The following is a 43685-nucleotide window of genomic DNA, read 5'->3' as shown; positions in this document are numbered from 1 at the left end:
GCAGACGCGACAGCGCCAAGGGGCCGCGATAGACCCGGCCCAGGTCGAGCAGCTCGCCGCCCGGCGCCTGACGCCAGAGCGTCTCGTGCGCACTAGCGGTTTGGGCATTGGCCATTGACTGATTCCATCTGTGAAAGGGGTTGCGGCATGAGAGCAATTAGCGTGCCGGCCCTTTCATCACTCCCTGCCGACCGATGATGAGGAGCTCAGTCCGGATTATCTCTGCTGCATTCTGCGGTCGGCATTGATGATTAACGCGTATCCACACGTCGGTATCACTGTTTGCTGAAGTCGACCTGTAGTCCGACGCCGGTTCATTCAGAGTTAAGGTGCCAGTCAAGCAGCAGTGCTGCTGCCGGGGTGCTGCTAGAGCAGCATAGGCATTCGTTGTTCATGAATGAACTGACGACCGTACCCGGTTTATGGTTAGCGTGGCGAGCGCGAAGGAAAGCGAGACGCAGCGGAAAAACCGACTGCGTCTTGGATAATGCCAGGAGCGCATGTCGGGCTGATCAGCCGCGATTTTGTCGTACAAAGCCTGGAAGTACAGCCATCCGGTAAATGGGCTACCTATGTTATTCGGCTGTAGCGAGCGCGTTCAGGGCGGACCCGTTCGATTCCAGACCTGCCGCTTCGATCGGCAGCTGTTGCTGGCAGCAGCGCTAATGCTATATCGGCTGGCAGTCAGAAGGCCGTGATTCTGGTGAGTCGCTGCCCGCATGTTCATGAATGTCCCACACGCCGAATTCCCGACCTTCGTCTCAACTGCCACCGCATCAGCCTCGGCGGTGGTGACGACGTGATCCTCTGGAACACTGCGGCGTCCTGACTGATAGGCAACAGCCGGCGGCCCGTCGCTGCCCAAGCACCGCCATAGATGGTAGGGGCATGGCCATTGTGACGAAGCCCGGTTTTGGGCTTGGGTGCAAATTTGGGCTGCCTAAACTTCTTGAGTGGCCCGCGAGTCGGCGTGAATGCGCCAAGTGTTTTCGACTTTCCGTTTCAATTCTTCCAGCGATCCATCGTTCACCAACAAGTAATCGCCCGGTGCTTGTTTGATTCCAAACTCTGATGAGTGAGCTTTAACCTTCTCTAAATCCGGGCGCAGGATGTGCCAGATCTTTCCGTGGTGCGCGCGCAGGAACGCAGCCTCGTTCTCGAAGCGGATATCTTTGATGACAATGGTGTGCGCGTTGTCCTTAAGTTGCGTATTGGCTCTCAGGGGACGGGTAGGGCGAGTAGCGCGTTTGGCGTGATAGTCCTGGTGCGCGATGGTGCTTGGGTTATAGGGGTCGGTGTTGTTGGTGTCTTGAGGCGCGCCGGGGAACATCGAGAGCGCGTGGCGCTTGAGGAGCTCCATAGCGTCTTTCGGCGTGATGTCCCAATACTCATCCTTGATATTCGCACTGGCAGGATTCCACACCTGGTCGTCGGTCAGGTCGAAGAACGCTTGGGCGGCCAGGGCGAACGGAGCGCTCGGGGATGCCAGGTTCGCCGGGAAAGGATTGTTTTGTGCGCTGGGCGGCGGATTGATCTCCCGGTCGGCTCTCATCAACCAATGGTCTGGGTTATGATGCCGCATCCATTCAGTACCAACCGTTTGAAAAAATTCTCTTGGCGAATGGCCCCACAGCTCGATTGTCTTTTCCTTCCGATCGTCATGCCAAGTCTCTTCGTCAGTCAGGCCAAAGAGCGCTTGGCAGCCGAGCTTGAGGGGATCAGCAAGAGCAAAGGCCGACACCCCTGGGTATGTCAGAAGCATCGACGCTACGGTGTCTTTTCCTGATCTGGCCAAGGCTGCCAGGCCAATGATCGTTCTCACGGTGAACTCCTGTTTGATGGCGCAACCCATTATAAAATGGGGCTTTCAGGCCACGTTTACGTTTTGCAGCAAGGATTATAACCTTTGATGTTTACATTAATGGAAGACCGAAAACAGGTTGCAACGTACCCATACCAAGGGCGCGGCCGGGGCCTGTCGGTTGAACGCATCGCGGCTCTGGAAGACTTCGTCCAGGGCGATCTGCGCCCGGATCCGACGCTGGTGTTCGATCTGTCCATGGAGACCGGTCTGGGCTGTGCAACGGCTCGTGGTGCTTTGAATCGTTTAGAACAGGGAGGCAACAGAGCCGCCGCAGCGCCCTGGCGTTATCGTCTGGTAGAAGCTGCCTTGCCTCTGGATCAGGTGCAGGCATCCCTCGACACCTTGCAGCCAGACCTGCTGAAACTGCTGGCGGATCGTCACCATGGCTGAGGCTTATCCCTGGCAGGCAAGTCTTTGGCAGCAACTCGCTGGCCGCACCCAGCATGCCCACGCGTATCTGCTGCACGGGCCGGCGGGCATCGGCAAGCGGGCACTGGCCGAGCGCCTGATGCATCTGCTGCTGTGCCAGCAACCGCAAGGGCTTGAAGCGTGCGGGCAGTGCAAGTCATGCTCGCTGTTGACTGCGGGCAGTCACCCCGACAACTACATTCTCGAGCCAGAAGAGGCGGACAAGGCGATCAAGGTCGATCAGGTTCGCGATCTGGTCAGTTTCGTGGTCCAGACCTCGCAGATGGGCGGGCGCAAGGTGGTGTTGATCGAGCCTGTGGAGTCAATGAACATCAACGCCGCCAACGCCTTGCTGAAAAGCCTCGAAGAACCGTCCGGCGATACTGTTCTGTTGTTGGTCAGTCATCAGCCGAGCCGATTGCTGCCCACCATCAAGAGCCGTTGCGTACAGCAGGCGTGCCCATTGCCTGGCGAGGCGGTGAGTATCGCTTGGCTCGCCAAGGCGCTGCCCGAACGCAACGATGATGAACGCCTTGAACTGTTGACCCTGGCCGCAGGCTCGCCCCTGGCAGCGGTCAACCTTCAGGCGCAAGGCGTGCGTGAGCAACGCGCGTTGGTGGTCGACGGCGTCAAGAAGCTGCTCAAGGGCCAGCAATCGCCGACCCAACTGGCCGAGGGCTGGAAAGATATTTCACTGCTGCTGCTTTTCGACTGGTTCTGTGACTGGTCGAACCTGATCCTGCGCTATCAGCTCACCGACGACGAAAACGGGCTGGGATTGGCCGACATGCGCAAGGTGTTGCAGTATCTGGCGCAAAAATCACCCCAAGGCAAAGTACTGGCGATGCAGGACTGGGTGCTGCTGCAACGTCAGAAAGTCTTGTCCAAAGCGAACCTCAATCGCGTTTTGTTGCTCGAAGCGTTATTGGTGCAGTGGGCATCTCTGACCGGACAGGGGTAGACTGGCCATCTGCATGACATCAGTATCCATGAGGAAGTTGAGATGAGCGTCCCCCTCAGCCCGGGTCCACGTAACGGCATCCTGTCCCTGACCATCAAGGACAAGTCTGTCCTGTACGCCGCCTACATGCCGTTCATCAAAAATGGCGGACTGTTCATCCCCACCAGCAAAAGCTACAAACTGGGGGATGAAGTGTTCATGCTGCTCAACCTTATGGATGAGCCGGAGAAAATCCCGGTCGCGGGCAAGGTCACCTGGATTACCCCCAAAGGTGCTCAGGGCAACCGTGCGGCGGGCGTCGGCGTGCAGTTCAACGACGGCGACAATACTGCCCGCAACATGATCGAAAACTACCTGGCCGGTGCTCTGAAGTCCGACCGTCCTACCCACACGATGTAGATTGCTCCGGTTCCCATGCTCGTAGATTCCCATTGCCACCTCGATCGTCTCGACCTCACTCAACACGCAGACTCCCTGGACAACGCTCTGGATGCGGCGCGCGGAAGGGGTGTGGGTCATTTTCTATGCATAGGCGTCAGCGCCGACAACGCGGCCGAGGTCAAGGCCCTGGCCGATCGCTATGAAGACGTGGACTGCTCGGTCGGCATTCACCCACTGGACCTCAAGCCCGGCGAAGCGCCTGCGCTGGAGTGGCTGCTGGGCGAGTTGAATCACCCGCGCGTGGTTGCGATCGGTGAGACGGGCCTGGACTACCACTACGAGCCGGAAGCGGCCGAGCTGCAGCAGGCCTCGTTTCGTCTGCATCTGCAGGCGGCCAGCCGCACCTGCAAACCGGTGATCGTCCACACCCGTGGCGCGCGAGCCGACACGCTCGAGTTGCTGCGGGAAGCGGCGTTGCCCCAAGCGGGTGTGCTGCACTGTTTCACCGAAGACTGGGACATGGCCAAGGCCGCGTTGGACCTGGGTTTCTATATCTCGCTGTCCGGCATCGTGACCTTCCGCAACGCCGATGCGCTGCGCGATGTGGCGAGCAAAGTGCCAGCGGATCGCCTGTTGGTTGAGACCGACTCGCCATATCTGGCGCCGATTCCCTACCGGGGTAAGCCCAACCTGCCGCAATACGTACGCGAAGTGGCGGAGTTTCTGGCGATGTTGCGCGGTGAGAGCTTCGAGCGCTTCTCCGAGCAGACCACCGAGAACTTCAAGCGTCTGTTCCCTCTGGCGCGGGTCAGGGCCACCTGACGTGGAGTACTTTGCAGTCGAGCAAATCGAAGGCAAAAAAAACCCGGGTTCTGGGGGGGTGAATCCGGGTTAAGACCATTAGGAGTAAAACAAAGACACGCTATCCGTTGGTGTCTTTACCAATGCCGGCACTTGGGGGAGATGCCGCATCGGCGAATTTAAGTATTGGTCATATTCCACAGGCGTCCAGCTGTCAGCTGTACATTTTTTAAACAGTTTTGGAATACCCAATCCTGTCTTGATACCTCAAAGCATGGCCATGTTCGTCTACAACCTGGACTGAGATCGGGCTATGGGTCAAAAACGTGGCTAACGGGGTTGATTCGGTCTTGCGCGTGAACATTGTCGGATGATCCGTGCAATTTCCGGCAAGTTAGGCATAATGTGCGACTTCGATTTTGAACCCACAGCCTCTTTCTATGCACAAAGAACCTCGTAAGGTCCGTGAGTTTCGGCGCCGTGAGCAAGAAATTCTCGATACCGCGTTAAAGCTGTTTCTCGAACAGGGTGAAGACAGTGTCACCGTCGAGATGATTGCTGATGCCGTGGGTATTGGCAAAGGCACTATCTATAAGCATTTCAAATCCAAGGCGGAGATCTATCTGCGTCTGATGCTCGACTACGAGCGTGATTTGAACGAGTTGCTGCACTCGGCCGATGTCGACAAGGACAAGGAAGCGCTCTCCCGCGCCTATTTCGAATTCCGTATGCGCGACCCGCAGCGGTATCGCCTGTTTGATCGGCTGGAAGAGAAAGTGGTCAAGGGCAATCAGGTGCCCGAGATGGTCGAGCAGTTGCACAAGATCCGCGCCTCGAATTTCGAACACCTGACTCTGCTGATCAAGGGCCGGATTTCCGAAGGCAAGCTTGAAGATGTGCCGCCGTACTTCCATTACTGCGCTGCCTGGGCGCTGGTGCACGGCGCGGTGGCGTTGTATCACTCACCGTTCTGGAGCAACGTGCTGGAAGATCAGGAAGGTTTCTTCCAGTTCCTGATGGACATCGGCGTGCGCATGGGCAACAAGCGCAAGCGCGATCCTGAAGCCGGACACGACCTCAAGCCGGAAATCACCGGGACTTGAACCGGCTTTGCCAATCATCCACTCCGGCAGGCACCGCTCTGGTGTCTGCCAGCTCCGTTACAACCTTTGCCCGGAATGACGCTTGCTAAAAGCTGATTTATGAGTCAGGTTTTGCGCGCTGTATTTCTTTCCGGAGCTGTCCATGATCGTAGATCGCCAAGGCCGACGTTTCCGCAACCTGCGGATCAGTCTGACCTCTGCGTGCAACTATGCCTGTACCTACTGCGTTCCCGACGGCAAGCGGCTGGTCGCGGCGCAGAACGAGTTGTCCGCCGATGCCATGGCCCGTGGTGTGGAATACCTCATAGAAGCGGCAGGCATCGAACGCTTGCGCATCACCGGGGGCGAGCCGTTGGTCAGTCCGCGGCTTGAGCGTTTCATGGAGCAGGTGGGAAGAATGGGGCTCAGCGACATCAGCCTGACCACCAATGCCCAGTTGCTCGCGCGCAAACTGCCGATTCTGCTGGATGCAGGGATCGGTCGGATCAACGTTTCGCTGGATACCCTCGATCCGTCGGCATTTCGCAGCATTGCCCGAGGCGGCGACTTGGCCACCGTGCTCGATGGCATGGAACAAGCGAGGGCGTCGGGGATGCGGATCAAGGTCAATATGGTGCCATTGCGCGGCAGTAACCTCGATCAGGTCATGCCGCTGCTGGATTACTGTCTGGAGCGCGGTTATGAGTTGCGCTTCATCGAGCTGATGCGCATGGGCTACCTGGCCACTGACCATCATGGCTTTCTCCAGCAATTCGTGAGTTTGGATCAATTGCTGGCGTTGATCGGCGAGCATTACGGATATCAGCAGGCCGATGCTCCGGTGGATGCCACCGCGGTGCGCTACCGGATTCCCGGCAAAGGGCATTTCGGCGTGATCGCCAATGAGAGCGTGCCGTTTTGCCGCACTTGCTCACGGTTGCGCCTGTCTTCGAGCGGTTGGCTGCATGGCTGTCTGTCTTCGAGCAACCGCCATTACGTCGGCGACCTGCTCGACAAGCCCCGTCATCAGGCCTTGCCCGCGTTGCAGCGTCTGTTGATCAAGGCGCTGGATGACAAGCAGGCGGTGGCGTTCTCCGGCGGGGCGACGGTGATGAAGATCATCGGCGGTTGAGTGTTCGATCTCATTTCTCGCTGAAACATATCAGTCCACCGATGATCCTGGAGCACGGCTTGCGCCGGTCGCGATCTCAGGCATCTCACCGCCGGCAAGCCGGACTGCTACGACGTTAGAATCGATGCTCGGTAAGCCTCGAACGCGTCCGTCCGTCTCTTCTCCTGACATGGCGCAAAAGCTGCATTACACGGCCATTCGCCGGTTTTCCGTCGCCGGACTTTGGAGGAAATAATGCGTAGCCTGGTTTTACTGCTGGCGTTCTTGGCATTGAGTGGCTGCATGCACGTCAGCGATCTGGCACAGGGCGCGCATGACGAGCTCAGTGATGCGGGTCTGCTGGACCATAGCTCGACGCGGCGGATCAACAATTTCCGACTGCAGCCGGACTCCTTCATCTATATCGCTCAGGGCGCGTTCGCTCCGCCGGGTGGCGCTTATCCACGTCCCAACGTGGTCGCCGAAGAGGCCTTCAACGGTTTCATCGAATATTTCCCCATGGTCCGCCGCGCCCGTGCGCCGGAAGGCCTGGACGAGGCCATGAGCGAAGCCCGCGCCGCCGGCGCGCATTATCTGCTGTACACACGCTTCGCCAAGGCGGATGACCGCATCGGCAATTTTGACGAGTGGTCCGATCAGGAAGCCGTCGACCGTCTTGGCATCGACAGTGGTGTCGTTCAGTTGATGCTGATTGAAACCAACACTCGTTATTTGATCGATACCGCGCGCATTCACAGTCGCGGCGGCTTGCTGACTCTGCACGATACCAAGCCCGAAGATTTGCTAGGTCCGCCAATGGAGGATTACGCTCGTAGTCTGTTGGGCGTCTCAGCCCGCTGAGGAGTAGCGTATGAGTGGTCCGGGAAAAGCCGGCGACCTGTTGGCGCAGTTACCCAAGACCGGCAAGGGTTTGCCACCTGTGCATCTGTGGAACCCTGATTTTTGCGGCGATATCGACATGCGTATCGCCCGTGACGGTACCTGGTTCTACCTGGGCACACCCATCGGTCGCAAACCGATGGTGCGCCTGTTCTCCACCATCATTCGTCGGGACGGTGATGATTACTTTCTGATCACCCCGGTGGAAAAAGTCGGCATCACAGTCGATGACGCGCCCTTCGTGGCGGTGCTGCTGGAGGTTGAAGGGGAGGGCGAGTGCCAGGTGCTTCGCTTCACGACCAATGTTGAGGATGTGGTCGAAGCCAGCGCGGAGCATCCTTTGCGCATCAGCATCGACCCCGCCACCGACGAACCTGCGCCTTACGTTCATGTGCGCAGCAATCTGGAGGCGCTGATTCATCGCAATGTCTTCTATCAACTGGTCGATCTGGCGGTTCCGCGCGAGATTGATGGCCAGCGCTGGCTGGGTGTCTGGAGCCACGGTGAATTCTTTCCCGTAGGGCTTGAGCCCTGACCCGGTTCGCAACCGCGCGTACCTGTTTTTGCCAGGTCAATTGCCTGGCTTTCTTCTCGCGGTTAAAGTGCCGCCCCCCGATTTTTCTGAGGTTTTTGCATGAGCCAGTCCTTTGATATCGCCGTGATCGGCGCCACCGGTACTGTCGGCGAAACCATCGTCCAGATTCTTGAAGAGCGCGATTTCCCGGTTGGCGAGTTGCACCTGCTCGCCAGCGCGGAATCCGCTGGCAATTCGGTAGCTTATCGCGGCAAAAACGTGCGCGTGCGTGAGGTCGACGCGTTCGATTTCGGCAAGGTGCAGATCGCTTTCTTCGCAGCCGGTCCCGCCGTCACGCGCAGTTATGCCGTGCGTGCGACAGCGGCGGGCTGCGCAGTGATCGATCTGTCCGGCGGGCTGCCCGTCGAACAGGCGCCCAACCTCATTCCCGAGGTCAACGGCGCCCTCTTGAACAGCCTTGCCAAACCCTGGCAAGTGGCCTGCCCAAGCCCGGCTGCAACCGCGCTGGCCATGGTCATCGGCCCCCTGCGCGGGCTGCTGGACGTGCAGCGTGTCAGCGTTACCGCGTGCATGGCGGTTTCGAGCGTTGGCCGCGAGGGTGTGACCGAGCTGGCGCGGCAGACTGCCGAACTGCTCAACGTGCGCCCTCTGGAACCGCGCGTCTTCGACCGGCAGATGGCATTCAATGTGCTCGCCCAAGTGGGCACGCCTGATGCGCAGGGGCATGTGCCGCTGGAAAAACGTATGGTCAGCGAGTTGCGCGAGTTGCTGTCGCTGCCTTTAATCAAGGTCGGCGTGAGCTGCATCCAGGTGCCGGTGTTCTTCGGCGACAGCTTGAGCGTATCGGTGCAGACGGCGGCCCCGGTGGACCTTGCCGCTGTGGCTAAAGCGTTGGATGCGGCGGAGGGAATCGATCTGGTGGACGCCGGGGATTACCCAACACCGGTGGGCGATGCAGTAGGACAGGACGCTATCTATGTAGGACGTTTGCGCAGCGGTATCGACGACGCCTGCGAGCTGAACTTCTGGGTGACGTTGGACAATGTGCGCAAGGGCGCGGCGTTGAACGCTGTGCAGGTGGCTGAATTGTTGATAAAAGATGTTGCGTAAAAGATACTTGCCAACAATTCAAAGAATCATTCTAGCTGCGGCGTGTCGAAACGCCCTACGCCCTAGCAGGCTTTATCTTCTCGGTCGCCGGGGAAATTTTAAACAAGGGATGGGCTATGGTTCAGGTTCGTAAACTGGTTTTAGCAATCGCTGCAGCTTCGGCGCTGTCATCGGGGATGGCACAGGCGCTTGGCCTCGGTGGTTTGACCGTCAAGTCTAGCCTGAACCAGCCGCTGCTCGCCGAGATCGAACTCACGCAGGTGCAGGACCTCAATTCCGCGCAGGTCGTGCCCAGTCTGGCCAGCTCTGCCGAGTTCGCCCAGGCAGGCGTTGGGCGCACCGCCGTCCTCGACGACTTGACGTTCACCCCGGTGGTCAATCCCGGCGGCAAAAGCGTTCTACGCATTACCTCCAGCAAACCGGTCCGCGATCCCTATGTGAAATTCCTCGTGCAGGTGCTCTGGCCCAACGGTCGAGTGCTGCGCGAATACAGCCTGTTGCTCGATCCGCCCAAGGTCTCGCCGCAGGCCGCCGCTGCCGCCACCGCGCAGTTGCCGTCGATCGCGCCGGCCGCCGCACCAGCCCAGACACCCGCTGCCGAAGCGCCCGCCGCCCCGGCCCCGGCTGCTGCGCCGCCTGAACCCAAGTTCACTCAATACACCACCGCCAACAACGACACGCTGTGGGAGATCGCCGAGCGTGCGCGCAACGGCGGTACGATTCAGCAGACGATGCTGGCGATCCAGGCCCTCAACCCGGATGCGTTCATCGGTGGCAACATCAACCGTCTGAAGAAGGGGCAGGTGTTGCGTCTGCCGTCGCCGCAAGAAGTCAGCGCCACGCCGCAGCCTCGCGCAGTGGCCGAGGTGGCCGAGCAGAATCGCGCCTGGCGTGAAGGTCGTCGCCTGCCGAGCGGCGCTCGTCAGGTCGATGCCACCCGTCGCGATCGCGTTGGCGCCGCCCCTGCGCAAATCGACGCCAAGGACAACCTGAGTCTGGTGTCGGCCAATAAGCCGGGCGCCAAAGGTGCCGCAGGTGACGCCGAACTCAGCAACAGGCTGGCGGTGGCCCAAGAGAATCTGGACAGTACCCGGCGCGATAACGCCGAGCTGAAAAGCCGCATGGGCGATCTGCAAAGTCAGCTGGATAAACTGCAGCGTCTGATCGAGCTGAAGAACAATCAGTTGGCCAAGATGCAGGCCGCGGGCGCCGCGGTTCCGCCGCCGGTCGATGATGCGAACAGCACCGTCAGCCCGAACAGCGTGACCAACCCGAACAACGCCGCGAACCCGGCGATGCCTGCGCAGATCGTGCCGCCGTCGGCTGCACCGGATGCCGCCGGCAAGCCGCCGAATGAAATCGCTCCCGAGGATGCGCTGCCGGTCGATGGCGCCAAGGTCACCGGGGCGACTCCTGATCAGCCGCTGGCCGTGCAGCCCGATGCTGCCGCCGGCCCGGACAATCGGAGCACGCTGGACAAGATCCTCGCCAGTCCCACCCTCCTGGGGTTGATCGGTGGGGGCGCGCTGCTGGTTCTGTTGTTGCTGGTGCTGCTATTGGTGCGTCGTCGCAACGCGATCCTCGAGGCTGAACGGCATCGGCAAATGGCTCGAGCGCTGTCGGAAGAATCCGACTTCGCCTCTGACATGGATCTTCCCGCAAGCAGTTTCGAGGGGCTGGAGGTTCCTCCGCCGACGGTAAAGCCGGCACCTCTGTCGGCCGTAATCATCGAGCCGACCCGCGAACGCCCGGCTGACGTGCTGGTACAGGCTGAAATCCACATTGCCTATGGCCGCATCAACCAGGCCGTGGCGTTGCTGGAAGAAGCCATCAAGGAAGAGCCTCAGCGTAGTGATCTGCGCCTCAAGCTCATGGATATCTACGCCCAGCAAGGCAACCAGGAGGCTTTCGTCGCTCAGGAGCGGCAACTGGTGGCCACGGGAAAGAACCACGCTGAAGTCGAGCAGCTCAAAACCCGTTATCCGGCCATGGCAGCTGCTGCTGCGGCGGCAGCGGGTGTCGCGGCGGCGACGGCTTTGGCAACGCAAATGGATGCGAAGTACGTTGACGACCTGCTGACCGACAAGTCCGAGGCTGAGCCGGTTGCCACGCCTGAGCCTGCTGCTGAACCTGTTGCCGAGGAATCGGATGACTTCGACACCGCTTTCGATCTGAGTCTTGATGATCTGGAAGCTGCATCGCCAGCGGACGTGAAGGATCACAGCGCATCACAGACCGACGGCGGATTTGACGATCTGGATTTGGATGCGCCATTCAGTGGCGCGACTGCCGATGATCTGGATTTCGACGCCGTCCTGCGCGAGCAGACCGAGGCCAAGGCCGCTCAACCGGAGGATCTGGCGGATTTCGACCTGGATCTGTCCGAAGATCAACCAGCGCTCAAAGCTGAAGACGATTATCTGTTGGGGCTGGAGGACGATCTGAGTGATCTGCCACCTTCCGAACAGACTGCGGACTTGGGTTCCGGCAAGCCTGTTCATGAGGATGAGCTGGAGCTGCCCGCCGATTTCGACCTGTCCCTGGCCGATGAGATCGAAACCGATCAGGCCTCCGACGCCTTTGCATCCGAAATCGACGATGTGAATGCTGAGCTGGAACGTCTGTCGCAAAGCCTGGAGCAGCCGCCGATCGCCAAGCCCTTCGACGACGGGCCGACTTTCACTGAAGACGACGCCTTGTTGGCGGACGATGAGCCGGAGTTCGACTTCCTGTCGGGTACCGACGAAGCGGCCACCAAGCTGGACCTGGCTCGCGCCTACATCGAAATGGGCGACGCCGATGGCGCCCGCGACATTCTCGACGAGGTTGTGGCAGAAGGTGACGACGGGCAGAAGACCGAAGCGCGCGAGATGCTCTCGCGACTGGCTTGAACCGGGCTTAATGCTGCGTCGACAACGACCGCTTCGACGGTCGTTTTTGTTTGCGTCAGTAACTCGCTCGATTCTGTGGGAGTGAGCTTGCTCACGAAGGCTGACGTTCAGACGCTATATCTGAGATGAATGTACTGCCCTCTTCGTGAGCAAGCTCACTCCCACAGTCATGATACGCAGCCGATTATCCCGGCTTGCTCAAAGTCGCTGTCAATGGCGTCTTTTTGCGTCATCCGTATAATGGCCGCCCTTGCGCACATCGACAGGCTTTAAGCACTTGGCAATCACAGACACCGAGGCAGAGACAGCGGCAGCCGAAATGGCCGCCGAAGGTTTTTCCAGGATCGCACTGGGCGTGGAATATAAAGGTTCGCGCTACAGCGGCTGGCAGCGCCAGTCCACCGGGGTGCTGACGGTTCAGGAAACCCTGGAGAATGCCCTGTCCAAAGTCGCCGACTCGCCGGTTTCGCTGATGTGCGCCGGACGCACCGACGCGGGCGTGCATGCCTGCGGCCAAGTGGTGCATTTCGACACCCAGGCTGTTCGCACCATGAAAGCCTGGACCATGGGTGCCAATATCAATCTGCCTCATGACGTCAGTGTGACCTGGGCAAAGGTCATGCCCGCGCATTTCCATGCGCGCTTCAAAGCCATAGCCCGGCGCTACCGCTACGTGATCTACAACGACCAGATTCGTCCCGCGCATCTGGCCCAGGAAATCACCTGGAATCACCGTCCACTTGATGTCGAGCGCATGGCCCTGGCGGCGGAGTATCTGGTCGGAACCCACGACTTCAGCGCATTTCGTGCCGGGCAGTGCCAAGCCAAATCGCCGATCAAACAGCTCCACCACCTGCGCGTCACCCGCCACGGCAAGATGATCGTCATCGACATTCGCGCCAACGCTTTCCTGCACCACATGGTGCGCAACATTGCCGGTGTGTTGATGACCATCGGGGCAGGGGAGCGGCCTGTGGAATGGGCCAGCGAAGTGCTGCAAAGTCGGGTTCGCCGCACCGGTGGGGTGACTGCGCACCCGTTTGGCCTGTACCTGGTGCAGGTCGAATACCGCGATGAATTTCCGTTGCCGGAGCGTTACATCGGGCCGCATTTTCTTACGGGCTTCACGGAACTTGGCGGCTGACGCCCGGAGCAGCATTTGCTACCATCTGTGACTTTCGCCAGGCTTGAGGTATTCACTACATGTCAGCCGTTCGCAGCAAGATCTGCGGGATTACCCGCATAGAGGACGCGCTGGCCGCTGTCGATGCGGGAGCCGACGCCATCGGTTTCGTGTTCTACCCCAAGAGTCCACGCGCGGTCACCATCGAACAGGCCCAGGCGATCATTGCTCAGTTGCCACCTTTCGTGAGCACTGTCGGGCTGTTCGTCAACGCCGAGCGGGAAGCGCTCAAGGCACTGCTCGGTGTCGTGCCGCTGGACCTGATCCAGTTCCATGGCGACGAAACCCCGGAACTGTGCGAGGGCTATCAGCGCCCATGGATCAAGGCACTGCGCGTACAGGCCGGTGACGACATCGCCGCCAGTTGCGCCTTGTACGACAGAGCCTGCGGCATCCTGCTCGATACCTACGTAGCGGGTATACCGGGCGGTACGGGTGAAACTTTCGATTGGGCCCTGATTCCAAAACAGCTGAGCAAGCCGATCATTCTGGCTGGCGGCCTCACGTCGGCTAACGTGTCCCAGGCCATCGCACAGGTTCGCCCCTATGCAGTGGATGTCAGCGGCGGAGTGGAGAAGTCGAAAGGGCTCAAGGATCACGACAAGATCCGTGCGTTCATGAGTGCGGTGCACGGGGTCTGAGGGTATTTTTCCGGCTGCATCGGTCTTCGATGTGACGGCAGACAGGCGGTCGCCGTCCACTAGCCTGCGACTGCGTTTTGCAGGTTTGTGAATCGCCAAAATTGAACAGGCGAAGACGCAGGTGCGTCTCGCGGCAAAGAAGTTGAGGGCAGTGTCGAAATTGCCAGGACAGCAGGTCAGGCGTTGGCGCCGATCGTTGCAGGCAGCTTGCGATATTGCACATGAATTTAGTTTAAGGGCATGCGCGTGGCATCGATTGCCGCGCGTGGTGGCCACCGGTACTGGAGAAAGAAAGCATGAGCAACTGGTTGGTAGACAAACTGATCCCTTCGATCATGCGTTCCGAGGTCAAGAAAAGCTCGGTACCTGAAGGCCTCTGGCACAAGTGCCCTTCCTGCGAGGCAGTCCTTTATCGTCCAGAGCTGGAAAAGACCCTGGACGTCTGTCCCAAGTGCAACCACCACATGCGTATCGACGCCCGCGCGCGTCTAAACATCTTCCTCGATCCTGAAGGTCGTCAGGAAATCGGGGCCGACCTGGAGCCGGTCGACCGCCTGAAATTCCGCGACAGCAAGAAGTACAAGGATCGCCTGACCGCTGCCCAGAAGCAGACCGGCGAGAAAGACGCCTTGATCTCCATGAGTGGCACGCTGCTGGGCATGCCGGTGGTATGCAGCGCGTTCGAATTCTCGTTCATGGGGGGGTCCATGGGCGCCATCGTTGGCGAGCGGTTCGTGCAGGCGGCCAACTACGCGCTGGAAAAACGCTGCCCGATGATCTGCTTCGCAGCTTCCGGCGGTGCGCGCATGCAGGAAGCGCTGATCTCGCTGATGCAGATGGCCAAGACTTCGGCCGTGCTGGCGCGCCTGCGTGAAGAAGGTCTGCCGTTCATTTCCGTATTGACCGACCCGGTCTACGGCGGCGTTTCGGCGAGTCTGGCGATGCTGGGCGATGTGATCGTTGCCGAGCCAAAGGCCCTGATCGGCTTCGCCGGACCGCGGGTGATCGAGCAGACCGTGCGTGAAAAACTGCCGGAAGGCTTCCAGCGCAGCGAGTTCCTGCTGGATCACGGCGCGATCGACATGATCATCCATCGTCAGCAACTGCGTCAGCGCCTGGGTAACATGCTGGCACAGATGATGGCCCTGCCAACCCCTAAATTCGTCGCGCCGAAAATCGAGCCGATCGTGGTTCCTCCCGCTCCGGCCAACATATGACCGCACGCTCTCTGAGCGACTGGCTCAGCTATCTGGAGCAACTGCATCCTTCGGCCATCGACATGGGGCTGGATCGGTCGCGACAGGTGGCGCTGCAGATTGGTCTGAGCCGCCCTGCGCCGCGCGTGATTACGGTCACCGGCACCAACGGCAAGGGCTCTACCTGCGCCTTTGTGGCTACATTGCTGCAGGCCCAGGGCCTCAAGGTCGGCGTCTACAGTTCGCCGCATCTGATCCGTTACAACGAGCGGGTGCAGGTGCAAGGCGTCGAAGCCACCGATGAGCAGCTGTGCGAGGCTTTCGAGGTCATCGAGAAAGCCCGTGGCGGCATTTCCCTGACTTACTTCGAAATGGGCACGCTGGCGGCGTTCTGGCTGTTCGAGCAGGCTGAGCTGGACGCGGTGGTGCTGGAAGTCGGCCTCGGCGGACGTCTGGATGCGGTAAACCTGATCGATGCCGACATGGCGCTGGTCACCAACATTGGTGTCGATCACGCCGAATGGCTCGGCAACACTCGTGGATCGGTCGCGTTCGAAAAGGCCGGGATTTTCCGCGAGGGGCGTCCGGCGCTGTGTGGCGATGTCGATCCGCCGCGACCTCTACTGGATCAGGCTCACGCGTTGCATTGCCCGCTGTCGTTGCGCGGTTCCGATTTCGATCTGAGCGTGGGGGCGACGAGCTGGAACTGGTTCGGCACTGATACCAGCGGCCACCGTATCGAATTGCATGATCTGCCGTTGCTGGATCTGCCAATGCAGAACGCGGCACTGGCTCTTCAAGCCTACCTTCTGCTCGATCTGCCCTGGCAGCAAGCATCGCTGCGCCAGGCCTTGCTGGGTACGCGAGTGACCGGGCGCCTGGATCGCCGATCCTTCCAATGGCAGGGCAAGCAACTGCGCATCCTGCTGGATGTGGGGCATAACCCCCACGCGGCGGTGTTCCTGGCCCAGCGCCTGAAGCAGCGCCCGGTCAGCGGACGACGGCTGGCGGTGTTCGGTTTACTCAATGACAAGGATCTGGAAGGGGTGCTGGGCGAGCTGCAAGGCTGTTTCGGCAGCTGGGCGGTTGCGCCGTTGCCGACCCCGCGCAGTCGTTCCGGGGAGCAGATTGCCCTGGCCTTGCAGAACCTTGGCGCCGTCGTGACGTCCTACCCCAGTGTCGCGCTGGCGCTCGAAGCTCAATGCGCCCAGGCGACAGCCGACGACGAAATCGTCCTGTTCGGGTCTTTTTATTGCGTAGCCGAGGCCCTGGAATGGCTTGCTGGCGCGTCACGGAGGAAGTGACACATGGCTTTGCTGGATAAGGCGTACAAGCAGCGGATGGTCGGTGCCCTGGTACTGATCGCCATTGCGGTGATCTTCCTGCCGATGCTGTTCTCGCGTCAGGACGAAGCACGCCATGTACAGGTGGATGCGCCTGCCGCGCCCCAGGCGCCCGCCGTTTCACAGATCAAGGTCGACCCGGTGGCGGTTCCCGAGCAGCAACCGCTGCCGCAGGAGCCGATCCCCACCGACGAAGAACTGGCGCAGCCGGCTCAACCGATCAATCAGCCATCGCCTTCGATGCCGATAGCGCCTGCTCCAGGCAAACCCGCAGCTTCCACGCCACAGGCCAAGGCAGCACCGGCTCCAGCTAAACCTGCGGCTGCTGCGCCTACGCAAGCTCCAGCAAAACCGGCAAGCGCTCCGGCATCCGCCGCGCCGCCGGCACTGGCCCCTGACACCAACCGGGTCGACGCCAATGGCCTGTCGATCACCTGGGCCGTGCAAGTGGCCAGTCTGTCGAACCGTGCCAATGCGGACGGTCTGCAGAAAACCCTGCGTACCCAGGGTTACAACGCCTATATCCGAACTTCGGATGGCGTGAACCGGATATTCGTCGGCCCGTTGATCGAGCGTGCCGAAGCCGACCGTCTGCGCGATCAGCTCGACAAGCAACAGAAGCTCAAGGGCATCGTCGTGCGCTTCGTGCCTGAGCACAGGTAAAGGCAGGTAATTCCCTCCTGCAGGAGCTGGCTGCTGGCGGACGCATTCGCCAGCAAGCCGACGCCTACAGGCCCACCTTAAAGGCGACTGCTGGTGCCGAAGTCCAATCGTTCGCCTTAATTACCCCCCACGTACAATCCCTGCTTACCGCCGGGCGAGCGCTCTGCTAAAATGCGCCGCCTTATCAGTCTGTAGGCTGCAACGTGTCATTTACTCCGGTTGACTGGGCGATCATTGCGATTGTCGCCATCTCCGCTTTGATCAGTCTCAAGCGCGGCTTCGTCAAGGAGGCGCTGTCCTTGCTGACCTGGATCATCGCAGGTGCCGTCGCCTGGATGTTTGGCGGTTCGCTGGCCCAGTATCTGGTCAACTACATCGAAACACCTTCGGCGCGCGTGATTGCGGGCTGCACCATTCTTTTCGTCGCAACGCTTTTGGTCGGCGCCATGGTCAACTTTCTTATCGGAGAACTGATTCGCGTCACCGGACTGTCCGGGACCGATCGTTTTCTGGGTATGGTCTTCGGCGCTGCGCGCGGAGGCCTGTTGGTTGTGGTGGCGGTAGGGCTGTTGAGTCTGGGCCCGGTACAACAGGATCAATGGTGGCAGGAGTCCAGATTGCTGCCGCAGTTCGTAATGGTCGCTGACTGGTCGAAAAACCTGATTCTCGGGATGTCCAGCAAGTGGCTAGCCAGCGGGATCAGCGTACCTGTTGATATCCCGTTCAAGGATCATCTCCTGCCGTCTGTGACGCCGCAGGATGTGATCGGTAAATCCAGTTCCACTAAGTAGGGGTTGTGTCGCATGTGTGGCATCGTCGGTATCGTCGGCAAGTCGAACGTCAATCAGGCGCTGTATGACGCGCTCACCGTCCTCCAGCACCGCGGCCAGGACGCTGCCGGTATCGTGACCAGCCATGACGGCCGGTTGTTCCTGCGCAAGGACAACGGTCTGGTTCGTGATGTGTTCCATCAACGCCATATGCAGCGTCTGGTCGGCCACATGGGCATTGGTCACGTGCGTTATCCAACCGCGGGCAGCTCGACTTCGGCCGAAGCCCAGCCGTTCTACGTGAACTCGCCTTACGGCATCACCCTGGCCCACAACGGCAACCTGACCAACGTCGAGCAACTGGCCAAGGAGATCTACGAATCTGACCTGCGCCACGTCAACACCAATTCCGACTCGGAAGTGTTGCTCAACGTCTTCGCCCACGAGCTTGCGGTGCGCGGCAAGCTGCAGCCGACCGAAGAAGACATTTTCGCGGCCGTCACCGACGTGCATAACCGTTGCCGTGGTGGTTACGCGGTGGTGGCGATGATCACCGGTTACGGCATCGTCGGTTTCCGCGACCCGGATGCCATCCGTCCGATCGTTTTCGGCCAACGTCATACCGACGAAGGCGTCGAGTACATGATTGCCTCCGAGAGCGTTTCCCTGGACGTGCTGGGGTTTACCCTGATCCGCGACCTCGCGCCGGGTGAAGCGGTGTACATCACCGAAGACGGCAAGCTGCACACCCGTCAGTGCGCCGCGAACCCGAAATACGCTCCGTGCATCTTCGAACACGTCTACCTGGCGCGTCCGGACTCGATCATCGACGGCATCTCGGTGTACAAGGCGCGTCTGCGCATGGGCGAGAAGCTGGCCGACAAGATCCTGCGCGAGCGTCCGGATCACGACATCGACGTGGTCATCCCGATCCCCGACACCAGCCGCACCGCCGCACTCGAGCTGGCGAACCACCTGGGCGTCAAGTTCCGCGAAGGTTTCGTCAAGAACCGCTACATCGGCCGCACCTTCATCATGCCGGGGCAGGCTGCGCGGAAAAAATCCGTGCGCCAGAAGCTCAACGCCATCGAGCTCGAGTTCCGTGGCAAGAACGTGATGCTGGTCGACGACTCCATCGTGCGCGGCACCACCTGCAAGCAGATCATCCAGATGGCCCGCGAAGCCGGCGCCAAGAACGTGTATTTCTGTTCCGCGGCCCCGGCCGTACGCTTCCCCAACGTCTACGGCATCGACATGCCGAGTGCCCACGAGCTGATCGCTCACAACCGTTCCACCCAGGACGTGGCCGACCTCATCGGTGCCGACTGGCTGGTCTATCAGGATCTCAACGACCTGATCGAAGCGGTCAGTGGCAGCAAAAAGATCAAGATCGACAACTTCGATTGCTCGGTCTTCGACGGCAAGTACGTGACCGGTGACATCGACGAGCACTACCTGAACAAGATCGAGCAGGCGCGTAACGACGCCTCCAAGGTCAAAACTCAGGCAGTCAGTGCGATCATCGATCTGTACAACAACTAATTCAGACAAGGAGTAGGCGGCATGACTCAGCAATGGGATGCCGGTCGACTGGACAGCGATCTTGAAGGCGTGGGTTTCGACACCCTTGCCGTGCGCGCCGGTCAGCACCGTACGCCGGAGAGCGAACACAGCGATCCACTGTTTTTCACCTCCAGCTATGTGTTCCGCACGGCTGCGGATGCGGCCGCGACGTTCGCCGGCGAGCAGCCGGGTAACGTCTATTCGCGCTACACCAACCCGACGGTGCACTCGTTCGAAGAGCGCATCGCGGCGCTGGAAGGCGGCGAGCAGGCCGTGGCGACCTCCACCGGCATGTCGGCGATCCTGGCGACCGTGATGAGCCTGTGCAGTGCCGGCGATCACGTGCTGGTGTCCAAAAGCGTGTTCGGCTCGACCATCAGCCTGTTCGAGAAGTACTTCAAGCGTTTTGGCGTGCAGGTCGACTACGTTCCCTTAGCGGAATTGTCCGGCTGGGACGCGGCGATCAAACCCAATACCAAATTGCTGTTCGTCGAGTCGCCCTCCAATCCGCTGGCCGAGCTGGTGGACATCGCCGCCCTGGCCGAAATCGCTCACGCCAAGGGCGCGATGCTGGTCGTCGATAACTGCTTCTGCACCCCGGCGCTGCAACAGCCGCTGCGCATGGGGGCGGACGTGGTCGTGCATTCGGCGACCAAGTTCATCGATGGCCAGGGCCGCGCCATGGGTGGCGTGGTGGTCGGCCGTAGCGAGCAGATGAAGGAAGTCGTCGGCTTCCTGCGCACCGCGGGCCCCAGCCTCAGTCCGTTCAACGCCTGGCTGTTCCTCAAGGGCCTCGAGACCCTGAACATCCGCATGCGCGCCCATTGTCAGAGCGCACTTGAACTGGCCCAGTGGCTGGAGCAGCAGGACGGGATCGAGAAAGTGCATTACGCCGGCCTCGAAAGCCATCCGCAGCACGATCTGGCCAAGCGGCAGCAAAAGGCCTTCGGTGCGGTGGTCAGCTTCGAGGTCAAGGGCGGCAAGGATGGCGCATGGCGCTTCATCGACGCCACTCGACTGATCTCGATTACTGCCAACCTGGGCGACACCAAGACCACCATCACGCATCCGAGCACGACGTCCCATGGGCGTCTGTCGCCGCAGGAGCGTGAAGCAGCGGGCATTCGCGACAGTCTGATCCGGGTTGCCGTGGGGCTGGAAGACGTCGCGGATCTCAAGGCCGATCTGGCTCGTGGCCTGGCGGCGCTGTGAGGGCTGTCTGTGGTTGAGTTAGTGATGGAAGCCGCCGGCGTGCACAACGGCCGCGTGGCGCTGGTGACCGGCGCTGCCCGGGGTATCGGATTGGGCATCGCCGCCTGGCTGATCACCGAAGGCTGGCAAGTCGTGCTGACTGATGTCGATCGGCAGCGCGGCGAGGCGGTGGCCGACGTGTTGGGCGAAAACGCCTCGTTCATCGCCATGGACGTGTCCAGTGAACAGCAGGTCGCCAGTGGCGTTGCCGAAATACTCGGCATATTCGGTCGCCTGGACGCGCTGGTCTGCAACGCCGCTGTGGCCGATCCTCGTAATACGGTGCTCGAGAGCCTCGATCTGGCGCACTGGAACCGGGTGTTGGCGGTCAATCTCACCGGGCCCATGCTGCTGGCCAAACACTGCGCGCCGTATCTGCGTGCTCACGGTGGCAGCATCGTCAACCTGAGTTCGACCCGGGCGCGGCAGTCCGAGCCTGATACCGAGGCCTACGCAGCGAGCAAAGGCGGGATTCTGGCGTTGACCCATGCGCTGGCGATGAGCCTGGGGCCGCAAGTGCGGGTCAATGCCGTGAGCCCAGGCTGGATCGACGCGCGAGACCCTTCCCTGCGTCGTGCCGAACCGCTGTCCGATGCAGATCACGCGCAGCATCCAGCGGGCAGGGTGGGCACGGTGGAAGACATCGCTGCGACCGTGGCGTGGCTGCTTTCGAAGAACGCCGGGTTCGTCACCGGGCAGGAGTTCGTGGTCGACGGCGGCATGAGCAAGAAGATGATTTACGTCGAGTGAGAGCGGCTGCGAGCTTCGAGCGGCAAGCCGTAAGTGAAAAGCGAGAGCGAGCCTGATGGTTCGCTTTTTTGCTTCTGGCTTGCAGCCTGGAGCTTGCTGCCCGAAACTGCTTTTTTAGAAAAAAATTCAAGCAGGCTATTGACTTAGGTTCGGCACCTGCGTAAATTTCGCGGCCTCAGCGAAGCAAAGGGTGATTAGCTCAGCCGGGAGAGCATCTGCCTTACAAGCAGAGGGTCGGCGGTTCGATCCCGTCATCACCCACCATCGTTGAGAGACTCAAAGTTGTAACGCACGCTGAAGGCTACTGAGATTCAGCAGGACGAAAGTCCACCACTGCGCAGCGGTAGTTCAGTCGGTTAGAATACCGGCCTGTCACGCCGGGGGTCGCGGGTTCGAGTCCCGTCCGCTGCGCCATATTTTACAGATCAGGCTTTATAGGCTTGGTTTGAGATTGAAAGCCTCGAGCGATCAATTAGCGTTTTACGAAGCAGGCACTCGAAGCTTGTTTCAATAGAGTTAAACAGATGAAAGTCTGTGCGACACGCAGCGGTAGTTCAGTCGGTTAGAATACCGGCCTGTCACGCCGGGGGTCGCGGGTTCGAGTCCCGTCCGCTGCGCCATATTTGCTTCCATCAAGGCCCACTGAACGCCTGGAAGCCACGCAATAAGCGGCCTTTGGCCGCTTTTTTCGTTTCTGAACTCCGCTGAAATTCATTTCCTCCAATATCTCGCAACCTTCGATTTCGGTAGCGATAAAAGATCTTGAAACCAACTTCGGCATGAAGCTGTTTCTGCGCCATCGCTCTTCTGGCATGTCGCCCACGGCGGTCGGACGCCGGTTTTATGTGCATGCCGCCAATCTGTTGCGGCATTCGCGTGAGTTCGAGCAAAAGGCGTTCGGTGAGACCAGCCTGATCGCCGGAGAGATTTCGCTGGCGTGCTTCGAAGCCCTGGCCCCGTCGTATGCCCCGCACCTGATCACCTCGGTCCAGCAACGTTTTCCCAACGTTTCCATTCGTCTGCACGTTGGCTCGCAGGGGCGGATCATCGAAGGGCTGCGTTCGGGCATTTATGACATCGCGATCTGCTACGTCCAGGGCTTACCCAGCATTATCGAGCATGTGGCGCTACTGCCCGACCTGTTCGCCCATGCCGTATTGCCTCTGGGGCACCGTCTGGCAAGGCGCCGTCGCTGGACATGGTGCGAGGGCTGGTAGGGCATGGCCTGGGGATTTCTGTATTGGTCACCGAACCCGTCAACTCCCAGACATTCGACGGCAAAGAAGTGGTGACGGTACCCCTGACCGACCGCATGACGCCGTCACGCACCGTGATGGCCTGGCATGGTGCCACCGAATTGACCGGGCCGACCCGGGAGGTCCTGCACCACTGTCAGCAAAACATCCGCACCCCGAAGCAGATAACCGAGCGCATGCACGTCAACGGGGTTCACGACAAGTACGACATTCAAGATCCGCACGTCAGCCACGACACCCTCATCGACGTCAAGGCAGTGTTCCATGACTGCGACGCAACATGACCCTATGAATGGCAGTTACTGATGCCGCCCGGCAGCGCGCACGTGCGCCGCTTTGCTACGTTGCCCAAGGGTTCCGGCGGACTGAGTGGTTTGGTGCTGGACCGAGAGGGCGGGGTCTGGACGACGCGACATGATGTGGCCATGGACACGCTAGCCAATGCCCCGGCGTCAGGTCACCTGTTTCATATCCGGTTACAGCTTAAGGGGCTAGCAGCTCATAGCACGTTGTGGGGCATCACGTCCTGACCAATGCGGTCTGGCAAGACATGCCCTGAGCCAGCAACTCAGGGGGTGTTCTACCGTGAACCTGAAGGTACACGGGCCTCGATCCGCAGGAAGTGAGGAATCTGGTCGACGCTCACGTCATCTTCCCAGCGGGCCTCAAGCCAAAGTGCCCCGGCTGTGCAGGGGCGGGGAAGACATGATGCCCGAACCCGGCGCTGCCCACGCCTTACGCGCTCAGTCACTGCGATGATCCTCTGCCAGTTGCGCCTGCAACTCGGGCCGGCATTCCGGGTGGACGATATCAAGCATCCTGAGCACCCGTTGCTTCAAGGTCAGGCCGCGCAGATCGGCCACGCCGAACTCGGTCACGATGATCCCAGCGTCGCTGCGGGGGATGGTCACCGGCCCATTCAGCCTGGCGACAATCCTGCTGTGGCTGCCAGCGGTTGAAGGCAGCGCGATGATGGGCAAGCCACCCCTTGAGCGCTGCGCTCCACGAATGAAGTCCAGCGCGCCACCCACGGCGCCGATATAGCTGCCAGCGGCCACCTCCGAGTTGATCTGCCCGGTAAGGTCCACCTCGACCGCCGAGTTGATCGCCACCAGCCGATTGATGCCGCTCAACACCTGGGCGTCGTGGGTATAACGGGTTGAGCGCAACTGGATGGCAGGGTTATGGGCGGCGAAGTCATGCAGCCGCCGACTGCCCATCAGAATGCCGCCAATGCTGATGCCCCGATCCGTTGTCTTGCGACAATTGTTGATAACGCCGTTTTGCATCAGGCTCACGACACCGTCGCCCAGACTCCCGGAGTGCACCCCCAAATCGCGGTGCTCGCCCAAGGCATGCAAAACCGCGTCGGGAATCGCGCCGATGCCCATCTGCAGCGTCGAGCCATCTTCGATGAGGTTGGCGATGTGCCCGGCAATCAGTTGGTCGCTTTGGCGAACCCGACTGGCCGGGTTTTCCATCGGCGCACGATCGGTATACACGATGGCGTGCAGGTCCTCTGCGCGCAGGCTGCGCTCTGTGTAGGTCCACGGGGCCTGCTGGTTGACCTCGGCAATGATGACGCGTGCATGTTCCAGCGCAGGGAGCAGGTATTCACAGGCGATGCTCAGGCTGTAACGGCCCTCGGCATCGGCGGGCGCCACCTGCACCATTACCACATCGATACGCATTGCGCCGCTGGTAATCAGTGCTGGCAAGTCGGAATAGTGACTCGGCAGAATTTCCAGCACACCGGCGTTGGCCAGCTCGCGGTTGCTGCCAGCGCCGCAGTAGGACATGAACTCGACACAGTCGCTGTGTTCTGGCCGACAGGTATGGCTGTTGCTGATGCCGAGCATTACCCTGAATCGGCCGATATTTTCACGTTGGGCCATCAACGCTTGAGTCAGCGGCAATGGCTCGGCGTTGGCCTGCCCCCACATCACGGTATCGCCGGGACGGATCAGGGCGGCCAGATTCAACGATTCGGCATGCAAGAGCTGGGGCATGAGAAATTCTCGACGACAGTGCCCGTCGGCCCAGGTTGGCTGGCCGAGGGTAGAGCAGGGCAGGGGAGCGGCGGCGGTGAGCCGCCGCGATCTTCAGACGATCGAAGAAGGATGCTTGGCCAACGGTGTGACCTGGATCGTCATGAACGGGAACAGCGGCAGGCTCGACAACAGATCGTGGAGCTCGTCGTTACTTTCCACATCGAGAATGCTGATGTTCGAGTACTGTCCGACGATGCGCCACAAATGGGGCCATTTCCCCGCTTGCTGCAACTCGATTGCGCGTTTTTTCTCTGCAGCCTTGATCGCCTCAACTTTGTCCGCGGGGATATCGCGGGGGATGTTGACGTCCATTTTTACGTGATAAAGCATCAGTTCTACTCCAGGCGTTTACTGAGTGATTCCTCAGTGGGTGACGGAAACTCGCACGGCATCATTTTCCGGCTCAGTCCCTAATCTTGCGTCTACCTCTTCCAACCGCACGCCTCGGGTTTCGGGCAGCAACCAGACAGCGATAATCGACAGGGCGTAGGCAACCAGGCAAAAACCGCCAATAGCCTGCGCCAGGCCGAAACGCTCTGATAGCACGCCGACGCCGGCGATGGACAATGCGCCCAGGGATTTACCCAGGTTGTAGGAGAAACCCATGCAGGTGGTGCGAATATGGGTCGGGAACAGCTCACTGAGAAACGGACCCAGGACCGCGAAGATGCCGGTGGCGAAGGCGCCGACCGGGAAGCTCATCAGCATCAGCAGGGTCGGGCTCATCGGCACCAGCATGTAGGCGACGGTGAAGATCCACGCGCCAACGCAGAACACCAACAGCGCCGGACGACGACCGTAACGGTCAGCCAAATAGGACGTGAGCACGAAGCCTGCGAAGGCACCTGCGCACATGATCAGCATGGTCACGACCACCGGTCCCGGCTTGAGTCCGCGTACCTGGACCATCAAGGTGGGTAGCCAGGCCATGATGGTGTAGGCCGCGGCCTGTAGGCCGGTCACCAACATGGCCCCCAGTAGCGTGAGGCGAATGACTGAAGGGCGGAAGGCCGACAGCAATGAGGCTTTCTCTTCCGTTTTCGCGCGGGCTTCCTTGAATATCTGAGCGTCCTTGACGTTGCGGCGGATGAACAGCACGAACGACGCCGGAATGATCCCGACCCAGAATGCGACACGCCATGCGGTTTCGGCCGGCAGGTAGGCGAGCAGAGCCGTCATGACCACGGCGGACAGGGCCCATCCAATGGAAAAGCCGCTTTGCACGAAGCCCATTGCCTTGCCCCGGTGCTCGGGGCGAATGATCTCAGCCATCAGCGCCGCGCCGACCGCCCACTCGCCACCAAAACCAAGGCCCTGCAGGGTACGCACCACCAGCATTTGTTCGAAGCTCTGGGTGAAGCCGGCCAGCGCGCCGAACAGGGTGAACCAGCAAATAGTGAAAATCAGGATCCGCACGCGGCCGTAGCGGTCGCTGAGAATACCGGCGATCCAGCCACCCAGCGAAGCCGAGAGCAGGGCTACAGTGCCAAGAATGCCGGCTTCGCCCTTTGATATCTGCCAGATAGCCATCAACGTGGGCAACAGAAAGCTGAACATTTGCGCGTCGTAAGTATCCAGCGCCCATCCGGAAAAGCAGGCCCAGAAAGTCTTGCGCTCTTGAGGGGAGCCGGTTTTATACCACTCGAACATGTCTCTGCCCTTCTGTGTTGATTATTGTTATTGGAGTGACCCTGATGCCGGTCTGGTCTGGACCTTTGCGCCGCCGGGCAGCGCAAGCGGTTTTCACGACCGGCAATGTGCAAGGCCATGATCCAGAGCATGCGGCACTTTGTTCCTGGCGCCCATTTGCCATTGCAAAAGGCGGCCTTCCAGCCTGACTAAAGCCCGGAGGTGCGCGGTGTAATGAGTAGATCCTGAGCCATGCTGGCGACCAGTCGGCCATCGCGCTGGTAGATTTTGGTGGTCGCCAGGCCACGTCCCGAGAGGCCGCGAACCGCTTCGTTGACGAACAGCAGCCATTCGTTGACGTTGATGACCGGGCGGTGGAACCACAACGTGTGGTTAAGATTGCTGACGTAGTAGTTCTGCCACAGCTCCAGCATGCCTTGGCGTGGCGCCAGACTCGCATTCAGCCAACTGTCGGAAAGATAGGCCAGGGCCGCGTAATGCAGGAAACCCTCGGTCGGCAACGCCTGATTCAAACGCACCCAGTAACAGACCTCTCGCTGCTGTGCCGGATGTTCGAAATAGCCTTCGGGATGGACCGGCCGAATATCCAGCACGGGCCTGGCGCTGAAACGCAATTGCACCGCTTCACTGTCGTACCGATAGCGCTGGGACAGCTCGGCCAGGGTCGGCAGGTTTTCCGGCGCGGGAACCTCATGCTGCAAGCGATGCGGATCTTCCGCATCGGCCTGCGCCACCTGAAAGCTGGCATTGGCGCTGAAGACCAATCCTGTGCCCTGCACGCCATAGACGTGACGAGTGGAAAAGCGGCGGCCGTCCTGCAGGGGTTCGACGCTGTACTCAATGGCCTCCTGCGGGCGGGCGCCATGCAAGAAGGTCATCTGCAACATGCCGGGCGTACGTCCTTGAGCCGTTTGCCCTGCCGCCCACAGCGCCTGGCCGAGCAATTGACCGCCATACACCCTGCCATTGGCGTTGGTATCGCAGACGCAACTGCGCCACCCATGCTGTCCACGAGGCTCCAGCGTAAGGAGCTCGGTCAGGTCCCGCTGGTCCCAGCTCCAGTCGCTGTTCATCGGTCCACGGCCGCCAGCGTATCGGTTTCTGCGGACTTTCCGCTGCGTGGTACAGGCGCAGAGACCAGCGCGGAAAAATCCAGTGGCACGCTGGTTATTTCCTGCAAATGTTCGGCGGTTACGTCGCCGATCAGCTCGATGACTTTCACCCCATTGGGCGTGATGTCCATCGTTGCAAGCTCGGTGTAGACACGGCTGACACAGGACAGTCCAGTCACTGGGTAGGTGCAGGCCGGCAATAATTTGCTGCGCCCATCCTTGCCCAGATGCTCCATCAAGACGAAGACCCGCTTGGCACCGATGGCCAGGTCCATCGCGCCTCCGACCGCAGGAATGGCGTCGGGTGCCCCGGTGTGCCAGTTGGCTAGATCGCCGGTGGCCGATACCTGAAAAGCGCCCAGCACGCAGATGTCCAGGTGACCGCCGCGCATGATGCCGAACGAATCGGCGTGATGAAAAAAAGCCGCGCCGGGGGCGAGTTCGATGGGCTCCTTGCCGGCATTGATCATGTCCCAGTCTTCCTCACCGGCAGCGGCTGCCTGCCAGCGTCCCAGCACCCCGTTTTCGCTGTGCAGAAAATAATCCTTGTCCCGTGGCAGGTGATTGGCGACCAGCGTCGGCACACCGATGCCGAGATTGACATAGGAACCTTCCGGGATATCACGCGCGACCCGCTGGGCCATGGCAATGCGTACGTTGTTATCCATAAACCTAGACCGCCTGTTTCAGAGAGGCTGCTGCATTGGCTGGCTTGTCACGCAGGACCAGATGCTTGACGAAAATGCCTGGCGTCACAACGGATTCAGGGTCCAGGTCGCCCAGCTCGCAGAGGGTTTCGATGGAAGCGATGGTGTTTTTTGCGGCCATCGCCATGACCGGACCAAAATTGCGTGCGGTCTTGCGAAATGTCAGGTTGCCCCAGCGATCACCGGCCTGGGCCTTGATCAACGCGTAGTCCACCGAAATCGGGTATTCCAATACGTAGTTGCGGCCATTGATGCTGCGGGTTTCCTTGCCTTCGGCCAGCAACGTTCCGAAAGCCGTGGGGGTGTAGAACGCGCCGATACCACAGCCTGCAGCGCGCAGGCGTTCGGCGAGGTTGCCCTGGGGTACGATCTCCAGTTCGATCTGGCCGGCGCGATATAGCGTCTCAAAGACGTGGGAGCCCGTCATGCGTGGATACGAACAGAGGATGCGGCGCACGCGACCCGCCTTGAGCAGCGCCGCCAGGCCAGTCTCGCCCTGACCCGCATTGTTGCTGACCAGTGTCAGGTTACGTGCGCCCTGATCGATCAACGCATTGATCAGATCGTCAGGCATGCCAGCGCCGCCGAAGCCGCCGACGGCAATCGTCGCGCCATCGGGAATATCGGCCAGCGCCGATTGTGCACTGGGGGAGAGCTTGTCAATCATGGCTTTTGTCCTTGTTATGAAAACATCCACCCGATCCTCATTCTGCTGCAGCGAGAGGGGTGGCAAACCAGCCAGGACAATGCATCGGGTGCGTGGCCTCGATGTATCGCCCTGTCTGGTTGGATCAGCTTGCCCAACAGCGGTCGGTGTCACAATTTCGGTCTTCGGAAGACCCGATTAACCCGTGATTAACGGCTGTACTGCCGGGTCTCAAACCCCCGCCACGCCAACCGTCATGCCACCGCAGACGTACAGCACCTGGCCCGTGACAAAGCCGCTGCGAGCGTCCAGAAAAAACGACGAGGCCTGGGCGATATCCTCAGGCACGCCAAGGCGCTTGACCGGAACCGAGTCAATGATTGCCTGGGTTTTCGGGCTATCCGGCGGATTGGCCTTTTCGAACAGTTCGGTACGAATCGGCCCGGGTCCGATAGCGTTGGCGGTGATGCCGAAACGCCCCAGCTCCAGCGACCAGACGCGAGTCATGCCGAGCAGGCCTGCCTTGGTCGCTGCATAAGCGCTACGCAGTTCCTTGCCGAGCGAGGCGCGGGACGACATGTTGAGAATGCGACCGAAGCCGGCCTCTTTCATCCCCGGCAGCAGCGCCTGCATGCATTGCAGCGAACAACGTACGTTGAGTGCCCAGACCCGCTCCAGTTCTTCGAATGTCTGCTCCTCGGCACTGTTGGGACAGACCATGCCAACGTTATTGACCAGCCGGGTGATCGGTCCCTTGCTCAAGGCCTGCTGCAGTGCCTGGGCAGTGGCTTGCAGATCGCTGAGGTCGGCGATCAACCCCTTGCCGATCCTGTCGATGACGACGGGCTCGTAACCATCTTCAATGCAACGCTGGGCAATAGCGGCGCCAATACCGGAGGCGCCTCCGGTAACCAATACACGTTCTCTGGACACGGGCGTGTCTCCTTGGATGCTTCTTGTTAGAGAGGATCTAGACGGTAGCGACAGGGTTGAGCGGCGCGCCGACTGCGCCCGGCAGCCGTAAAGGCGGGGCCGTCAGCAGGAATCGATTGCGACCGTTGGCGCGCAGCCACCGGGCGAGTGGCGTGAGGTGCCACAGCTCGCCCAGGTGCACGCCCAGTTTGAACAGACAATGGTGGTGCAACGGCATGACCGAGCAGCACTCGCCGCCATGGCCATTGGGAAAGATTTCGACCGAGTAATTGTCGGCGGCGATCGCCACCAGACCGCTGTCGGTGATCCACTGCAGCAAGCGCTGGTCGTTGCCGTCGAGCACCGCGCCGAGGCTTTCCAGCGCCTTGGCATCGGGTTGTCTGTTCATGCCGAGCAGCGCTTCGGCGTAACCGGTGTGCAGGCAGACGATATCGCCAGTTTCGACCTGGACATTGTCGGCATCCAGCACACGCATCAGATCGTCATAGCCGATATGCGTGCGCGCATCGCCATAGTGGTGATGCAGATCGATCATCACGCCACGGCCCTGCACACAGGTCTCGGCCATACGTTCGATCCCCAGCGCATGAGCACAAGATGTACTGTGCGCAGCGATCTCGCCCTGCAACCCGCAATCGGCGATATCGTCCGGACCGGTGACATCGGTATTGGCTGCGAAGCCGTTGTAGTAAAGCGGCTCGGCCACGCCATCGCCGTCGGCGTCGAACAGCGCACCGACGTGGGACAGTGCATCCCATTGGGTTGAGTACTGCAAATGCAGGATCGCCAGGTCATCACTGAGCACATCTGGCCGACCTGCTTCGATACGGTCGTACCGGTAATTCATGTTGACCCCGCCCTTGCGCAGCAAGGGGCGCAGGATCGGGGGCAGGCGGTTGACGTTCATCGCGTTGCCCCCTGGGTAGTCCAGCGGCAGGCTCAGGCAGAAAGCCAGGCCTTCGCGGACTTCGGCGATGCCTTGCAGCACTTTTTCCGGGGTTAATAAGTTGAGTCGGCCTTTCTGATCATCGGTACCGAAATCGCCCCAGTTGGAGCCTTCGGGGCGATGTTTCCAACGCTGTTGAGTCATGAGCCCTTCCTGTTCTTATAAGTAGCGCGTTCGCATGAGCGCTTGAGCCTTGTGAATCAGGCTCGCAGACGAGCGGAGCAGGGACAATTTTGCATTTCAAAACGCCGCGTTAGGCAATGCTTAAAGGGGTTGGCTGGTCTGGGCAGAGGTGCGGCACCAATCGATCAGGCTGTTGGCAAAATCGCGGGCAAACGATGAGAGACCGTCGAAGTCCTGGGCACACAACTGGAAAGTCCGCACCGCCCAAGGATCGAGCAGCGTGCATGAGCCAATCTTCTGCTGACCCTTGAGCCTGGAAAACCCCGCTTGCGGCACGATGGCAATCCCGGCACCGGCCGCCACCATCCGTAAAATCGCATCGGTGCTCGCAACCTGAACCCGGATCGTCAGCGGCGTGTGAAGTGCGGCGGCTGCACGACTGAGGAATACATGAATCGCGCTGCCCTCAAGCAACGATACGAACGCGTATTGCAACGCCTCCTTGAAGAACACCCCACCGTTGGCCAGCACCGGGTGGCCAAGGGGGGCGATCAGCAGCAGTCGACTGGACACCAGCGGTACGCTTTGCAAACCGTCAGTCATCACGGTGCCTGAGACGATACCAAGATCAGCACCGCCATCGCGGATACTGCGCACGATGTCATCGCTCAGGCGCTCGCGCATGTCGATGTGCACGTCCGGGTGGGTCGTGAGGTATTCCCCGACCACCGAAGGCAAATACTCGGTAATGGCGGTGGTGTTCGCCAGCAGACGTAGCCGCCCTTTGAGACCTATTGCGTATTCCTGCAAGTCGCCGGTAAGCAGCTCCAGTTGCGCCAGCACCGAGCGGGCATGTTGCAGATAGGTCCGCCCGGCATTGGTCAGGGTCACCCCTTGGGGTGAACGTTCCAGCAGGCGCATGCCCAGGTTGTCTTCAAGGTTTTTGATGCGGTTGCTGGTCGCCGGCACCGAGAGAAACGAACGCTCGGCGCCACGTGTGAGGCTGCTGGTTTCCGCAATGTTGATAAACAGGCGGAAATCAGTGATGTCGAAATGCATCGCCATGATTATTGACTTCTTTTGCAGGGATGACCGGCCAAGTTAATGGCCGCTGCCAGCCCTGTCCATCCAGACGACAGGATTCGGACACCGACCGTGTAAAAACGACTGCGCTCGGCAATACTGCGTTGAAAAGGGGCGAAAAATGCTCATTCAGCAGACCCGGAGTCAGATGCGACCCCGCCCGTTTTTGCCGTGTCTTGCCTTTGCTCGTGACGTTTTTACACAGCCTGGAACGCAGGTTTACCACTGCGCTGGTTCGAAGTAGAAGCCTGCGCCATTGCGACGGATATAACCGCAATGTGGTTCGCCAAAATGCACCGGCATGAGCAGCGCCTCGCGATCTGCCGCGCGGTTGAGGAAATCCAGGCGCGTCTTGCGGGCTGTGTCGGCCCAGATGCAATAACCGGAGTTGACGTCCGGGCGCACGATCTGCAACGGGCTGTGAAAGATATCGCCGCAGAACAGGCCTTCTTCGCCCCGCGAGCGGATGCGGAACGCAACTTGTCCAGGGCTGTGTCCAGGAGCAGGCTCGACCACCAGACAGTCGGCAATCTCCTGAGGCGGTTCGATCATCACGCCCAGGCCCTCATCGATGATCGGCATAACGCTGTCGAAGAACGAGTCGCCAAACACATCGATGACCCCAGGTTCCTTGTTTTTACCTTCCTTGCAGAAAACGAAGTCTTCCTTGGGAATGTAATAACGCGCGTTGGGAAAGGTCGGTACCCAGCGGTTGTCTTGCCAGGTGGTATTCCAGCCGACATGGTCGGCGTGCAGGTGAGTGAGTACGACATGGGTGACTTTTTCCGGCGGCGCTCCGGCGGCAATCATCCACTCGCGCACCAGCGTGTTGAGCATATTCATGCGCGGGATACCGGCACGGGGCTTGAAGTTGCCGACTCCGGTATCTACCACGATGATGTTGCTGCCTGCATGCACGATCCAGAACTGAATGGTCACGATCAGCTTGTTCATGTGGGGCACCCAGTGATTCGGTGCCATCAGTTGCTGGTGTTCGTCCAGTACGCTGCGATCGATGTCAGGGAACAGGAACGCCGGATCATGAGTAGGGCCTGCATATTCCAGAATTCGGGTGACTTTGACATCGCCGATCATGCGCGATTGCATCATGGTGGATTTCCTCTTTTCTTATAGTCAGGCAGCGTGGCCGCTCGGTGATACACGGTGTTGTGGCTGGCTGATGAACTCGTCGTAGATGTCGCAGCCTGAGCGGTTGTCGAGAATGGTTTGTTCGAGCAGGGTCATGACCCACAGTGGACTCTGCACCGGCATGAAGTGCCCTGAGGCGACATGCACCGCTTCGACATGGCTGGCCAGCGCCGCCAGCCTGGCGATCTCCGATGGCGGACGCAGGCCGTCGTACTCACCTGCGATCAATACCGTACGCGATGGTAAACGGGGTATATCGTCATCGAGCTCCATGCGCGCCAGCATCGAAAAAATCGCGGCGAAGCTTTGCGGGTCGGCGCTCAGCCAGCGGTTGCTGAAGCTTTCGAAAGCCTGCGCATTGCTGCGCAAAGGCGCTGGCCAGGTCTTGTCGAGTAGCTGCGGGATGAGGCCGCGCAAACCTTCATACCGAAGCGCCGTGGCTCGCGCCAGCGTTGCCTCCCTTGCTGAAGGTGCAACGCCGCACGCGGGTGAAAAACCAATCAGATGGCTGACCAGCAGTGGATAGCGGGCTGCGAAGCGAATGGCGATCGCAGCGCCAACGGCCACACCCGCCAACGCAATCGGCGCCTCGATGTGCAGCGACGTCAGTAACCCATGAAGATCGTCGACCTGCTCGTCGATGGTGGTTTCGCCCACGATTTTTTCGGAAAGTCCTGAACCACGCACGTCGTAACGCAGTATCCGGAACCGGTCACCGAGACCGCTGCAGATGGCGTCCCAGCTCTCCAGCGTACCGCCCATTTCGTGAATCAAGACCAGGGTGGGGCCGTTATCGGAGCTCAAGTCGTAGCGCAGGACATTACCGTTGACCTTGATCCATTGCATGGAAATGCCTCCCTCACACGCGCTCGAAAAGCGCGGCCATACCTTGGCCGCCGCCAATGCACATGGTTTCCAGGCCATAGCGCACGTCCCGTCGGCGCATTTCATGCAGCAGTGTGGTCATGATGCGCACGCCGGTGGCGCCGATCGGATGGCCGAGCGAGATGCCGGAGCCATTGACGTTGACCCGATCAATATCTTGCATGTCCCAGGCGCGCAGCACGGCAAGTGCCTGGGCGGCAAATGCTTCATTGACCTCGATCAGATCCATGTCGGCCAGACCCAGGCCGGTACGTTCCAACAGCTTGGCGACTGCGGGGACGGGACCGATGCCCATGCGCGCCGGATCGCAACCTGCGGCAGCCCAGTCAACCAGACGCGCAATGGGCTGCAACCCATAGCGTGCGGCGTATTCGCGCGAGACCACCAGACAGCCGGCGGCGGCGTCATTTTGCTGGCTGGAATTACCCGCCGTGCAGACGCCTTCAGGCAGCAGTGTGCGCAAGCCCTTCATGCTGTCCACGTTGGCGTCGGCGCGGATGCCCTCATCCATCCGCACCCATTCGCTGGCACCGCGTTTGCGTGGCACTTCCAGAGCGATGACCTCGTCGGCAAAGCGTCCTTCTTGCCACGCTCGAGCGGCGTTCAGATGGCTGCGCACGGCGAACTGGTCGGCGTCCTCGCGACTGATGCCATAGTCACGCGCAAGATTCTCGGCCGTCTCCGGCATTCCCGAGATGCGCCCGAATCGAGATTCAGGTTGGGAGCGCTCGCGACCGCGTTCCAGTCGGTCGTGCATCTTCACGCTGCCAGCGCGAGCCCCCCAGCGCATATCGTTGGTGTAGTACTCGATGTTGCTCATGCTCTCCACGCCGACCACCATCACCGCTTCGGCGTGTCCGGTCTGGATATGCATCGCTGCGTCAGCAATGGCCTGCAAGCCCGAACCGCATCGGCGGTCCAGCGTGTAGCCTGGCACTGAAAGGGGCAAGTCGCCGAGCAGGGCGGCGTAGCGACCCATGCAAGGGGCTTCGCTATTGGAGTAGGACTGGGAAACGATGACTTCGTCCAGCGAGTCCGCCGGTACGTCCAGGCGGCTCATCAGGCTGCGAATCATGGTGGCCGCCAGATGATCGGCGCTGAGTGATGCAAGGGCGCCACCGAATTTGCCGATAGGTGATCTCAGGGGCGAGACGATCAAGGCGTCTTTCATAACGCTGATACCTTTTATTGTTGGCAGGTGCATATTGTTGGCAAGTGCATAGCGATTGACCCAGCATGGCGTCGCCTGACGCGCCCGACAATTTCGTTTAGCGAAAGGCTGCCTTCCGTACTGCTTAACCATGGCAGCTCAGCGTCCATGTTTTCCTGCGTGCAAGCGCCGCTTAACCAAATCCAAATACCCAACATCCCTCGCGCTGCCCATGCTGGCGCAGCTCAAGGCGTTTTCGCGCCCGAAGTCCTAATAAAAACAATTATCGGGAATCTCCACATGCAAAAGCTCCCCCTGGCGCGGGTCTGCGCGCTTTCGTGTCTTGCTCCCATCGTGACGCTTCCGTACACCGTCAAAGCGGATTTCATTGGCGACAGTAGCGTCAGGCTCGACATGCGCAACTTCTACTTCAATCGTGATTTTCGCCAGGATGCTGCGGTCCAATCCAAGCGAGCGGAATGGGCGCAGGGCTTCATGTTCAACGCCACGTCCGGATACACCGAGGGCCCGATAGGGTTTGGCGCGGATCTGTATGCCGCCCTTGGGGTGAAGCTCGATTCCTCGGACGCCCGCGCGGGGACCGGCCTGCTGCCCAATGCGTTCGGCGACGCCGGACCTGGCGAATACAGCGACCTGTCCGGCGTATTCAAGGCTAAAGTGGCGAAAACCGAGCTGAAGGTCGGTGGCTTCATGCCCAAGTCACCGGTGCTGCTGTCCAGCGATGCGCGGCTCCTGCCGCCTATCTACAACGGCGCGACTGTCGTTTCCAGGGACATAGACAACGTACTGATCGATGCCGGACAGTTCCGCAGCGTCAACTATCGAAACGCCAGCAGCAACCACGATGATTTCCTGACCGGCAACTATTCGGCCAGCAGCGATCGCTTCAACTACGCCAGTGCGGCCTACATCTTCAGTCCTCAACTGACCGCGTCGTTCTGGAGGGCCGAACTCGAAGACGTTTATCAACAGAACTACTACGGCCTGCTGGCAACCCAGACCCTGGGAAGCTGGAATCTGGGTGGCAACCTTGGCTATTTCGATTCGTCGCAAGCCGGGGCGCAGCGCGCAGGCAAGATCGATAACGGCCTGACGTCGATCCTGCTGTCGGCAAACCTGGGCTCGCATACCTGGCGGCTCGGCTATCAGGACAACCGCGGCGATTCGCCATTTCCCTATCTCGCCGATGCCGATCCCAACGTTGCCAACGTGGTGCAGATCCTCGACTTCACCCGTACGCAAGAGCGCTCCTGGCAGGCACGCTACGACATCAACATGGCGGGCTATGGCGTACCTGGCCTGACCTTTCTGGCACGGTATCTGCGCGGTGACGGTTTCGACGTGGCAGGCAGCGACGCCAAGGAATGGGAGCGTGATCTGGATGTGAGCTACGTTATCCAGAGTGGTCCGCTGAAGAATTTCGGCCTGCGCTGGCGCAACGCGATGGTCCGTTCCGACGCGGCGGGTCAACTGGACGAAAATCGGTTAATCCTTTCGTACACAGTTGTTTTCAAATGACCGTGAACCTCGGCGCCTGACGAACGGCGAGGCGCTGCAAAGCAAGCGACCTGCGGGTCGCTTTTTTTATACGTGCGAAAAACTCCCGTCCAGCCACGGATTCTGCGTTTATCATTCGGCCAATTCATGGAGAGCGAGTCGCAAGTCATGCGGATTCTTGTCACAGGAGCCACCGGCTTCATCGGCTCACGGTTGTGCGAGCTGCTGGTCAGCGAAGGCCATGATGTTCATGGCGTCTCCAGAAGCGGGGGCGGGTCGGTTGCCGGTGTTGATTATCAGGCGAAGGACTTCACTGATGCCCAGTCCATCAGCGAAAGCCTGCATGGAATCGATTGCGTCGTGCATCTGGCAGGCCGCGCTCACGTCCTGAACAAGCAGGGCGATGCGCCGGAGCTGTATCGAGCCATAAATCGTGATGCGACGTTGCAGCTGGCGCGTCTGGCAGTGGAGGCGGGCGTCAAGCGTCTGGTGTTCGTCAGTTCCATCGGAGTGAACGGCAATCAGTCTGCACAGCAGCGCTTCACCGAGGACTCTGAGCCTGCTCCAGCGGCCGACTATGCGCGTTCGAAACTGCAAGCGGAGGAGGGCCTTAAAGCGCTGTTGCAGGCTTCAGACATGCAACTGGTGATCATCCGCCCGCCGTTGGTGTACGGGGCCGACGCCCCGGGGAACTTCAACACCCTGCTCAAAGTGGTCGACAAAGGCATTCCGAGCCCCTTCGGCCTGGTGCGCAACGCCCGCAGTATTATCTCGGTGGATAACCTGGCGCTGCTGATTTCATTGGCGGCACGCCATCCCCAAGCTGGCGGCGAGCTGTTTCTGGCCAGCGACGGTTCGGACGTTTCCACTGACCAAATGCTCGAAGCGCTGGCGCATGGGATGCAGAGGCGACGCTGGTCGATTCCCGTGCCGCAATTTGTGTTGGCAGCATTGCTCAAGCTGGCTGGCAAAGGGGACCTCTATACACAGTTGTGCGGTTCGTTAACGGTTGACTCTGGCAAGGCGCGTCGAGTGCTGGGTTATCGACCGGACACCGATACGCTGCAGTCCCTGGTGCGGGTTGGCCGACAATACCGCCTGAGTCGACAAACCCCGCGATAGCTTCCGACTTTTCCTTCGGCGCAAATAGCAATGCGCTGCTGCAGATCGTGACGATAAATGCCATGATTGGCGGCTTGTCGAAGCGGCGCTGATTTCGAATTTGGAGAGCTGGACCATGGGCATGAACCAAACCATCACTGTGATCCCACCGGGTGTACCGTTGACGGGGCATGTCGCGCCACCTGGCTCCAAGTCGATCACCAACCGCGCATTGCTGCTGGCGGCGCTGGCCAAGGGCACCAGCCATCTGCGAGGCGCCCTGAAAAGCGATGACACCCGGCATATGTCCAACGCCCTGCGGCAGATGGGCGTGACCATCGACGAGCCGGACGACACCAGTTTCGTGGTCACCAGCAGCGGCAGCCTGCAAATTCCCGATGCCCCGCTGTTTCTGGGCAACGCTGGAACCGCCGTGCGCTTCCTGACGGCGGCGGTTGCCACGGTAGACGGCACTGTCACCCTGGACGGCGATCACTACATGCAGAAGCGGCCGATTGGGCCTCTGCTGGAAGCCCTGCGCAAGGGCGGCCTGAGCGCCGAGAGCGCCACTGGATGCCCGCCGGTGACCATCCACGGCGACGGTTCGATCAAGGCGACACGCTTCGAAATCGACGGCGGCATGTCTAGCCAGTATGTCTCGGCACTGTTGATGGTTGCCGCCTGTGGCGATGCGCCCATTGAAGTCGCGCTCACGGGCAAGGAAATCGGGGCTCGCGGCTACATAGATCTGACCATCGCCTGCATGCGCGCCTTTGGTGCCGAAGTGGAAGTCGTCGACGAGGCGTTGTGGCGCGTGGCGCCGACCGGATACGCCGCTTGCGATTACCAGATCGAGCCCGATGCCTCCGCTGCCACTTATCTATGGGCTGCCGAGGCGCTTACCGCTGGCAAAATCGATCTGGGTGTCGCGGCTGAAGCCTTCACCCAGCCTGACGCCAAGGCGATGGAGATGATCGCGCAGTTTCCGAAGATGCCTGCGGTGATCAACGGCTCGCAAATGCAGGACGCGATCCCTACGCTGGCGGTGCTGGCTGCCTTCAACGAAACGCCGGTGCGCTTCGTCGATCTGGCCAACCTGCGGGTGAAGGAGTGTGACCGGGTCCAGGCCCTCCATGACGGTCTGAACCAGGTGCGTCCCGGGCTGGCGACGGTAGAAGGCGATGACCTGCTGGTGGCGTCCGATCCTGGTCTTGCCGGCACCAACAGCCATGCGCTGATCAACACCCACTCCGACCACCGGATCGCGATGTGCTTTGCCTTGGCTGGCCTGAAAGTATCTGGGGTGCGCATTCAGGATCCGGATTGCGTCGGCAAGACCTATCCGGGCTACTGGCGTGCGCTGGAGTTCCTGGGCGTGCGCCTGGAGCACGGTGAGGTCTGATGCCCTTGTGGCGCAGGCGAGAGTGACGACCGTCAGTCGATTCTTGCCTCCGGTCGGCTATTCTTCGGTGTCGTCCTCCGCCGACGCCGAAAGCCTGAAACCACCTGCCGTCGTGCTGTACGCTCGGGCGAGTGACCATGAAATCCCTGATGTATCCATGTGGTTGCAAACTCTGCGTTGATCCAATTTAAGGCTTGTTGCAGACTTACCTGCGTTTTCTCCGGTCCACTGTTCTGTCGACCTTTTTCCCCGGGATGTTTGATGTCTAAATTACTGAGCTTTCGTATCGCATGCTGGGCGCTTGTCCTGCTGGCCGCCGCGGGCTGCTCGTCCAAGAAACAGGCTGTCTACGAGCACGAAAACTTTGACGACGCTGGGACGTTCTCCCGCAACTATCCCGTTTCCGACGCCGCTACCTGCGAAGCGGGTCGCCGGGCGCTGTTGAGTCAGGGATACATCATTACCAGCAGCGATCCGAAGTCGATCGCCGGTCACAAGAGTTTCCAGCAGACTGGCGAAACTCACATGGAGATCAGCTTCAATGTGGTGTGTGCCGCTGATGGCAGCGCCAACGGCAAAACCACCATGTTCGCCAACGCTCTGCAAGATCGCTATGCGCTGAAGAAGGTCAATAACTCGGCCAGTCTGGGTGTCGGCGTGTTGGGTTCGGTGTCGATGCCGATCGGCTCGACGGATGACTCGATGGTCAAGGTGGCCAGTGAAACGGTGGCGTCTTCCAAGTTTTACGACCGTTTCTTCGCGCTGGTGGAGAACTTCCTGCCGCCTGAAGTGAAGAAAGCTGCGCACATCAAAGAAAAACCGAAGACCGATCTGGGCATGCCGGAGCCTGCCGCTGCCAAGGCCGCCGCATTGACCGAGCAGAAACCGGCTGAGGCGCCACCGGCCGCCGCACCCGCGCCAGTAGCAACGCCGACTACGCCACCTGCCACTACCACCGAGCAGAGCAGCGAACCGATGCCAGCCCCTGCCGAACCTGAGCCGGTAAAGACGGAGCCGGCGGCGCCAGCACAGCCTGCACCGGAACCGTCAGCAATCCCTGCGCCGGAGACGACTCCGACACCTGAACCGGTACCTGAGGCGACGCCAGCGCAATAGATTATGGCGACCCGCTTCCGTCTGGAGGCTAGCGTGCTTGCCAGCGACCTGATTCTGCCGAAAGGCGTAGAAGTGCGCTTGCCCGCGAACTGGCGCGCAGCGGCAGCGAAACCTCAGAATACGGTCTAACTGCCACACCGCGTCTGCCGATTTTGCTGCCGCTTCGCGCCAGTTCGCGGGCAAGCACGTTCCTGCGGCCAGAATCAAAAGCCATGAGTTTTGCGCGATCTCCGGCCAGAATCACAAGCGTGGATCGTGCAACGACGGGCAATACCAAGACTCGCCGAGTCAGCCCAGGAAGAGCCTGTACGCCGGGTTATTCGTCTCATCCCAATAGGGGTACCCAATCTCCGCCAGCGCCTGCGACACCAGATGCCGCTCATCCTCCGGCACCACCAACCCTGCCACAACCCGCCCATCCGCTGCGCCATGATTACGGTAATGAAACATCGAAATATTCCACTTGCCGCCCAGCTTATTCAGAAAGTTGAACAGCGCCCCCGGCCGCTCCGGGAATTCGAAGCGGAACACCACTTCATCACTGACCCGCTCTGAATGCCCACCGACCATGTGCCGCAAATGCAGCTTGGCCAGTTCATTGTCGGTCAGGTCCAGCACCGGGAAACCCTGGGCGGTGAGGCTGGCGATCAGCGCCTTGCGTGGGTCGTTCTCAGGGTGAGTCTGCACGCCGACGAAGATGTGCGCCTCGCGATCGGTGTGATAGCGGTAGTTGAATTCGGTGATCTGACGTTTGCCCACCGCCTCGCAGAACGCTTTGAAGCTGCCCGGCTGTTCGGGGATGGTCACGGCGATGATCGCTTCGCGGCCTTCGCCCAGTTCGGCGCGCTCGGCGACGTGGCGCAGGCGGTCGAAGTTGACGTTGGCGCCTGAATCGATGGCGACGAAGGTCTGCCCGCTGACGCCGTATTGCTCGGTGTATTTCTTGATCCCGGCCACGCCCAACGCGCCCGCAGGTTCGGTGATCGAGCGGGTGTCGTCGTAGATGTCCTTGATCGCCGCGCAGATTTCATCGGTGCTGACCGTGATCACTTCATCGACGTAATCCTTGCAGATGTCGAAGGTGTGCTTGCCGATCTGCGCCACCGCCACGCCGTCCGCGAACAGCCCGACCTGCTGCAGCACCACGCGCTCGCCATAGGCCATGGCCTGTTGCAGGCAGTTGGAATCGTCCGGTTCGACGCCGATCACCTTGGTCTCCGGACGCAGGTATTTCACGTACGCCGCGATCCCTGCAATCAGCCCGCCGCCGCCCACCGGCACGAAGATCGCGTCCAGCTGGCCCGGATGCTGACGCAGGATCTCCATCGCCACCGTGCCTTGCCCGGCGATGGTGTCTGGATCGTCATACGGGTGGATGTAGACGTAGCCTTTTTCCTCAACCAGCTTCAGCGAATACGCCAGCGCTTCGGGGAAAGAGTCGCCGTGCAGCACGACTTTTCCGCCGCGGGAGCGTACGCCCTCGACCTTGATCTCCGGCGTGGTCTTGGGCATCACGATGGTTGCCGCCACACCCAGCGTCTTCGCCGCCAGCGCCAACCCTTGGGCGTGATTGCCCGCCGAAGCCGTGACCACGCCGCGCGCCAGTTCTTCAGGGCTCAGTTGCGCCAGCTTGTTATAGGCGCCGCGAATCTTGAAGGAGAACACTGGTTGCAGGTCCTCGCGCTTGAGCAACACCTGGTTGCCGAGCCGCTCGGACAGCTGACGAGCGCCCTGCAGCGGAGTTTCCACGGCGACGTCGTAGACGCGAGAGGTGAGGATTTTCCTGGCATAGAAGTTCAGCAGATCGCCACTGACCGCCGCATTGGGGAGCATCTGGTTCATCGTGTCGTCCCCGTCGAAAGGGCGGCGATGATCAGGCACTGGGCAACGGCGGCGAGAGAAGGGCGGTTGATGATCATGTCTGACTCCTGGTTCGAAGTTTGGGGCCCGGGAGACAGAGAGAGAAAACCCGCCTCTAGGGCGGGTTCGGTGCAAACGTCGGCTAACCCGCCATGACTGGAATGGCGGTAATAATTATCTGGCCGAAGAAATGCTTGGTTACGTTCATGGATCGAAGACTATTGCGCAGCACCCCTGGCGGTCAATAGCAATTTAATGCTCTGTGAACACATTCCCCTGGCAGCACCCGTTACCCTGTGGGAGTGAGTGTGCTCACGAAGACTGACCTCCAGGTCCTACATGGAATGTGTATGCAGTGGACTCTTCGTGAGCACGCTCACTCCCACAGAAGGTCGTCTGCTGCGCGATCGCGATTTTTTCCTGACCACTTGCACGAATTTTTGTCGTGAGCCAAATATTCACTCGTTTGGCTACGGACCCCGCCCCAGAGCGCTGACAAGGAAGCGTCGGTTAATTTTTCCGAGTTCACTTCGTTGATTGTTCAACAAGCCTTCATGTGCCATTCATGAGGGCACTTTAGGGTGACGGTCGTGGTCAGTGAAACCAGTCGCTGAAACGACGGAAAAAGACGACCGAAACGAAAAGACCAGCCACGAGGGCATGAGTGATGGACGAATATCAAGAAGAGCTACTGGAATATCAGGCGTACGAACTCGACCCGCTGGAACCCGCGGACGACGCTACCGAGTTGTAAAAGAAACCATCAGGCCGAATGACGCTGGCTACGGCGGAACTCCCCCGGGGTTTGTCCGTTCCATCGTTTGAAGGCGCGTTGAAAGGCTTCGGCCGAAGCAAAGCCCAGTAGGTAGGCGATCTCGCCAAAGGCCAGTTCCGTATCGCGGATGTAGGTCATCGCCAGATCTCGACGCGTGTCATTGAGCACCGCGCGAAAGCGCGTCCCTTCTTCTGCCAGTCTGCGGCGCAGGGTCCAGGTCGGCATTTTCAGCCGGGCTGCCACTTCCTCCAGATCCGGTTCCCTCCCTCCATTGAGCAACGGTCCCAGCAATTGAGTGATACGTTCACGCAGGCTGCGGGTGCGCGTCAGTTGCTCCAGCTCCCTTTCGCACAGTTGCAGCAGGTGCCGCCAGGTGCTGGGGACGTGATCGGGATTGCGCAGCCCCAGACTGTGCTGGCTCAGGCGCAACTGGTTGAGCCCCGACCCGAAATTCACCGGTTGCTCGCTCAATACCGAATAGTCTGCGACATAGGTCGGTGCCTCGAATTCGATGTCGACACGCTCCGCCATGACGGGTGCGCCAGCCAGTGTCGATAGCTGATGCAACCAGCCGGCAAGAATCGAATCCACGACGAAGCGGTTGTAGTCGTTGTACGGGCTGATGGAATAAAACCGCAGCCAGGCACCCTCGCTGTCCTCGTGAAAACTCGATTGCCCGCGATAATTGGAGCCGTACAGCGCCTCGAAACGAATCAGCGTGCGCGCCGCCTCGCGAACGGTCGGCGCCTGGGCGGCAGTGATTCCGGCAAGCCCCGCCTGACCCATACGGCTCAACTGGCCCATGCGCAGGCCAAGCC

Annotated in this window: 38 protein-coding genes, 3 tRNA genes and 3 pseudogenes (1 of these 44 only partly in view); 28 read left to right on the top strand and 16 right to left on the bottom strand. The window is 60.2% G+C overall.

What is annotated here, in order from left to right; all coding sequences use genetic code 11:
• Together CE491_RS30865 and CE491_RS23025 are read right to left on the bottom strand one after the other, a co-directional pair.
• Nucleotides 1-115 (bottom strand): annotated as a pseudogene (locus tag CE491_RS30865) (energy transducer TonB); the annotation flags it as partial.
• 825 nt (nt 116-940) lie between these two features.
• Nucleotides 941-1822 (bottom strand): deoxynucleotide monophosphate kinase family protein, encoded by an 882-nt coding sequence (locus CE491_RS23025; protein ID WP_234407657.1) that lies wholly within the window; start codon nt 1820-1822, stop codon nt 941-943.
• A gap of 105 nt (nt 1823-1927) precedes the next feature.
• On the opposite strand from CE491_RS23025, the pseudogene CE491_RS23020 reads away from it, so the two are divergent.
• The 24 genes and pseudogenes from CE491_RS23020 to CE491_RS22905 all read left to right on the top strand — a co-directional run.
• Nucleotides 1928-2254, top strand: a pseudogene (locus CE491_RS23020) (dTMP kinase); the annotation flags it as partial.
• A complete protein-coding gene (locus CE491_RS23015; protein ID WP_110950629.1) occupies nt 2247-3233 on the top strand; it encodes a DNA polymerase III subunit delta' in 987 nt (328 codons plus the stop codon). The pseudogene CE491_RS23020 and the gene CE491_RS23015, both read left to right, overlap by 8 nt.
• Before the next feature lie 42 nt (nt 3234-3275).
• On the top strand, nt 3276-3632 hold the full coding sequence (locus CE491_RS23010; RefSeq protein WP_037011754.1) for a PilZ domain-containing protein: 357 nt from the start codon (nt 3276-3278) through the stop codon (nt 3630-3632).
• 15 nt (nt 3633-3647) lie between these two features.
• Nucleotides 3648-4436, top strand: coding sequence for a TatD family hydrolase (locus CE491_RS23005; protein ID WP_110950628.1), 789 nt, complete (start codon nt 3648-3650; stop codon nt 4434-4436).
• Between the two features lie 419 nt (nt 4437-4855).
• The gene (locus CE491_RS23000; RefSeq protein ID WP_110950627.1) at nt 4856-5518 is read left to right on the top strand and encodes a TetR/AcrR family transcriptional regulator; all 663 of its coding nucleotides are present in this window, start codon (nt 4856-4858) and stop codon (nt 5516-5518) included.
• Nucleotides 5519-5660: 142 nt separating this feature from the next.
• Nucleotides 5661-6629, top strand: a complete 969-nt coding sequence (locus CE491_RS22995) for a GTP 3',8-cyclase MoaA (protein WP_110950626.1) — start codon at nt 5661-5663, stop codon at nt 6627-6629.
• Between the two features lie 234 nt (nt 6630-6863).
• Nucleotides 6864-7469, top strand: coding sequence for a DUF4823 domain-containing protein (locus CE491_RS22990; protein ID WP_110950625.1), 606 nt, complete (start codon nt 6864-6866; stop codon nt 7467-7469).
• A gap of 10 nt (nt 7470-7479) precedes the next feature.
• Nucleotides 7480-8043 carry a DUF1285 domain-containing protein gene (locus CE491_RS22985; RefSeq protein ID WP_110950624.1) on the top strand — a complete coding sequence of 188 codons (564 nt, stop codon included), beginning with the start codon at nt 7480-7482 and terminating at the stop codon, nt 8041-8043.
• A gap of 99 nt (nt 8044-8142) precedes the next feature.
• On the top strand, nt 8143-9153 hold the full coding sequence (locus tag CE491_RS22980) for an aspartate-semialdehyde dehydrogenase (protein ID WP_110950623.1): 1011 nt from the start codon (nt 8143-8145) through the stop codon (nt 9151-9153).
• A gap of 116 nt (nt 9154-9269) precedes the next feature.
• On the top strand, nt 9270-12044 hold the full coding sequence (locus CE491_RS22975) for a FimV/HubP family polar landmark protein (RefSeq protein WP_110950622.1): 2775 nt from the start codon (nt 9270-9272) through the stop codon (nt 12042-12044).
• 319 nt (nt 12045-12363) lie between these two features.
• Nucleotides 12364-13188 (top strand): tRNA pseudouridine(38-40) synthase TruA, encoded by an 825-nt coding sequence (gene truA / locus CE491_RS22970; protein WP_110950643.1) that lies wholly within the window; start codon nt 12364-12366, stop codon nt 13186-13188.
• Between the two features lie 59 nt (nt 13189-13247).
• Entirely contained in the window at nt 13248-13868 is a 621-nt protein-coding gene (locus CE491_RS22965; RefSeq protein ID WP_110950621.1) for a phosphoribosylanthranilate isomerase, read from the top strand.
• A 296-nt stretch (nt 13869-14164) separates the two neighbouring features.
• Nucleotides 14165-15085, top strand: coding sequence for an acetyl-CoA carboxylase, carboxyltransferase subunit beta (accD, locus tag CE491_RS22960; protein ID WP_110950620.1), 921 nt, complete (start codon nt 14165-14167; stop codon nt 15083-15085).
• A pseudogene (gene folC, locus CE491_RS22955) lies at nt 15082-16388 on the top strand (bifunctional tetrahydrofolate synthase/dihydrofolate synthase). The gene accD and the pseudogene folC overlap by 4 nt, the downstream one beginning before the upstream one ends.
• The gene (locus tag CE491_RS22950; RefSeq protein WP_110950618.1) at nt 16372-17070 is read left to right on the top strand and encodes an SPOR domain-containing protein; all 699 of its coding nucleotides are present in this window, start codon (nt 16372-16374) and stop codon (nt 17068-17070) included. The pseudogene folC and the gene CE491_RS22950 overlap by 17 nt, the downstream one beginning before the upstream one ends.
• 203 nt (nt 17071-17273) lie before the next feature.
• Nucleotides 17274-17861: a CvpA family protein gene (locus CE491_RS22945; protein ID WP_110950617.1), complete on the top strand. Its 588-nt coding sequence runs from the start codon at nt 17274-17276 to the stop codon at nt 17859-17861.
• A gap of 12 nt (nt 17862-17873) precedes the next feature.
• Nucleotides 17874-19382, top strand: a complete 1509-nt coding sequence (purF, locus tag CE491_RS22940) for an amidophosphoribosyltransferase (RefSeq protein WP_110950616.1) — start codon at nt 17874-17876, stop codon at nt 19380-19382.
• A gap of 21 nt (nt 19383-19403) precedes the next feature.
• A complete protein-coding gene (locus CE491_RS22935; RefSeq protein WP_110950615.1) occupies nt 19404-20615 on the top strand; it encodes an O-succinylhomoserine sulfhydrylase in 1212 nt (403 codons plus the stop codon).
• A gap of 24 nt (nt 20616-20639) precedes the next feature.
• Nucleotides 20640-21404: an SDR family oxidoreductase gene (locus CE491_RS22930; protein WP_110950614.1), complete on the top strand. Its 765-nt coding sequence runs from the start codon at nt 20640-20642 to the stop codon at nt 21402-21404.
• A gap of 188 nt (nt 21405-21592) precedes the next feature.
• Nucleotides 21593-21668 (top strand) — tRNA-Val (locus CE491_RS22925).
• 73 nt (nt 21669-21741) lie between these two features.
• Nucleotides 21742-21818, top strand: a tRNA-Asp gene (locus CE491_RS22920).
• A 129-nt stretch (nt 21819-21947) separates the two neighbouring features.
• A tRNA-Asp gene (locus tag CE491_RS22915) sits at nt 21948-22024 on the top strand.
• 84 nt (nt 22025-22108) lie between these two features.
• Nucleotides 22109-22621 (top strand): LysR family transcriptional regulator, encoded by a 513-nt coding sequence (locus tag CE491_RS22910; RefSeq protein ID WP_324881702.1) that lies wholly within the window; start codon nt 22109-22111, stop codon nt 22619-22621.
• Nucleotides 22603-22944: a type 2 periplasmic-binding domain-containing protein gene (locus CE491_RS22905; protein WP_110950612.1), complete on the top strand. Its 342-nt coding sequence runs from the start codon at nt 22603-22605 to the stop codon at nt 22942-22944. Before CE491_RS22910 ends, CE491_RS22905 begins: the two co-directional genes overlap by 19 nt.
• 459 nt (nt 22945-23403) lie before the next feature.
• Here the strand turns inward: CE491_RS22905 and CE491_RS22895 are convergent, their stop codons facing one another.
• From CE491_RS22895 to CE491_RS22835, 12 genes are all read right to left on the bottom strand, one after another.
• On the bottom strand, nt 23404-24669 hold the full coding sequence (locus tag CE491_RS22895) for an acetyl-CoA hydrolase/transferase family protein (RefSeq protein WP_110950610.1): 1266 nt from the start codon (nt 24667-24669) through the stop codon (nt 23404-23406).
• Nucleotides 24670-24762: 93 nt separating this feature from the next.
• Nucleotides 24763-25041, bottom strand: coding sequence for a muconolactone Delta-isomerase (catC, locus tag CE491_RS22885; protein WP_110950609.1), 279 nt, complete (start codon nt 25039-25041; stop codon nt 24763-24765).
• 33 nt (nt 25042-25074) lie between these two features.
• Nucleotides 25075-26361 (bottom strand): MFS transporter, encoded by a 1287-nt coding sequence (locus CE491_RS22880; RefSeq protein WP_110950608.1) that lies wholly within the window; start codon nt 26359-26361, stop codon nt 25075-25077.
• 188 nt (nt 26362-26549) lie between these two features.
• Complete coding sequence (locus CE491_RS22875; RefSeq protein ID WP_110950607.1) at nt 26550-27434, bottom strand: acyl-CoA thioesterase; 885 nt, start codon at nt 27432-27434, stop codon at nt 26550-26552.
• A complete protein-coding gene (locus CE491_RS22870) occupies nt 27431-28141 on the bottom strand; it encodes a 3-oxoacid CoA-transferase subunit B (RefSeq protein ID WP_110950606.1) in 711 nt (236 codons plus the stop codon). The genes CE491_RS22875 and CE491_RS22870 overlap by 4 nt, the downstream gene beginning before the upstream one ends.
• A 4-nt stretch (nt 28142-28145) precedes the next feature.
• Nucleotides 28146-28847: a 3-oxoacid CoA-transferase subunit A gene (locus CE491_RS22865; protein WP_110950605.1), complete on the bottom strand. Its 702-nt coding sequence runs from the start codon at nt 28845-28847 to the stop codon at nt 28146-28148.
• Between the two features lie 210 nt (nt 28848-29057).
• Nucleotides 29058-29759 (bottom strand): SDR family oxidoreductase, encoded by a 702-nt coding sequence (locus CE491_RS22860; protein WP_110950604.1) that lies wholly within the window; start codon nt 29757-29759, stop codon nt 29058-29060.
• Nucleotides 29760-29796: 37 nt separating this feature from the next.
• Nucleotides 29797-30849 (bottom strand): cyclase family protein, encoded by a 1053-nt coding sequence (locus tag CE491_RS22855; protein ID WP_110950603.1) that lies wholly within the window; start codon nt 30847-30849, stop codon nt 29797-29799.
• Nucleotides 30850-30969: 120 nt separating this feature from the next.
• Complete coding sequence (locus tag CE491_RS22850) at nt 30970-31893, bottom strand: LysR family transcriptional regulator (protein WP_110950602.1); 924 nt, start codon at nt 31891-31893, stop codon at nt 30970-30972.
• A 237-nt stretch (nt 31894-32130) separates the two neighbouring features.
• Nucleotides 32131-33021: an MBL fold metallo-hydrolase gene (locus CE491_RS22845; RefSeq protein ID WP_110950601.1), complete on the bottom strand. Its 891-nt coding sequence runs from the start codon at nt 33019-33021 to the stop codon at nt 32131-32133.
• A 24-nt stretch (nt 33022-33045) separates the two neighbouring features.
• A complete protein-coding gene (locus CE491_RS22840; protein ID WP_110950600.1) occupies nt 33046-33906 on the bottom strand; it encodes an alpha/beta fold hydrolase in 861 nt (286 codons plus the stop codon).
• A gap of 13 nt (nt 33907-33919) precedes the next feature.
• Nucleotides 33920-35116 (bottom strand): acetyl-CoA C-acetyltransferase, encoded by a 1197-nt coding sequence (locus CE491_RS22835; protein ID WP_110950599.1) that lies wholly within the window; start codon nt 35114-35116, stop codon nt 33920-33922.
• A 279-nt stretch (nt 35117-35395) separates the two neighbouring features.
• On the opposite strand from CE491_RS22835, the gene CE491_RS22830 reads away from it, so the two are divergent.
• From CE491_RS22830 to CE491_RS22815, 4 genes are all read left to right on the top strand, one after another.
• A complete protein-coding gene (locus CE491_RS22830) occupies nt 35396-36634 on the top strand; it encodes an OprD family porin (RefSeq protein WP_110950598.1) in 1239 nt (412 codons plus the stop codon).
• A gap of 147 nt (nt 36635-36781) precedes the next feature.
• The gene (locus CE491_RS22825) at nt 36782-37735 is read left to right on the top strand and encodes an NAD-dependent epimerase/dehydratase family protein (protein WP_110950641.1); all 954 of its coding nucleotides are present in this window, start codon (nt 36782-36784) and stop codon (nt 37733-37735) included.
• A gap of 115 nt (nt 37736-37850) precedes the next feature.
• Nucleotides 37851-39116 carry a 3-phosphoshikimate 1-carboxyvinyltransferase gene (gene aroA, locus CE491_RS22820; protein ID WP_110950597.1) on the top strand — a complete coding sequence of 422 codons (1266 nt, stop codon included), beginning with the start codon at nt 37851-37853 and terminating at the stop codon, nt 39114-39116.
• A gap of 261 nt (nt 39117-39377) precedes the next feature.
• Nucleotides 39378-40232 (top strand): DUF2242 domain-containing protein, encoded by an 855-nt coding sequence (locus tag CE491_RS22815; RefSeq protein ID WP_110950596.1) that lies wholly within the window; start codon nt 39378-39380, stop codon nt 40230-40232.
• Between the two features lie 288 nt (nt 40233-40520).
• On the opposite strand, the gene ilvA is transcribed toward CE491_RS22815, so the two are convergent.
• Nucleotides 40521-42065, bottom strand: coding sequence for a threonine ammonia-lyase, biosynthetic (gene ilvA, locus CE491_RS22810; RefSeq protein WP_267894494.1), 1545 nt, complete (start codon nt 42063-42065; stop codon nt 40521-40523).
• Between the two features lie 790 nt (nt 42066-42855).
• Nucleotides 42856-43685, bottom strand: the 3' portion of a protein-coding gene (locus CE491_RS22805; RefSeq protein WP_110950595.1) for an AraC family transcriptional regulator. Its footprint extends 211 nt past the window's final position; the window shows 830 of its 1041 coding nt (coding positions 212-1041); the start codon falls outside the window, past its right edge — the gene reads right to left on this strand; the stop codon is at nt 42856-42858.

Source organism: Pseudomonas bohemica (assembly GCF_002934685.1).
GTDB lineage: Bacteria > Pseudomonadota > Gammaproteobacteria > Pseudomonadales > Pseudomonadaceae > Aquipseudomonas > Aquipseudomonas bohemica.
Note: the sequence above shows the minus strand (reverse complement) of the source record. Positions and strands in the feature narration are given on the sequence as shown.

Excerpts from the sequence above, each read along its gene's own strand:
- CE491_RS22815 (WP_110950596.1), top strand. The coding sequence starts at position 39,378 with ATGTCTAAATTACTGAGCTTTCGTATCGCATGCTGGGCGCTTGTCCTG.
- CE491_RS22825 (WP_110950641.1), top strand. The coding sequence starts at position 36,782 with ATGCGGATTCTTGTCACAGGAGCCACCGGCTTCATCGGCTCACGGTTG.
- CE491_RS22980 (WP_110950623.1), top strand. The coding sequence starts at position 8,143 with ATGAGCCAGTCCTTTGATATCGCCGTGATCGGCGCCACCGGTACTGTC.
- CE491_RS22935 (WP_110950615.1), top strand. The coding sequence starts at position 19,404 with ATGACTCAGCAATGGGATGCCGGTCGACTGGACAGCGATCTTGAAGGC.
- CE491_RS22840 (WP_110950600.1), bottom strand. The coding sequence starts at position 33,906 with ATGCAATGGATCAAGGTCAACGGTAATGTCCTGCGCTACGACTTGAGC.
- ilvA (WP_267894494.1), bottom strand. The coding sequence starts at position 42,065 with ATGCTCCCCAATGCGGCGGTCAGTGGCGATCTGCTGAACTTCTATGCC.
- accD (WP_110950620.1), top strand. The coding sequence starts at position 14,165 with ATGAGCAACTGGTTGGTAGACAAACTGATCCCTTCGATCATGCGTTCC.
- catC (WP_110950609.1), bottom strand. The coding sequence starts at position 25,041 with ATGCTTTATCACGTAAAAATGGACGTCAACATCCCCCGCGATATCCCC.
- CE491_RS23005 (WP_110950628.1), top strand. The coding sequence starts at position 3,648 with ATGCTCGTAGATTCCCATTGCCACCTCGATCGTCTCGACCTCACTCAA.
- CE491_RS22830 (WP_110950598.1), top strand. The coding sequence starts at position 35,396 with ATGCAAAAGCTCCCCCTGGCGCGGGTCTGCGCGCTTTCGTGTCTTGCT.
- CE491_RS22995 (WP_110950626.1), top strand. The coding sequence starts at position 5,661 with ATGATCGTAGATCGCCAAGGCCGACGTTTCCGCAACCTGCGGATCAGT.
- CE491_RS23010 (WP_037011754.1), top strand. The coding sequence starts at position 3,276 with ATGAGCGTCCCCCTCAGCCCGGGTCCACGTAACGGCATCCTGTCCCTG.
- CE491_RS22865 (WP_110950605.1), bottom strand. The coding sequence starts at position 28,847 with ATGATTGACAAGCTCTCCCCCAGTGCACAATCGGCGCTGGCCGATATT.
- purF (WP_110950616.1), top strand. The coding sequence starts at position 17,874 with ATGTGTGGCATCGTCGGTATCGTCGGCAAGTCGAACGTCAATCAGGCG.
- truA (WP_110950643.1), top strand. The coding sequence starts at position 12,364 with ATGGCCGCCGAAGGTTTTTCCAGGATCGCACTGGGCGTGGAATATAAA.
- CE491_RS22895 (WP_110950610.1), bottom strand. The coding sequence starts at position 24,669 with ATGCCCCAGCTCTTGCATGCCGAATCGTTGAATCTGGCCGCCCTGATC.
- CE491_RS23000 (WP_110950627.1), top strand. The coding sequence starts at position 4,856 with ATGCACAAAGAACCTCGTAAGGTCCGTGAGTTTCGGCGCCGTGAGCAA.
- CE491_RS22855 (WP_110950603.1), bottom strand. The coding sequence starts at position 30,849 with ATGACTCAACAGCGTTGGAAACATCGCCCCGAAGGCTCCAACTGGGGC.
- CE491_RS22975 (WP_110950622.1), top strand. The coding sequence starts at position 9,270 with ATGGTTCAGGTTCGTAAACTGGTTTTAGCAATCGCTGCAGCTTCGGCG.
- CE491_RS23015 (WP_110950629.1), top strand. The coding sequence starts at position 2,247 with ATGGCTGAGGCTTATCCCTGGCAGGCAAGTCTTTGGCAGCAACTCGCT.
- CE491_RS22950 (WP_110950618.1), top strand. The coding sequence starts at position 16,372 with ATGGCTTTGCTGGATAAGGCGTACAAGCAGCGGATGGTCGGTGCCCTG.
- CE491_RS22870 (WP_110950606.1), bottom strand. The coding sequence starts at position 28,141 with ATGGATAACAACGTACGCATTGCCATGGCCCAGCGGGTCGCGCGTGAT.
- CE491_RS22985 (WP_110950624.1), top strand. The coding sequence starts at position 7,480 with ATGAGTGGTCCGGGAAAAGCCGGCGACCTGTTGGCGCAGTTACCCAAG.
- CE491_RS22875 (WP_110950607.1), bottom strand. The coding sequence starts at position 27,434 with ATGAACAGCGACTGGAGCTGGGACCAGCGGGACCTGACCGAGCTCCTT.
- CE491_RS22850 (WP_110950602.1), bottom strand. The coding sequence starts at position 31,893 with ATGGCGATGCATTTCGACATCACTGATTTCCGCCTGTTTATCAACATT.
- CE491_RS22880 (WP_110950608.1), bottom strand. The coding sequence starts at position 26,361 with ATGTTCGAGTGGTATAAAACCGGCTCCCCTCAAGAGCGCAAGACTTTC.
- aroA (WP_110950597.1), top strand. The coding sequence starts at position 37,851 with ATGGGCATGAACCAAACCATCACTGTGATCCCACCGGGTGTACCGTTG.
- CE491_RS22990 (WP_110950625.1), top strand. The coding sequence starts at position 6,864 with ATGCGTAGCCTGGTTTTACTGCTGGCGTTCTTGGCATTGAGTGGCTGC.
- CE491_RS22965 (WP_110950621.1), top strand. The coding sequence starts at position 13,248 with ATGTCAGCCGTTCGCAGCAAGATCTGCGGGATTACCCGCATAGAGGAC.
- CE491_RS22930 (WP_110950614.1), top strand. The coding sequence starts at position 20,640 with ATGGAAGCCGCCGGCGTGCACAACGGCCGCGTGGCGCTGGTGACCGGC.
- CE491_RS22845 (WP_110950601.1), bottom strand. The coding sequence starts at position 33,021 with ATGATGCAATCGCGCATGATCGGCGATGTCAAAGTCACCCGAATTCTG.
- CE491_RS22905 (WP_110950612.1), top strand. The coding sequence starts at position 22,603 with ATGGTGCGAGGGCTGGTAGGGCATGGCCTGGGGATTTCTGTATTGGTC.
- CE491_RS22835 (WP_110950599.1), bottom strand. The coding sequence starts at position 35,116 with ATGAAAGACGCCTTGATCGTCTCGCCCCTGAGATCACCTATCGGCAAA.